Origin of the sequence: Sphingorhabdus buctiana (assembly GCF_042680825.1) — a bacterium.
GTDB lineage: Bacteria > Pseudomonadota > Alphaproteobacteria > Sphingomonadales > Sphingomonadaceae > Sphingorhabdus_B > Sphingorhabdus_B buctiana.
Genome location: NZ_JBHUEL010000011.1, coordinates 57672 through 113970 on the forward strand (window position 1 = coordinate 57672; position 56299 = coordinate 113970).

General features: G+C 58.0%; 55 protein-coding genes (2 of these 55 only partly in view). 20 read left to right on the plus strand and 35 right to left on the minus strand.

Features of this window, described 5'->3' with window-relative positions; translation table 11 throughout:
• From ACFSAG_RS12805 to ACFSAG_RS12850, 10 genes are all read right to left on the minus strand, one after another.
• Nucleotides 1-232: the start of a CHAP domain-containing protein gene (locus ACFSAG_RS12805; protein ID WP_374615297.1), read on the minus strand. It extends 236 nt beyond the left edge of the window; only the first 232 of its 468 coding nucleotides appear in the window; it begins with the start codon at nt 230-232; its stop codon lies off the left edge, out of view.
• A 158-nt stretch (nt 233-390) separates the two neighbouring features.
• Nucleotides 391-2400 carry a 3-hydroxyacyl-CoA dehydrogenase NAD-binding domain-containing protein gene (locus tag ACFSAG_RS12810; RefSeq protein ID WP_381515481.1) on the minus strand — a complete coding sequence of 670 codons (2010 nt, stop codon included), beginning with the start codon at nt 2398-2400 and terminating at the stop codon, nt 391-393.
• 17 nt (nt 2401-2417) lie between these two features.
• Nucleotides 2418-3620, minus strand: a complete 1203-nt coding sequence (locus tag ACFSAG_RS12815; RefSeq protein WP_381515484.1) for a serine hydrolase domain-containing protein — start codon at nt 3618-3620, stop codon at nt 2418-2420.
• Between the two features lies 1 nt (nt 3621).
• Nucleotides 3622-4425 (minus strand): SDR family NAD(P)-dependent oxidoreductase, encoded by an 804-nt coding sequence (locus ACFSAG_RS12820; protein ID WP_381515488.1) that lies wholly within the window; start codon nt 4423-4425, stop codon nt 3622-3624.
• Nucleotides 4426-4427: 2 nt separating this feature from the next.
• Complete coding sequence (locus ACFSAG_RS12825; RefSeq protein ID WP_381515491.1) at nt 4428-5201, minus strand: SDR family NAD(P)-dependent oxidoreductase; 774 nt, start codon at nt 5199-5201, stop codon at nt 4428-4430.
• A 113-nt stretch (nt 5202-5314) separates the two neighbouring features.
• Entirely contained in the window at nt 5315-6394 is a 1080-nt protein-coding gene (locus ACFSAG_RS12830; RefSeq protein ID WP_381515493.1) for a phosphotransferase family protein, read from the minus strand.
• A complete protein-coding gene (locus ACFSAG_RS12835) occupies nt 6391-7479 on the minus strand; it encodes a Zn-dependent alcohol dehydrogenase (RefSeq protein ID WP_381515496.1) in 1089 nt (362 codons plus the stop codon). The genes ACFSAG_RS12830 and ACFSAG_RS12835 overlap by 4 nt, the downstream gene beginning before the upstream one ends.
• The gene (locus ACFSAG_RS12840; RefSeq protein ID WP_374612601.1) at nt 7479-8765 is read right to left on the minus strand and encodes an acyl-CoA dehydrogenase family protein; all 1287 of its coding nucleotides are present in this window, start codon (nt 8763-8765) and stop codon (nt 7479-7481) included. Before ACFSAG_RS12840 ends, ACFSAG_RS12835 begins: the two co-directional genes overlap by 1 nt.
• A gap of 47 nt (nt 8766-8812) precedes the next feature.
• Nucleotides 8813-10258, minus strand: a complete 1446-nt coding sequence (locus tag ACFSAG_RS12845; protein ID WP_374612603.1) for an MFS transporter — start codon at nt 10256-10258, stop codon at nt 8813-8815.
• On the minus strand, nt 10255-11100 hold the full coding sequence (locus ACFSAG_RS12850; protein WP_381515501.1) for an SDR family NAD(P)-dependent oxidoreductase: 846 nt from the start codon (nt 11098-11100) through the stop codon (nt 10255-10257). The genes ACFSAG_RS12845 and ACFSAG_RS12850 overlap by 4 nt, the downstream gene beginning before the upstream one ends.
• 164 nt (nt 11101-11264) lie before the next feature.
• Between ACFSAG_RS12850 and ACFSAG_RS12855 the strand changes: the two genes are divergently transcribed.
• The 4 genes from ACFSAG_RS12855 to ACFSAG_RS12870 are packed head-to-tail and all read left to right on the plus strand — an operon-like array spanning nt 11265 to nt 15483.
• Nucleotides 11265-12428: an acyl-CoA dehydrogenase family protein gene (locus ACFSAG_RS12855; protein WP_381515504.1), complete on the plus strand. Its 1164-nt coding sequence runs from the start codon at nt 11265-11267 to the stop codon at nt 12426-12428.
• 3 nt (nt 12429-12431) lie between these two features.
• Nucleotides 12432-13568: an acyl-CoA dehydrogenase family protein gene (locus tag ACFSAG_RS12860; RefSeq protein WP_374612609.1), complete on the plus strand. Its 1137-nt coding sequence runs from the start codon at nt 12432-12434 to the stop codon at nt 13566-13568.
• Nucleotides 13569-13570: 2 nt separating this feature from the next.
• On the plus strand, nt 13571-14362 hold the full coding sequence (locus tag ACFSAG_RS12865; protein ID WP_381515507.1) for an SDR family oxidoreductase: 792 nt from the start codon (nt 13571-13573) through the stop codon (nt 14360-14362).
• Between the two features lie 47 nt (nt 14363-14409).
• Nucleotides 14410-15483, plus strand: a complete 1074-nt coding sequence (locus ACFSAG_RS12870) for a serine hydrolase domain-containing protein (protein WP_381515510.1) — start codon at nt 14410-14412, stop codon at nt 15481-15483.
• A gap of 897 nt (nt 15484-16380) precedes the next feature.
• On the opposite strand, the gene ACFSAG_RS12875 is transcribed toward ACFSAG_RS12870, so the two are convergent.
• Nucleotides 16381-17256: a LysR substrate-binding domain-containing protein gene (locus tag ACFSAG_RS12875; protein ID WP_381515513.1), complete on the minus strand. Its 876-nt coding sequence runs from the start codon at nt 17254-17256 to the stop codon at nt 16381-16383.
• A 307-nt stretch (nt 17257-17563) separates the two neighbouring features.
• On the opposite strand from ACFSAG_RS12875, the gene ACFSAG_RS12880 reads away from it, so the two are divergent.
• Complete coding sequence (locus ACFSAG_RS12880) at nt 17564-19864, plus strand: CDC48 family AAA ATPase (protein WP_381515515.1); 2301 nt, start codon at nt 17564-17566, stop codon at nt 19862-19864.
• Here the strand turns inward: ACFSAG_RS12880 and ACFSAG_RS12885 are convergent, their stop codons facing one another.
• Nucleotides 19865-20392: a TetR/AcrR family transcriptional regulator gene (locus ACFSAG_RS12885; RefSeq protein ID WP_381515518.1), complete on the minus strand. Its 528-nt coding sequence runs from the start codon at nt 20390-20392 to the stop codon at nt 19865-19867. It lies immediately after the preceding gene.
• A 97-nt stretch (nt 20393-20489) separates the two neighbouring features.
• Between ACFSAG_RS12885 and ACFSAG_RS12890 the strand changes: the two genes are divergently transcribed.
• A complete protein-coding gene (locus ACFSAG_RS12890; RefSeq protein WP_381515521.1) occupies nt 20490-20924 on the plus strand; it encodes a hypothetical protein in 435 nt (144 codons plus the stop codon).
• Here ACFSAG_RS12890 and ACFSAG_RS12895 read toward each other — a convergent pair.
• The gene (locus tag ACFSAG_RS12895; protein ID WP_374612624.1) at nt 20921-21592 is read right to left on the minus strand and encodes a glutathione S-transferase family protein; all 672 of its coding nucleotides are present in this window, start codon (nt 21590-21592) and stop codon (nt 20921-20923) included. The two genes, ACFSAG_RS12890 and ACFSAG_RS12895, sit on opposite strands and share 4 nt — an antisense overlap.
• A 56-nt stretch (nt 21593-21648) precedes the next feature.
• Nucleotides 21649-21963 carry a hypothetical protein gene (locus tag ACFSAG_RS12900; RefSeq protein WP_374612625.1) on the minus strand — a complete coding sequence of 105 codons (315 nt, stop codon included), beginning with the start codon at nt 21961-21963 and terminating at the stop codon, nt 21649-21651.
• Between the two features lie 80 nt (nt 21964-22043).
• On the opposite strand from ACFSAG_RS12900, the gene ACFSAG_RS12905 reads away from it, so the two are divergent.
• Genes ACFSAG_RS12905 through ACFSAG_RS12915 form a run of 3 tightly spaced genes read left to right on the plus strand, consistent with a single transcriptional unit; the run spans nt 22044 to nt 24009 of the window.
• The gene (locus tag ACFSAG_RS12905; RefSeq protein ID WP_381515526.1) at nt 22044-22250 is read left to right on the plus strand and encodes a hypothetical protein; all 207 of its coding nucleotides are present in this window, start codon (nt 22044-22046) and stop codon (nt 22248-22250) included.
• 1 nt (nt 22251) lies between these two features.
• Nucleotides 22252-23577: a PQQ-dependent sugar dehydrogenase gene (locus ACFSAG_RS12910; RefSeq protein ID WP_381515529.1), complete on the plus strand. Its 1326-nt coding sequence runs from the start codon at nt 22252-22254 to the stop codon at nt 23575-23577.
• A 39-nt stretch (nt 23578-23616) separates the two neighbouring features.
• Nucleotides 23617-24009: a hypothetical protein gene (locus tag ACFSAG_RS12915; RefSeq protein ID WP_381515532.1), complete on the plus strand. Its 393-nt coding sequence runs from the start codon at nt 23617-23619 to the stop codon at nt 24007-24009.
• Here ACFSAG_RS12915 and ACFSAG_RS12920 read toward each other — a convergent pair.
• The 10 genes from ACFSAG_RS12920 to tgt all read right to left on the minus strand — a co-directional run bounded on the left by ACFSAG_RS12920 (nt 23899) and on the right by tgt (nt 34057).
• Nucleotides 23899-24939: an oxygenase MpaB family protein gene (locus ACFSAG_RS12920; RefSeq protein ID WP_381515535.1), complete on the minus strand. Its 1041-nt coding sequence runs from the start codon at nt 24937-24939 to the stop codon at nt 23899-23901. The two genes, ACFSAG_RS12915 and ACFSAG_RS12920, sit on opposite strands and share 111 nt — an antisense overlap.
• Nucleotides 24940-24994: 55 nt before the next feature.
• The gene (locus tag ACFSAG_RS12925; protein WP_374612633.1) at nt 24995-26137 is read right to left on the minus strand and encodes a serine hydrolase domain-containing protein; all 1143 of its coding nucleotides are present in this window, start codon (nt 26135-26137) and stop codon (nt 24995-24997) included.
• A 24-nt stretch (nt 26138-26161) separates the two neighbouring features.
• The gene (xth, locus tag ACFSAG_RS12930; RefSeq protein WP_381515538.1) at nt 26162-26935 is read right to left on the minus strand and encodes an exodeoxyribonuclease III; all 774 of its coding nucleotides are present in this window, start codon (nt 26933-26935) and stop codon (nt 26162-26164) included.
• 31 nt (nt 26936-26966) lie between these two features.
• The gene (locus ACFSAG_RS12935) at nt 26967-27308 is read right to left on the minus strand and encodes a HesB/IscA family protein (protein ID WP_381515540.1); all 342 of its coding nucleotides are present in this window, start codon (nt 27306-27308) and stop codon (nt 26967-26969) included.
• 99 nt (nt 27309-27407) lie between these two features.
• Nucleotides 27408-28088 (minus strand): M23 family metallopeptidase, encoded by a 681-nt coding sequence (locus tag ACFSAG_RS12940; protein ID WP_374612640.1) that lies wholly within the window; start codon nt 28086-28088, stop codon nt 27408-27410.
• Between the two features lie 144 nt (nt 28089-28232).
• Nucleotides 28233-29030: a ferritin-like domain-containing protein gene (locus ACFSAG_RS12945; RefSeq protein WP_381515544.1), complete on the minus strand. Its 798-nt coding sequence runs from the start codon at nt 29028-29030 to the stop codon at nt 28233-28235.
• Nucleotides 29021-29767 carry a TSUP family transporter gene (locus ACFSAG_RS12950; RefSeq protein ID WP_381515547.1) on the minus strand — a complete coding sequence of 249 codons (747 nt, stop codon included), beginning with the start codon at nt 29765-29767 and terminating at the stop codon, nt 29021-29023. Before ACFSAG_RS12950 ends, ACFSAG_RS12945 begins: the two co-directional genes overlap by 10 nt.
• Complete coding sequence (locus ACFSAG_RS12955) at nt 29767-30228, minus strand: peroxiredoxin (RefSeq protein WP_381515550.1); 462 nt, start codon at nt 30226-30228, stop codon at nt 29767-29769. Before ACFSAG_RS12955 ends, ACFSAG_RS12950 begins: the two co-directional genes overlap by 1 nt.
• Complete coding sequence (locus ACFSAG_RS12960) at nt 30225-32933, minus strand: bifunctional [glutamine synthetase] adenylyltransferase/[glutamine synthetase]-adenylyl-L-tyrosine phosphorylase (RefSeq protein WP_381515553.1); 2709 nt, start codon at nt 32931-32933, stop codon at nt 30225-30227. The genes ACFSAG_RS12955 and ACFSAG_RS12960 overlap by 4 nt, the downstream gene beginning before the upstream one ends.
• Nucleotides 32930-34057, minus strand: coding sequence for a tRNA guanosine(34) transglycosylase Tgt (gene tgt, locus ACFSAG_RS12965; protein ID WP_381515555.1), 1128 nt, complete (start codon nt 34055-34057; stop codon nt 32930-32932). Before tgt ends, ACFSAG_RS12960 begins: the two co-directional genes overlap by 4 nt.
• A 75-nt stretch (nt 34058-34132) precedes the next feature.
• On the opposite strand from tgt, the gene prmC reads away from it, so the two are divergent.
• From prmC to ACFSAG_RS12990, 5 genes are all read left to right on the plus strand, one after another.
• The gene (gene prmC / locus ACFSAG_RS12970; RefSeq protein ID WP_381516168.1) at nt 34133-34975 is read left to right on the plus strand and encodes a peptide chain release factor N(5)-glutamine methyltransferase; all 843 of its coding nucleotides are present in this window, start codon (nt 34133-34135) and stop codon (nt 34973-34975) included.
• A gap of 194 nt (nt 34976-35169) precedes the next feature.
• Nucleotides 35170-35859, plus strand: a complete 690-nt coding sequence (locus ACFSAG_RS12975; RefSeq protein WP_381515558.1) for a DUF4167 domain-containing protein — start codon at nt 35170-35172, stop codon at nt 35857-35859.
• Between the two features lie 96 nt (nt 35860-35955).
• Nucleotides 35956-37365: a DUF4139 domain-containing protein gene (locus ACFSAG_RS12980; RefSeq protein ID WP_381515561.1), complete on the plus strand. Its 1410-nt coding sequence runs from the start codon at nt 35956-35958 to the stop codon at nt 37363-37365.
• 8 nt (nt 37366-37373) lie between these two features.
• A complete protein-coding gene (locus ACFSAG_RS12985) occupies nt 37374-38957 on the plus strand; it encodes a DUF4139 domain-containing protein (protein WP_381515563.1) in 1584 nt (527 codons plus the stop codon).
• A gap of 258 nt (nt 38958-39215) precedes the next feature.
• Complete coding sequence (locus tag ACFSAG_RS12990; protein WP_374612658.1) at nt 39216-40040, plus strand: LytTR family DNA-binding domain-containing protein; 825 nt, start codon at nt 39216-39218, stop codon at nt 40038-40040.
• 14 nt (nt 40041-40054) lie between these two features.
• Here the strand turns inward: ACFSAG_RS12990 and ACFSAG_RS12995 are convergent, their stop codons facing one another.
• Nucleotides 40055-40453: an acyl-CoA thioesterase gene (locus ACFSAG_RS12995; protein ID WP_374613002.1), complete on the minus strand. Its 399-nt coding sequence runs from the start codon at nt 40451-40453 to the stop codon at nt 40055-40057.
• Nucleotides 40434-40748 carry a hypothetical protein gene (locus ACFSAG_RS13000; protein ID WP_374612660.1) on the minus strand — a complete coding sequence of 105 codons (315 nt, stop codon included), beginning with the start codon at nt 40746-40748 and terminating at the stop codon, nt 40434-40436. The genes ACFSAG_RS12995 and ACFSAG_RS13000 overlap by 20 nt, the downstream gene beginning before the upstream one ends.
• Nucleotides 40749-40810: 62 nt before the next feature.
• Here ACFSAG_RS13000 and ACFSAG_RS13005 point away from each other — a divergent pair, with 62 nt between their 5' ends.
• Complete coding sequence (locus tag ACFSAG_RS13005; protein ID WP_381515567.1) at nt 40811-41239, plus strand: CBS domain-containing protein; 429 nt, start codon at nt 40811-40813, stop codon at nt 41237-41239.
• A 39-nt stretch (nt 41240-41278) separates the two neighbouring features.
• Here the strand turns inward: ACFSAG_RS13005 and ACFSAG_RS13010 are convergent, their stop codons facing one another.
• From ACFSAG_RS13010 to ACFSAG_RS13025, 4 genes are all read right to left on the minus strand, one after another.
• Entirely contained in the window at nt 41279-41992 is a 714-nt protein-coding gene (locus ACFSAG_RS13010; RefSeq protein WP_381515569.1) for a hypothetical protein, read from the minus strand.
• Nucleotides 41993-42137: 145 nt separating this feature from the next.
• Entirely contained in the window at nt 42138-42875 is a 738-nt protein-coding gene (locus ACFSAG_RS13015; protein WP_374612664.1) for a Bax inhibitor-1/YccA family protein, read from the minus strand.
• A gap of 133 nt (nt 42876-43008) precedes the next feature.
• A complete protein-coding gene (locus ACFSAG_RS13020; protein ID WP_381515573.1) occupies nt 43009-44331 on the minus strand; it encodes an oxygenase MpaB family protein in 1323 nt (440 codons plus the stop codon).
• A 72-nt stretch (nt 44332-44403) separates the two neighbouring features.
• On the minus strand, nt 44404-44877 hold the full coding sequence (locus ACFSAG_RS13025; RefSeq protein ID WP_374612667.1) for a low molecular weight protein-tyrosine-phosphatase: 474 nt from the start codon (nt 44875-44877) through the stop codon (nt 44404-44406).
• A gap of 76 nt (nt 44878-44953) precedes the next feature.
• Here ACFSAG_RS13025 and ACFSAG_RS13030 point away from each other — a divergent pair, with 76 nt between their 5' ends.
• The 3 genes from ACFSAG_RS13030 to ACFSAG_RS13040 all read left to right on the plus strand — a co-directional run bounded on the left by ACFSAG_RS13030 (nt 44954) and on the right by ACFSAG_RS13040 (nt 48245).
• A complete protein-coding gene (locus ACFSAG_RS13030) occupies nt 44954-46570 on the plus strand; it encodes a spinster family MFS transporter (RefSeq protein ID WP_465270198.1) in 1617 nt (538 codons plus the stop codon).
• Nucleotides 46571-46650: 80 nt separating this feature from the next.
• Nucleotides 46651-47805 carry an acyl-CoA dehydrogenase family protein gene (locus tag ACFSAG_RS13035; protein ID WP_381515578.1) on the plus strand — a complete coding sequence of 385 codons (1155 nt, stop codon included), beginning with the start codon at nt 46651-46653 and terminating at the stop codon, nt 47803-47805.
• On the plus strand, nt 47805-48245 hold the full coding sequence (locus ACFSAG_RS13040) for an acyl-CoA thioesterase (protein ID WP_381515581.1): 441 nt from the start codon (nt 47805-47807) through the stop codon (nt 48243-48245). The genes ACFSAG_RS13035 and ACFSAG_RS13040 overlap by 1 nt, the downstream gene beginning before the upstream one ends.
• A gap of 36 nt (nt 48246-48281) precedes the next feature.
• Here ACFSAG_RS13040 and ACFSAG_RS13045 read toward each other — a convergent pair whose 3' ends face one another.
• From ACFSAG_RS13045 to ACFSAG_RS13055, 3 genes are read right to left on the minus strand one after another with little or no spacing between them, the layout of a single operon-like run.
• Nucleotides 48282-49085: a crotonase/enoyl-CoA hydratase family protein gene (locus tag ACFSAG_RS13045; RefSeq protein ID WP_374612674.1), complete on the minus strand. Its 804-nt coding sequence runs from the start codon at nt 49083-49085 to the stop codon at nt 48282-48284.
• Nucleotides 49082-49699 (minus strand): 2-hydroxychromene-2-carboxylate isomerase, encoded by a 618-nt coding sequence (locus tag ACFSAG_RS13050; protein ID WP_381515584.1) that lies wholly within the window; start codon nt 49697-49699, stop codon nt 49082-49084. The genes ACFSAG_RS13045 and ACFSAG_RS13050 overlap by 4 nt, the downstream gene beginning before the upstream one ends.
• The gene (locus ACFSAG_RS13055; protein ID WP_374612680.1) at nt 49696-50166 is read right to left on the minus strand and encodes an acyl-CoA thioesterase; all 471 of its coding nucleotides are present in this window, start codon (nt 50164-50166) and stop codon (nt 49696-49698) included. The genes ACFSAG_RS13050 and ACFSAG_RS13055 overlap by 4 nt, the downstream gene beginning before the upstream one ends.
• Before the next feature lie 75 nt (nt 50167-50241).
• Between ACFSAG_RS13055 and ACFSAG_RS13060 the strand changes: the two genes are divergently transcribed.
• On the plus strand, nt 50242-51813 hold the full coding sequence (locus tag ACFSAG_RS13060) for an amidase (protein WP_381515587.1): 1572 nt from the start codon (nt 50242-50244) through the stop codon (nt 51811-51813).
• A gap of 30 nt (nt 51814-51843) precedes the next feature.
• Here ACFSAG_RS13060 and ACFSAG_RS13065 read toward each other — a convergent pair whose 3' ends face one another.
• Together ACFSAG_RS13065 and ACFSAG_RS13070 are read right to left on the minus strand one after the other, a co-directional pair.
• Complete coding sequence (locus tag ACFSAG_RS13065; RefSeq protein WP_374612683.1) at nt 51844-53055, minus strand: LL-diaminopimelate aminotransferase; 1212 nt, start codon at nt 53053-53055, stop codon at nt 51844-51846.
• Between the two features lie 84 nt (nt 53056-53139).
• Nucleotides 53140-54921, minus strand: coding sequence for a DEAD/DEAH box helicase (locus tag ACFSAG_RS13070; protein ID WP_381515588.1), 1782 nt, complete (start codon nt 54919-54921; stop codon nt 53140-53142).
• A gap of 95 nt (nt 54922-55016) precedes the next feature.
• On the opposite strand from ACFSAG_RS13070, the gene ACFSAG_RS13075 reads away from it, so the two are divergent.
• A protein-coding gene (locus ACFSAG_RS13075; RefSeq protein ID WP_381515592.1) for a PHA/PHB synthase family protein crosses the window boundary here: on the plus strand, nt 55017-56299 show its 5' portion. It continues 379 nt past the right edge of the window; the window shows 1283 of its 1662 coding nt (coding positions 1-1283); the start codon lies at nt 55017-55019; its stop codon lies beyond the right edge, outside the window.

A 56299-nucleotide genomic window follows, 5' to 3' on the forward strand; every position in this document is an offset into this window, starting at 1 on the left:
CATGACCCACCGGCATCGAACGGGTAGGCTTGAATGCCATCACAGCGCCAACCTTGGGCTCGTTACCGCGTGCATATTTGCCCGCTGCCTGCGCCCACCATGTGCCGGCATTGCCGAAAATTTCGATGCCAGAAATGTCGCGCGCAAAGGGGGCGCACTGCAGAGCCATGGCCTGCGCGGGTATCAGAAGGGCAAGTGCGCCAAGTGCGGCGACAATTTTCTTGCGGAACATGGAAAGCGACCCCAGACCTTTATCTTGTGCCAGTCTGATGGCTGAGCCGGGGTGTTACCACAATATCTAGTCGGCGACTCGCAGGAGTCGCGAGATGAACCGTTGTTCATCTTCAGCCTGTCGCCGGTAAGCCTCAACTCACCGGCGACAGCATAAGATCAGGCAGCTTTTGCCTTCAGGGATTCAGCAACCTTCACGCCTTGGCGTTCAAGCGATTCGACGATCTTCTTCGCGCCTTCAAGGTCACCCCAGAACATCGGACCGCCACGATAGACCGGCCAGCCATAGCCATAGATCCAGACGACATCGATATCGGATGCGCGTTGCGCCTTGCCTTCTTCTAGGATCAGATAGCCCTCATTGACCATCGGATACAGGCAGCGCTCGATGATTTCCTGATCGCTAATTTCACGCTTTTGCATGTTCGAACGACTGCGGAAATCTTCGATGATGGCGAGCGCTTCCGGACTGGGCGTACGGTTACGCTTCTCGTCATAATCGTAGAAGCCCTTGCCGTTCTTTTGCCCGAAGCGACCAGCGAGGCACATGGCTTCACGCACATTGGTTGGCTCAAGCGAGGTATCGCGGTGCCAGCCAATATCCATCCCCGCCAAGTCGGCCATCTGGAACGGCCCCATCGGGAAACCGAAATCGGTAAAGACATTGTCGATCTGTTCGGGCGACGCGCCTTCCATCAGCAAGGCATTGGCCGGTATCTGCCGCTGGCTGAGCATGCGGTTACCGATGAAGCCATGGCAAACGCCTGCGACCACAGCGATCTTGCCGATCTTCTTGCCGATCGCCATCGCGGTCGCCAACACATCATCTGCGGTCTTGTCACCGCGCACGACTTCAAGCAGCTTCATCACATTGGCGGGCGAGAAGAAGTGCATGCCGAGCACGTCCTGCGGACGCGACGTTGACGCAGCGATCTCGTTCACATCGAGATAGCTGGTGTTCGACGCAAGGATCGCGCCTTGCTTACAAATCTTGTCGAGCTTTCCAAAGACCTCTTTCTTGACGTCCATGCTTTCATAGACTGCCTCGATGACGAGATCGCAATCCGCCAGGTCTTCAAGATTGAGCGAGGGCGTCAACAGACCCATCATCTTTTCAACCTGTTCGCTGGTGTACCGCCCCTTGGCAGCCGACGCTTCGTAATTTTTGCGGATCACACCAACGCCGCGATCAAGGTTTTCCTGCACCATTTCGACGATAGTGACCGGGATACCCTTTTGCAGGAAGTTCATCGTGATGCCGCCACCCATGGTGCCCGCACCAATCACGCCAACCTTCTTGATGTCGCGCAGCTTGGTATCCTTGGGTAGGCCATCAATCTTGGCTGCCTGGCGTTCGGCAAAGAACATATACCGTTGCGCTGCAGACTGGCTGCCCGACATAAGCTTGACGAATTCGGCGCGTTCGAATTTCAGGCCGTCTTCGATATTGGGGTTTTCAGCAGCAGCGGCGACGCAGCGCAGGTTCGCATAAGGCGCGTCAAAGCCTTTCCACTTGCGCGCATTTTCCGCTTCCAGCTTGGCGATGATTGACGTGTCACCCTTGACCGGCAGGTCGCGGGTGTGGCGTGGACCCTTCGCCACGCATTCGCGGGCGAAAGCGACGGCGTCAGCGGCCAAGCTGTCTTCACCCGCCAGTTTGTCGATGAGGCCAGTGTCGAGCGCCTTTTGTGCTGAGATCGGTTCGCCCAGCGAGGTCATCACTGCAGCCTGTTCGATGCCGACAAGACGCGGCAAGCGCTGTGTGCCGCCCGCACCGGGAAGCAGGCCAAGCTTGACTTCGGGCACACCCAACATCGCCGAGGGTACCGCGATGCGATAATGGCAAACGAGGGTGGTTTCGAGACCACCGCCAAGCGCAGTACCGTGGATCGCGGCAATGACGGGCTTGGTCGCGGTTTCGATGGTGTTGAGCACGGCATTGAAATCCGGGCCTTGTGGCGGCTTGCCAAATTCGGTGATGTCGGCACCGGCGATGAAGGTCTGCCCTTCGCAGCGGATGACGATAGCCTTTACGCTATCGTCCTTCAGCCCCTGTTCGATACCGTCTGAAATGCCCTGACGCACATGCCAGCTCAACGCGTTGACCGGGGGATTGTTGACCGAAAGGACGAGAATTTCACCGTCCTGCGAGGTGGTTACGGATTGCATATACTGTCTCCAGTTAGTCAGGCGGCAAGCGCCGCATACATCATTGTGCGAATTTCACGCCGGATCGGATAGGTCGACGAGGGCGCGAGTTGGGTCATGAAAACCATGATCAGATCCTCGACCGGGTCGATCAGGAAAGCGGTCGAATACATGCCGCCCCAATAGAATTCGCCTTTTGATCCAGCGAGCATCGTCGCCGCAGGATCAATATTGCAGGCAAAACCTAGGCCGAAACCGATACCGGCATTTTCGGCCTCGCTGAACAGCGATTTCGAATGCTGGGTCAGGTCGCCACCACCGGGCAAATGGTTGGCAGTCATCAGCTCAAGCGTCTTGGGGCTGATAATCTGGACGCCATCGAGAGCGCCGCCGTTGAGCAGCATCCGGCAGAAGCGGTGATAATCATGGATGGTCGAGGCAAGGCCGCCCCCGCCTGATTCAAATTTCCATCCCTGCGCCCACAGGCTTTCGGCGCCGGCCTTGTCAGTCTGCACCATCTTGTCTTTGGGGTGGAAGGCGTAGCATGGCGGGATACGATGCGCCTGATCCGCAGCAACCTTGAAGCCGGTATCCTTCATGCCGAGCGGTTCGAAAATATGTTCGCGGAAATAATCGCCGAGCGATTGGCCCGAAATGCGCTCTACCAATATGCCCAGTACGTCGGTCGAAACCGAATAGTTCCAGCAGGTGCCCGGATCGAATTCGAGCGGGATTTGCGACAGGTGGTTGATGAAGCTCTGGCTGTCATTCTTCATCCAGTGCTCAAGCTCGGTCTTGCGATAGGCCGCATCGATGGGCGTGCGTTCCTGAAAGCTGTAGGTGAAGCCGGTGGTGTGGCGCAGCACATCGATGATGTTCAACCGCGTCGTCGGCGGACGCGACACGAAGGGAATATTGCCACCGCCGCTGACGAACACGCCCAGATCGGCAAATTCGGGAATATATTTCGCCACCGGCTCGCTGAGCGCAACTTTTCCTTGCTCGACCAGTTGCATGAAGGCGATCGAGGTGATCGGCTTGGTCATGCTGGCGATGCGGAAAATGGCATCATGATCGACGCCCGACGCCCATGTGTGTGCCACTTCATCGCCGCGCCCGATCAGGAGCGCGCCGAACGGCAGCTTCCCGCTGTCGAGATATTTGGCCTGGATATGTGTGCCGACGCGGGCCAGCCGATCGGGGAGGAAGCCGAGTTCGAGTGCTGTGCTGCTATCGCTCATATCAATGCGCCGTCTGCCCCAAGAGTTGCCGTGTGACGGGATGCGAGCTGGTGAGGCCGCCATCGACCGCAATCGCTTGCCCGTTGACATAGCTCGCCTGATCGGAAGCCAGGAACAGGGCAACATTGGCCAGCTCCTCAGGCTGCGCTGCACGCTTCAGCGGGTTCAACTGCCCCACCTTGTGCATCACATCCTTCGAACGCGCATAGTCAAAGGTAGGCTTGGTCATTCCGGTTTCGGTCAGCCCCGGGCAAATCGCGTTTACGCGGACACCCGAAGTGGTCAGCTGCTGTGCGGACGTCTTGGCGAGATTGATAACGCCAGCCTTCGACGCCGAATAGGTCAATGGTCCAGCACCCGAATTGAGTCCCGCCACGCTCGCGGTAAGCACGATCGAGCCGCCACGCCCCTGATCGACCATCGCCTTGCCTGCATGCTTCACCATCAACGCGGGACCAATCACATTTACGCGGAAGGTTTCGGCCATGGCGGCAGGATCGATTTCGAAAATTCCGCCCATGTCACCGATGATGCCCGCATTGGCAAAAGCAACATCAACGCCGCCATAGGTCGAAGTTGCAGTTGCAACGAGTTTCGCGACATCCGCTTCGACACCGGCATCAATCTGCAATGCCGTTACCGTGCCGCCAGCTTCCTCGACCATCTTCGCGGTTTCGAACACTGCCTCGGTCTTGTCACCGATAACCAGCTTCGCGCCCTCTGCGGCGAACCGCTTGGCCGAGGCGCGGCCGATGCCCGAACCGGCGCCTGTTATGATTGCGACTTTGCCTTCGAGTGCGCCCATGCTCATCCTCCTGAAATAGTGTTGCCGCCGTCGATCACGATCGTCTGGCCGGTGGTAAAGCCGCCTGCCTTGCTGGCAAGGAATACCGCTGCCCCGGCAATTTCATGCGGCTCGCCAATGCGGCGCAGCGAGGAACGACGGGTCGAAATTTCCAGCGTATCGGGATTTTCCCAAAGCGCGCGGGCAAAGTCGGTCTTGATCAGGCCCGGAGCGATGCAGTTGACGCGTACGCCCTTGGGCCCGAATTCATCGGCGAGGTTGCGCGCCATCTGCATGTCGGCAGCCTTGGAAATGCAATAGGCTCCGATGACGGTCGACGCCTTGAGCCCGCCTACTGACGAAACGATGGTGATAGAACCACCGCCACGCTCCAGCATTTCGGGTGCGACCATGTGGATCAGCCAATGGTTCGACAATATGTTATTGTCCATGATCTTGCGGAACTGATCATCGCTAATCCCGGCGCTGGGGCCATAATAGGGATTGGAAGCCGCGTTGCAGACCAGCGCGGTGATCTTGCCAAAAGCCTTGCGGGTTTCGTCGACCAGATGCTGCAGATCATCCTTCGACGAAATATTGGCAGCAACGGCAATCGCCGTGCCCGCGCCGTATTTGGCATTGATTTCAGAAGCCACCGCCTCGCAGGCATCCTGCTTGCGGCTGGAAATGACTACCTTGGCGCCGTGCTCGGCCATTTCTTCGGCAATCGCCTTGCCGATGCCGCGCGATGATCCGGTGATGAGGGCAACCTGCCCGCTCATGTCGAAAAGGGACATATGATCTCCTCCAAAAAAGTCGTCCCTGCGCAAGCAGGTACTGCGATAGGCTCACCCAAAGCGCGCAGCGAAAACTTTTAGCGGCCCCGGCTTTCGCCGGGGCGACGCCATGTTTAAGCCCCTGCTTTCACGGCAAATTCCAATGCCTTGTCGACCAACGGGGTCACACGGTCCGACATCGCTTTCGCATGCGCAGAGCTTGCCGTGCCATCGATCACGCGCTTCTTGATGCCCTGCATGATGCCCGCAAGGCGGAAGAAGTTGTAAGCGAGATACCAGTTGAGATCTGGAATGCTGTCGCGACCCGTCGCCGCGCAATAGCGCTCAACGACTTCCTCAAGCTCAGGGATACCCAATTCCTTGCGGTCGATATCCTTGACGCCTGAACGACCTCCGTTTTCGGTCACCCACGCCATGGCGACATAGGAGAAGTCCGCAAGCGGATCGCCAATCGTCGACAGTTCCCAATCAAGCACCGCGAGGCATTTCGGGCTGCCCCGATCAAAAATGGCGTTATCGATGCGGAAATCGCCATGCACCACGCTGGTGCGCGTCTGCTCCGGCAATGTCGCTGGCAGCCATTCGATCAGCTTTTCCATGCCGGGCATGGTTTCGGTTTCCGACAGGCGATATTGCTTCGTCCAGCGATCCACCTGGCGACCGAAATAGTTTCCGGGCTTGCCAAAATCGGAAAGCCCTGCCGCCTCAATGTCGGTGTTGTGCAGTTTGGCCAACACATCGAACATCTCGAAATAGACCGCGCGCCGTTCCTCAGGCGTGCTTCCCGGCATCGCACCATTCCAGATGGTGCGGCCATCGACCATGCCCATCACGTAGAACCAGCTGCCAATCACGCTGTCATCGGTGCACAGGCCATATTGGCGCGCGACCGGGAACCCGGTCTTATACATGCCAGCCTGCACCTTATATTCGCGATCGACCGCATGCGCCGAAGGCAGCAATGGGCCGAACGGCTTGCGCCGGAGCACATAATTGCCCGACTCCGCCTCGATCTTGTAGGTCGGGTTCGATTGCCCGCCCTTGAACTTTGTCAGGTGCAGAGGGCCTTTAAAGCCCTCCACATTGGCCTGCATCCATTCGGTCAGGCGCCCCTCATCCAGCTTGTCGGCACCTTCCGGTTCGACCGTGCCGACAAAGGCCTCTTCAGCATTCATCGCAGCAACATCGCTCATTGATCGAATACGATAACGCTCCGCGCGCTATCGCCCTTCTTCATTTTCTCGAAGCCTTCATTGATCTGCTCGAGCGGAATGCGCTCAGCAATGATGCTGTCGAGATCGAGCAGGCCACGCATATAGAAATCGACAAGGCGCGGCATATCGACGGGGAAGCGGTTGCCACCCATGATCGCACCTTGCAGCTTTTTGCCCGACAGCAGATCCATGGCCGAAAGGCCAACGCTATGCTGTAGCGGCATCATGCCAAGGATCGTTGCGGTGCCGCCGCGGCGCAGCGATTTGACCGCCAGTTCGCCCGAAGCCGGACGACCGACAGCCTCAACCGCATGGTCAACGCCGCCATTGGTGAGGTCGATAATCTGCGCGGCGGCATCGTCTGCCAGTGCGTCAACCACATCGGTTGCGCCCAGTTTCTTTGCCAATTCGCGCTTTTCTGGGATCGGGTCTGCAGCGATGATCCGCCCAGCACCGGCAATCTTTGCCGCGTTGATGGTCGCGAGACCAACGCCGCCACAACCGACAACGGCCACGGTTTCGCCCGGCGTAACCTTACACGCGTTGAAGATCGTACCCGCGCCCGTCGTCACGGCACAGCCGATAACCGCCGCCCGATCCAGCGGCATTTCTGGATCAATGCGGGTGCAGGCATGTTCGTGGATGAGCATCATTTCAGCAAAAGCCGAAAGGTTGAGCATCTGGTTGACCGGCGAGCCATCGGGGCGCGAAAGCCGTGACGGCTGATCCGGTGCGCGGCGCGTATCGGCACCAAGGCACAGCGACATGCGTCCCGTGACGCAAAATTCGCAATGCCCGCAGAAAGCCGAAAGGCAGGTGATGACTGCATCACCCGGCTTTACCGTGCGCACTTCCGATCCCACCGCTTCGACGATACCCGCCGCTTCGTGGCCCGGCACTGCGGGCAACGGATGCGGATAGGTGCCTTCGATGAAGTGCAAATCCGAATGGCAAAGCCCGCAGGCCGCATTGCGGATCAACACTTCATGCGGACCCGGCTTCGAAATTTGCAGGGTTTCGATTTCGAGCGGCTTACCCGGTTCGATAAGGACTGCAGCTTTCATCAGCGTGTCACCGCGAGGCTACCGCTCGACAGTTCAACGCCGCCACGGACACCGCCATATTTGCCGAGTTCCATGCGTGCGATCGAACGGTTGTGGACTTCATCCGGACCGTCAGCAAGGCGCAGCGTACGCTGATGTGCCCAAGCCGAAGCGAGGCCGAAATCTTCCGAAACGCCACCGCCGCCATGTGCCTGGATGGCATCATCGATGATCTTGAGCGCCATGTTCGGTGCCTGCACCTTGATCATGGCAATCTCGTTGGCCGCTGCCTTGTTGCCAACCGTATCCATCATATGGGCGGCCTTGAGGCAGAGCAGGCGAGTCATTTCGATATCGATACGCGCGCGGGCAATACGCTCATGCCAAACGCTGTGTTCGGCAATCGTCTTGCCGAATGCGACGCGGCTGGTTAGGCGCTTGCACATTTTTTCCAGCGCTTCTTCCGCAACGCCGATGGTGCGCATGCAGTGGTGGATACGGCCGGGCCCGAGGCGACCCTGCGCGATCTCGAATCCGCGGCCTTCGCCAAGGATGACATTATCCACGGGAACGCGAACATCCTTAAGTTCGACTTCCATATGGCCATGCGGCGCATCGTCATAACCGAAGACTGGCAAGTGGCGGATGATGTTCACGCCCGGCGCATCCATCGGAACGATGATTTGCGACTGCTGCTGGTGCTTCTGCGCGCCGGTATCGGTCTTGCCCATCACGATCGCGACCTTGCAACGCGGATCTCCAAGACCCGACGACCACCATTTGCGGCCATTGATCACATATTCATCTCCATCGCGAACCATGCGGGTTTCGATGTTGGTTGCATCCGACGATGCGACAGCAGGTTCGGTCATCAGGAAGGCTGAACGGATTTCGCCGTTCATCAGCGGCACCAGCCACTTCTTCTTCTGCTCTGCAGTGCCATAGCGGTTGAAGACTTCCATATTGCCGGTGTCGGGTGCCGAGCAGTTGAACACTTCGGAAGCAAAGCCGACACGGCCCATTTCCTCCGCGCACAGCGCATATTCGACGTTGGTCAGCTGCGGACCGTCAAATTCAATCGTGGTATCCAGGTGCGGATTTGCGCCCTGCGGCGGCATGAAGAGGTTCCAAAGGCCGGCAGCCTTGGCACGCGCCTTTTCTTCCTCGACGACCTGGATCACCTTCCAGCGTTCGCCGGTGGCATCCTCTTTCTTATAGTCGGCGATGCGCGGACGCAGATAGGTATCGATGTGGTTCTTGATACGGTCGCGCCAATAGGTTTCGCGTTCGGTGAAGGTAAAGTCCATGCGAGTCGTCCTCTTTTAATCGTCCGGTTAACCTGATTTCCTTGGGCCTATCCGGCCCTTGCTTCAACTGTTTTTTCGCCTTCGGCGAGACGCCGAACACGTTCTTCATGATCGGCGCGGGTGATCGGGAATTTGCGGATACGCCAGATGGTGCCAAGACCGAGTAGGACGATCGTGCTGATGTAGGCAATAACGAGCGTATCAATCACCGGACCGGGCACGGTAGCAGGGTCTGCCTTTTCGGGCAGGCCTGCCATCGAGATGATAAAGCCGCCGATCAGGATGCCCGCACCCGTCGCGCATTTGTTGACGAACAGGTTGCCGGCATAGAGCAAACCTTCCGACCGCCGGCCAGTATGCTCTTCGGTCACCTCGACCACATCGGCAATCATCGACGCGACCGAAATCTGGATGATTACCCCCGAGCAATTGGCGATGAAGAAGAAGGCAAACACCAATGCTGTCGAGACATTGGTTCCTGTCTCCGGCCAGAACCCAGCAAGAAACAGCAGGAAGGGCGTGATCCAAAAGCCGGCATTGATGAAAATGAACCGGAAGGCCGAGTCTTTCTTGCCCCAAAGCTTGTTGAAATAGGCGACAAGGAAAAAGGCGATGATGACGCTGCCAAAGAGAAGCCAAGGATAGGCCTGGAACCAGCGTTCGGGAAAGCGCCATACGAAGATGTAGAGATAGTTCGATAGCACATAGGTGACCTGCGTGCTTATCGCTGCAAAGGCGACGGCCGAGATCAATACCAAATAGGTCGGGTGCGAAACCGAATGCCAGATTTCGCGCATCGCCTCTCCAATCGTCGTGCGGTCAGGCTGGGAAGCAGGCAAGTGGGCAAGCCTTTTGTGCTGTCCGATTGCCGATAGCAGTACGGTGAATGCCATCAGGCACGCACCGGTGATGCCATATGTCCAATAGCCTTCCTCCAGCAGCTGGCCGACTTCGCCTTCCTTGTCAGAAACAAGGAACACACCATAAGCCAGGAACAACATCAGCAACCCGCCCGCCCAAGCGAACAGATAGCGCAGCCGCATCAGGCTGGTTCGTTCGTCATAATCCTGGGTCAGCTCTGGCAGGATCGCGACAGATGGTACTTCGCAAGCTGAAACAAGCGTGCGCACAAATATCGCGGTAACCACCAGATAGGCAAAGGCTTGCCACCCCTCGAGCCCGGGCGGATGCCAGAGAAGCATCCACGAAGCGGCCAAAGGCACGGCAGCCAGATACAGCCAGGGCAGTCGCCTGCCCCATCGTGAATAAGTTCGGTCGCTCATATGCCCGATAATCGGGTCGGCAAAGGCATCGACGATCATGGCAATCGCCAAGGCTGCACCCACCAACCGGGCATCCATACCGATGACCTGGTTGTAGAACAGCAGCAGGAAGGTCGAAAAGCCGTTCTCCTTCACGCCATAAGCGATGCTGCCAAAGCCGTGAAAGAATTTGATGCGCGTCGGAACGCGCCCGTCCGAGGTGATCGTCATTCCTGGGCCGCACCAACGAAGTTCTGAACCGAATCGAACATCGCAGGGGCATTTTCATCCCAGCTGTGGCGGGGGCCGATGGTGATGCCACCGTCGACCACCATATGTGTGCCAGTGATAAAGCGCGCTTCATTGCTGGCCAGATAGGCGACCATCGAAGCGATATCTTCGGGATTGCCACCGCCCTTGACCGGTTGAGCCTGATTGGCGACTTCGTGGATCACGACATTGGCTGCATCGCGATTTTCACGCGGAACTTCCAGCGCCGAAGCAAAGATATTGGTCTTGATGAAACCGGGGCAGATCGCGTTGACCCGTATGTCAAATTTCGCAAGTTCCGCCGCAGCCATTTTCGAAAGGTGCAGAACGCCAATCTTGGCAACCGCATAGGCCGAAGGCGAATAACCCGCGCCAAGCGCGGCGACGCTGGCGGTATTCACAATCGAGGCGCCCGGGCGGCCCTTCATATGCGGCACCGCATAACGGATACCCATGGCGACAGAGCGCAGCAGCAAGTCCATCGTCCGGTCCCAGCCTTCGGGGGAGATTTCGTCGATAGGCGCACGATCGCCAACGGCGCCGGCATTGTTGAAGACGATATCGATGCCGCCGGTTTTTTGGGCTGCCAGATCCATCAATGCCTTTATGTCATCGACATTGCAGACATCGGTGCGTTTGAAGATGATCTTGCCGTTTGAAGTGGCGGCAAGTTCGCTTCCGCCCTCTTCGTCGATATCTCCCGCGATAACGGTAGCGCCTTCTTCAGCCAATCGAAGGCAAGTGGCCTTGCCGATACCTGACGCCGCACCGGTTACCACCGCAGTCTTTCCAGCGAATCTCATCTTCCTCTCCTCTTCCCGACTCTCTCGCTGCCATCCTGTCTGCTTAAAAAGGCGCGGTCAACGGGCGCAAAAATGCCGTTACGGAAAGCAGCATTCGCAAGTTGACGCTTGCGTAAAGCGCACAAAGGGACATAGTGATTCGGCACTTTTTTAGGAGAATCCCGATGAGCGAACTGGATGCATTCCGGACGGAAATCCGGGCGTGGATAGAGGCAAATTGCCCGCCCGAAATGAAAACGCCGATCAAAAGCGATGATGACACCTGCTGGGGCGGACGCAAGTTCGTGTTCCAGAGCGAGGCCCAAAAAGTCTGGATGGAGCGCTGCGCCGAAAAGGGCCTGACCGTTCCCGACTGGCCCAAGGAATATGGCGGCGCAGGCCTTTCACCGGCTGAAACCAAGATTTTCAGGAACGAACTGGCAAAGGCTGGTGCGCGCGTTCCGTTGTCAAGCTTTGGCATCTGGATGCTTGGCCCGGCTTTGCTGAAATTCGGTACCGAGGAACAGAAGCGCCATTACCTGCCGCAGATCGCACGCGGGGAAATCCGCTGGTGCCAAGGCTATTCGGAACCGGGCTCCGGGTCTGACCTTGTTTCGCTGCAGACTTTTGGCGAAGACAAGGGCGACCATTGGGTGGTCAACGGCCAGAAGATCTGGACCAGCTATGCCGATAAAGCCGACTGGATTTTCTGCCTTGTTCGCACCGACAAGGAAAACAAATATCAGGGCATCAGCTTCCTGCTGTTCGACATGGAAACGCCGGGCGTTACCACCAAGCCGATCAAGCTGATCTCGGGCTATTCGCCGTTCTGCGAAACCTTCTTCGACAATGTCGTGGTTCCCAAGCACCAGATTGTTGGCGAACTAAACCGCGGTTGGGATGTTGCCAAATATTTGCTCGGCCATGAGCGTGAGATGATTTCCGGCATGGGCGGCGGCGATGGCGGCACCGCTTCGCTTGGTGGCGGCTTCAAGGATGCATTAGGCGACGAGCCGATCCTGCGCGCACAACTGGCGATGTTCGACGTCGAAAGCCTGGCTTTCCGTGCACATAGCGAGCGCTTCATGGACGAATGGAAGACCGGCAAAGCCCATCCGGCCTATTCGAACTTGATGAAATATATCGGAACCGAGCTAAACAAAAAGCGGCACGAACTGGTGATGGCTGCGGGTGGTTCGGACTATCTCGAATGGGAGAGCGAACGGTCGAACGGCGGCAAGCGGGCACGCGATTGGCTCCGCACCAAGGCTAATTCGATCGAAGGCGGCACGAGCGAAGTCATGCTTAACGTCGTCGCAAAACGCATTCTCGACATGCCGGGAGCCTGACCAATGGCAATGACTTATAATGAAGACCAGTCGATGCTGCGCGATAGCGCGCGCGACTTCATGAAGACTGAAGCCCCCGTCGCGCACCTGCGCAAATATCGGGACATGGATTGCAAGGACGGCTTTAGCCACGATCTGTGGAAGCAATTCTCGGAAATGGGCTTTACCGGCATCCTGATCCCCGAAGCCGATGGCGGGCTAGGCATGGGACATGTCGAAGCCGGCATTGTGCTGGAGGAGATCGGGCGCAACCTATCCCCCTCGCCCTTCCTTTCGACCTCGGTGGTTGCTGTCGAGGCGCTTAAAGCCGCCGACAAGGCTATGCGCGATCGCTGGTTCCCCGGCATCCTTGCCGGCGAGACCGTGATCGGCATCGCGCTGGAGGAAGGCAAGAAGCACCATCCTGAAAAGATTGCCCTCAAGGCCGAGCGCAGCGGTAATGGCTTCAAACTGAGCGGCGCAAAGCAGTTCGTGGTGCAAGGTAGCTCCTCGGACATGCTGATTGTGGCAGCGCGGACTGGTGGCGCAGTTGGCGAAACCGACGGGTTGACGCTGTTCGCAGTCGAAAAGGATGCTGCTGGCCTGTCGATGGAAGCAGCGCGCACCGTTGATTCCGCAATGGCGGCACGTGTAGCCTTTGAAGGCGTAGAGGTAACTGCAGACGCCGTGATTGGCGATGTCGATGGGGGCTGGGCCGTTCTTTCGAAAATGCTCAATGCCGGACGGACCGGATCTGCTGCTGAAATGGTTGGCGTTGGCACTGGCGCAATGGACCTGACTTTTGACTATCTGAAACAGCGCAAGCAGTTCGGCCGCGTCATTGGTGAATTCCAGGCGCTGCAGCATCGTGCCGCGCATCTTTATGGCGAAATGGAAATGGCACGTTCGGCGGTCCTCAAGGCGCAGAACTTCCTCGACGAGGAAGATCCGCGTGCAGAGCTTTATGCTTCGGTTGCCAAGGCCAAAGCCGGGCTCGCCTGCAACCTTTCGGTACGTGAGGGCGTACAGATGCATGGCGGCATCGGCATGACCGACGAATACGACATCGGCCTTTATATGAAACGCGACCGTGCTTTGGCCGAGTTCATGGGCGACATCTATTTCCACGCCGACCGCGTGGCCAAACTGAACGGATATTGATCATGGACTTGCAAAAACTTTTCAGCCTCGAAGGTCGTGTGGCTCTTGTCACCGGCGGTTCGAAAAACCTTGGCCGTCATATGGCCGAGGGTTTCATCGCCGCTGGCGCAAAGGTCTATATCAACTCACGCAAGGCCGATGCCTGTGAAGCGACTGCGGCAGAGCTTGGCCCGAATTGCATTCCGCTGCCGATGGATGTCTCCTCGGTAGAAGGATGCAAGGCATTGGCTGCGGCCTTGGCCGAACGCGAGCCAAAGCTCGATATCCTGGTCAACAACGCCGGGGCTGCCTGGGGCGCACCCTTTGAGGAGTTCCCTGAAGCGGGTTGGGACAAGGTTATGGACCTCAACGTCAAGGGCCCCTTCTTCCTGACACAAGCGCTGTACCCGCTGCTTAAGGCTGCCGCGACCAAGGCCCATCCTGCCAAAGTCATCAATATCGGCTCGATCGACGGCATTCGCCTCAACCCATGGGAAACCTACAGCTACCATGCATCCAAGTCCGCGATCCTTTACCTGACCAAGCGCATGGCCGCACGGTTGGTGCAGGATCAGATAAATGTCACCGCGATCGCGCCAGGTGCCTTTGCATCCGACATGAACCGCGCTGCACGCGACCATGCCGACGCTGTAGCCGGCAACATTCCGAACAAGCGCATCGGCGTCGCCGAAGATATGGCAGCGGCTGCCATCTACCTTGCCTCGGATGCGGGCAACTATGTCGTTGGCGATACCATCACCGTCGATGGCGGCGTGGCCCACGCCAACATCGGTTCACCGAGCATCGACGCGTGAGCGTATCGGGCCTTGCAGAGGGCAAATATGCGGGCGTTAAGTCCGTTATGGAGGCCAGCCTCGCAAGTGGTGCGGATATCGGTGCCTCCTTTTGCGTAACGCAAGGCGGCGAAACCGTGATCGACATCTGGGGCGGCCACGCCGACCCGGAAAAGACGAGTGAGTGGGAGCGCGATACCATCGTCAACGTCTATTCGACGACCAAGACGATGGCCGCGCTTACCGCGCTTATGCTCGCCGACCGCGGTGTTTTCGATCTGCACGATCGGGTGGCTAAATTCTGGCCTGAATTTGCTGCCGAGGGCAAGGAAGATGTGACGATTGCGCAGCTTTTGAGCCATTCGGCCGGATTGTCTGGCTGGAAGGAACAATTGCAACGCGAAGATCTGTATGATTGGTCGAAGTGCACCGACCTGCTGGCCCGACAGGCGCCTTTTTGGGAGCCGGGGACGGCCCCGGGCTATCACGCGCTGACGCAGGGCTATCTGATCGGCGAAGTCGTCCGCCGCGCAACCGGCAAGACAATCGGTACCGTTTTCCGTGAGGAAATTGCCGAACCGTTGGGCGCTGATTTCCATATCGGCTTGCCAGCTTCGGAAGACAGCCGGGTTGCCACCTTGCAACCGCCACCAGTCGCCGTTGGAGCGCAAGCGGGTTCCGACTTGCAAAAAAACATGGCGACCAATCCCGGCATAGATGTTGGCGAAACCACCAAAAGGGCATGGCGCGGGGCCGAAATCCCAGCGGCGGGTGGTACAGGCAATGCGCGTTCAGTTGCCGAGATCCACGCGATCCTTGCCAATGGCGGCGTTGCCAAGGGCAAACGCTTCCTATCCGAAGCTGGTTGTCGCCGTGCACTCGAGTGCCAGGTCGAAGGAACCGATCTCGTGCTGGGCATACCGGTGCGGTTCGGTATGGGCTTCGGCCTGCCAGGCGGAATGGTTCCATTACCCAACGCAAACAGTTGCTATTGGGGCGGTTATGGCGGCTCAGTTGCAATTATCGACATGGATACGCAATCGAGCTTTTCTTATGTCATGAACCGGATGGAGGGTACTACCACCGGTGATGCCCGCGGATTTGCGTTGGTTATGGCGACCTGGCAAGCAATGGCTGCCTAGTACGCAATCCGATAAACGAGTTTGAAAAGGCCAGTTGCATTTCGTGCAACTGGCCTTTTTCTTTTCGCAATTGCACAATGAAGTCGCAATCGCCAAATGCCCCTCAACGAAAGCGAAACTTTCGAAACATTGATGGGCCGGGCACTCTCCTCCTCCTCTCCCCGCCCGCCCGTTGATACGAACGGCCTTCATGCACAGCGTGAAGGCCGTATTCGTTTGTGCGAATATTACCGGCATGAATCGCAAAGTTTCAATCGACTGAAACGTCTTCGGTTGTTCTCCATTTTATCCACTTCAATCCGGTCCGACTGTGGATAAGTCGCGAGAATCCCGTTGCCCGACTCGGCCTTCGATGAGAGCTTGAAGTTGTCAGGCAGGGAAGCCGGAAAGCAAAGCGGAACGGAGACGGGAAGCAGAGCGGAACGAAGGAACTGCCAGATACCTCGCCAGAGCGTTTCAGAAGCGAAAGCGGAAGAAGCAGGAAAGCAGAGGTTGCTGCCGGACAACGAACGTCATGTGCGGGCCTAGGCCTCACCGCCAAAAGCCAACGCCGGGCAGGATACCGAAAGCAGTCAGGCAAACTGGCGACCCTTCGGGGCCGCCAGCGAGCCGGACGCCAGAGAGCGGAAAGAATGGCCCTTGAGGCCAAGGACTTCCAAAATCAGGCGCAGTGGGCGCTGGTAGCAATACCAGCGCCCATTTATTTTTGCGCCGCCGGATTTGGTCCAGGTTCGACATTTCACGATTTAACAGAATTTTGGGGTGCGTGATGGCCGTCACGCGTGCGAATCCCTTTCCGGTGCCAATCGGGGGTTGCGACCCGGTTGGCATAGATCTCCCTATGCCAACATCCTGCCGAGGGCGGGGTTCACACCACCCCGTCTCTCGGCCTTTTACTCAAACACCGGATTTCAGCAGCCAATCATGGAATATCCGGACTGCCCTCTGTTTGAGGGCCCGTGGCCTGCAAACGAACCAATAGCTGTACGGACTTTCGACCTCGACATCGAAAAGGCGCACCAGGCGCGGATCCTTCGCATCGGAAAAATGGCTGCCATGCATGATTGCCACGCCCAGGCCATTTGCGGCTGCCTCAAGCATCAAAGGGCCGCTGTCGATATGATCGATCGCTGCCGGCTTGAGTCGCGGCTCGCCAACGGCTTCGCGCCAGGCATTAAAGATCAGAGGCATGTCGCTGTGGACAAGAACTGTATGATCTTTCAGGTCCGCCGGTTTCTGCAGTTTTTGCTCGCGCGCCATTGTATCCGAGGCAATCGCATAGACATTGTTGCGATCGAGTCGAACGGCGTAAAGGCGCGGATCCACTTGGTCGGCGATGATGATTGCGGCATCGACCACATCCCCCAGCAGGTTTTCAGCGTGGGCGGAAGTATCAACGTCGATGTGAAGCTTGGGAAACAGCTTTCGCAGCTCGGGCAATTTTGGAATCAGGCGTTGTGATCCGAATAGCGGCAATACACCAAGGCGAAGGCGATACTCACCGCCCTGCCCGGATAGTTCCTCGACCGTTTCTGCCATCGCCTCGAGCGCGGGTTCGATTGCCTTGAGCAGCGCATTGCCATCCGCATTCAGGATCATAGCCTGCGCCTTGCGCTCAAAAAGCGGCTTACCCATGAAATCTTCGAGCGCCTTGATTCGCCGACTGAGCGCCGGAGGCGAAAGCGCAAGTTCAGACGCGGCAGCCTTTGCCGAACCCAGTTTAGCGATCCGGACAAAGGCTTCCAATGATCGTAACGGTGGCAGGCGTCGCATCTGGGGAGGTCTCACTTATTTGTGCGGCGCAAAAAAGACGGGATATTACATCCTCTACCTGTTCGCGCCTGTTTTTCGTGAATTGAAAGCTAGTTCAGATTGCAAAAATTGCAACCCTAATTGTTTTCTTCGCACTTGCACAAAAAATGGAAGAGCCGCATATAGGTCAGGCCTTACAGGCATCCTCTCCTAAAGTAAGACTTTCCAAAGGCCGGGTTTACCCCCGGCCTCTTTTTTTGCCCGTTGCCCCAACAGTTCACGCACCCTATCTTGAAAATCAGGGGTTTGGACCAAAGGTAACCAGACTATGGCGAAAGAAAAAACCAACAAACTCCAGGTTGCCAATGCCCGGCCCGAAGATTCCGGTCGCGGTCTTGCCCGCCTTTCCCGCGAATTCATGGCTGGCCACGCCTTGCAGCAAGGCGATGTCATCGAAATCATCGGCAAACGAACCACGGTTGCCCGGGCCGTCGATCCATATCCCGAAGATGAAGGGCTGAAGGTTATCCGCCTCGACGGCCTCCAACGCGCAAATGCGGGGGCTGGAGCGGGCGACCATGTCGAAGTCAAGAAGGTTGCCTCGGTCGCGGCAAAGCGCGTGATATTTGCGCCGGCACAGCCCGAAATCCGGCTTGAAGGCCCGGGCGATGCCCTGAAACGCAATTTCATCGGCCGCGCGATGGTTGCCGGCGATGTTGTGGCAACGCACGGCCAGCAGAGGGTGGCGCCAGAAAACCTGCCACCGCAATTGGCCCAAATGCTCGCCGCCCCCGCTTTCGCCTTGACCGAAATCCGGCTGGTCGTTGTGTCGACAAACCCCAAGGGAGTTGTTCATATCGACCAGGAAACCGAGGTCGAACTGCGCGCCGAGTATAGCGACGACGGCGATGTGCGTCGTGCCGATGTGACTTACGACGACATTGGCGGCATGACTGACACGATCCGCCAATTGCGCGAGATGGTAGAACTGCCACTGCGCTATCCGGAATTGTTCACCCGGTTGGGTGTAGATCCGCCGCGCGGCGTATTGCTGCACGGCCCGCCGGGAACCGGCAAGACGCGGCTCGCCCGTGCGGTTGCGAACGAAAGTGAAGCCGAGTTTTTCGTGATCAACGGCCCGGAAATCATGGGCTCCGCTTATGGCGAATCCGAAAAGAAACTGCGGGAGATTTTTGCTGCGGCAACCAAGGCAGCACCGTCGATCCTGTTCATCGATGAGATCGATTCGATCGCTCCCTCGCGCGACAAGGTGCATGGTGAAGCAGAGAAGCGCCTTGTTGCCCAATTGCTGACCCTGATGGACGGGCTGGAGCCACGAACCAATCTGGTTGTCATCGCGGCAACCAATCGCCCTGAAGCGTTGGACGAAGCGCTGCGTCGCCCCGGCCGTTTCGACCGCGAAATCATTGTCGGCGTTCCCGATGAAAGCGGTCGGCGCGAAATTCTCGCCATCCACACGCGCGGGATGCCGCTCGATGCCAAGGTTTCGCTGCGCGAGCTCGCCCGCACAACCTATGGCTTTGTCGGTGCAGACCTTAACGCGTTGAGCCGCGAAGCCGCTATCGAAGCCGTCCGACGCATCATGCCCAAGCTTGACCTTTCGAGCGGGACGATTGCGCCCGAAGTGCTCGAAACACTGAAGGTGACGCGCGACGATTTTGTCGAAGCTCTCAAGCGCGTGCAGCCATCGGCGATGCGCGAAGTGATGGTGCAATCGCCTAATGTCCGTTGGGAAGATGTCGGCGGGCTCGACGAAGCACAAGCGAAGCTGAAAGAGGGAATCGAGCTTCCGCTCAAAAACCCGGAGGCATTCCACCGACTCGGTATCCGCCCGGCCAAGGGCTTTCTGCTCTATGGACCTCCGGGCACAGGTAAGACCCTGCTTGCAAAGGCAGTGGCACGCGAAAGCGAGGCCAATTTCATCGCCACCAAATCATCCGACCTGTTGAGCAAATGGTATGGCGAGAGCGAGCAGCAGATTGCCCGACTTTTTGCCCGCGCGCGGCAAGTCGCCCCGACAGTCATTTTCATCGATGAGATTGACAGCCTTGCCCCAGCGCGAGGCCGTGGCGGCGGCGAACCGCAGGCTACCGAGCGTGTCGTGAACACGTTGCTCGCCGAAATGGACGGTCTGGAGGAATTGCAGTCGGTCGTGGTCATCGGTGCGACCAATCGCCCCACATTGATGGACGCGGCGCTGCTGCGCCCCGGTCGCTTCGACGAACTGGTTTACGTAACCGTTCCCGACAAAGGTGGACGCCGGCGCATATTGGGTATCCACACATCGCGCATGCCGCTGGGCAAGGATGTCGATCTGGACGAAATCGCCGAACGGACCGATCGATATACGGGAGCAGACCTTGAAGACCTTGTCAGGCGTGCTGGCCTGTTTGCCCTGCGTGAAGGTGGCCGCGATGCCAATGAGGTACGCATGAGCCATTTCAGCCAAGCGCTGAATGCAAGCCGCGCTACCGTTACGCCAGAGATGGAGGAAGAATATCGTTCGATGGAATCAAAGCTGAAACAGGCAGCGATGATTCCGGAAGGCATGGGTTTCGTGACGCCCGGAATGGTGAAGCCAGTGCGCGCGTCTAAGCACGAGCCCTGATCAACCGAGGCTGCGGTCGACTGTTTCCGAAAGGCCGATGGCGCGAACGAGCACCATGCCTTCAATCGAGACCAGCAACCGAGCTGCATCCCGCGAACGGGCTTCATCGCTGTCGGCTGCCAGTTGGGCTTCGCCCCATGCAAGAAAGCCCTGGCCGATGGCTTGGGCGATAGGCGCATATAGCGGGTCGCCGCGTGCGGCCCTGCTAGCCAATTCGATCCAGACGCACATATAAGGCCAGAACCGATCTTCAAACAGCATGCCTGCAAGACGTTTCCGCAACAGGTCGAGCGGCAATGGCTCGGGCGATACTTTTGCTGCCATGGCTTCGGTCATGCGCTCGGCAATGCGTTGCAGTGTCGCTGCCAGCAATTCGGATTTGTCGGCAAAATAATATAGCAACATACGGTCGCTGGTACCCGCAGCCTTCGCCAGCGGACGAAGGCTCGCAGACACAAGACCGTGCGCCAGCACATGGTCGGCGAGCCGATCCACGATAACCGAACGCCGTTCATCGGTTTTGCTCACATCCATTCCATCCGCTTATGCACATTTAGCTCTTGTAGCGACTGCTACATTATTGTAGCATGTGCTACACAGATAATCGAATGGGAAGGAGATTGCCATGACTGACTTTTGGAAAAATTGGCTGAGGCTGTGGGCATGGGGCGTAGTGATCTTTGGCGTAGTGCTGTCGAGCGGCGCGTTTGCAGCAACCGACAGCGTGGTGCGGCCGATATTCGATCTTCTGGGCAATCCCTTCCCCGGCCAACCCGACCCACATCATCGTTTTTCGCTGGGCCTGATGGGTGCGGTCAGCATCGGTTGGGGCATGACTTTGCTCGGAATGTGCAACGCGGTTTTCAAACTATCTCGCGACGATGCAGCCCCGTTTTGGCGCGCAGTGTTGGTGGCAACCATCATTTGGTATGTGATTGACGGCTATATTTCCTACGCAACCGGGTTCGCACTCAACATCGTTTCTAATACGCTGTTGCTGCTGTTTTTGCTGGTTCCGTTGCTAAAAACCGGCGCACTGCAAGGCGCAGGGACCGATTAGAAATCAACCTGCTCGTAATAGGGCGGAGGCGTTATCGCCTCCATGCGTTCCGAAAGGAGCGGGCGGAAACTGGGGCGGCTCTTGAACATTGAATACCAGCTCTTGGTCTGTTCGTGCCCGCTCCAGTCAATGCCGCCAAGATAGTCGGCCACTGAAATCTGCGCGGCTGCGGCCAGATCGGCCATGCTCATCGTCGGGCCGGCCATCCATGCGCGGTGATCGATCAGATAGTCGATATAATCGAGGTGTCCGTTGGCCAGACGCATCGCCTCCCGCAGCACAGTGCTGTCAGGTGGCTGACGATGGACAAGCCTCTTCTTCATCCGTTCGTGCAGCAGCGGCGCTGTCACATCACCAAAAAATTGCTGATCGAACCAGGCCGTCAACCGACGGATTTCCGCACGATACGCGGCGGATCCGCTGATCATCGGTGCCGTATCGCTGACCTCCTCGATATACTCCGTAATCGCAACGGAATCGCACAAGGTCAGGTTGCGTGCAGGATCTATCAACACCGGGGTGCGGGCGGCCGGGTTCATATAGAGAAATTCGTCGCGATGTTCCCACGGGTTTTCACGCACGAGGCTATAGGCAATTCCCTTCTCGCCCATTTGCAGGCGAACCTTGCGCGAAAACGGACAAAGGGGGAATTGCAGGAGCTGCCACATGGCGGTCCTGTTAGGCACTCTGATGCAGAAATGGAAGCGCCAGTTCGGCTAAAACTTCAATGAATTGTGCCGAGCGTGGTCTCAAGGTTGAGCAAAGTGACAAGCCGTTCAATCTGCCGCCAACGGCAATAGTGCAGATGGTTGCCGACATTACGGCTTTTCTCGGCGCGTTCCGCAGCCTCAACACCTGCATCGAATCCGAAACGGGCAATAAGGGCCTGCGCCTCGTTGACATCACGGGCGTCGACATAAAGCGGCAAATACATGGATGAGTGCGACCTCTTGGAATTTCCGGGTGGCAGGCCGACCGGGGTGTGGCCCGCCTGCGAAAAGCGGTTTACCCAAAATGCATGGACGAAGCCTTCCGCCATGTGGTTAGCAAATGGTTAGCGTCCGAAGCTGCGACGATGCCGCTTGCTCCGCCCCCCTATTCGATGGCAAAGACGCCTGCATGAATGATCAGGAACAAAATCAAGCTCCAGCCCGCCCTCGTCTTGGCGGCGGCATCTTCCTTTTTGTCGGGCTGCTCATCGGCTCAATCGCCGGGATCGCGCTGAACGAACCTTCGATCGGCATGATCAGCGGTTTTGTTGTCGGTGGCCTGCTCGCCATTCTCATCTGGCTGTTTGACAGCAAGCGTGGATCGAAAGGACGTTAACATGCGCAAGCACATCTTTGGATTCCTGGCCTTTGTGCTGGTGCTCGCCGGCATCGGCGTCTGGTATGTGACGCGCCCTGATATTGCACAGCTTCCACTCGACAAGGTGACCGGCACCAAGCCTGAAATCACCGAAGCACGCGAGCAGATCTTCCCCACCGTTTCAGTGGCAGAAGCCGATCCGTGGAAAGCAGGCGAAGCACCGATTGCCGCCGAAGGATTGATCGTCGAACGCTTTGCCGAGGGCCTTGATCATCCGCGCAACATATATGTGCTGCCCAACGGTGATATATTGGTTGCCGAAACCAACGCGCCAGCAAACCGGATGAAGGGTATCGAGGGCTGGATCGCGGCAAAGCTCTTTGAAAAGGCGGGTGCTGCAGTGCCCTCTGCCAACCGTATCACCCTCCTACGCGATGCGGATGGGGATGGCAAGCCTGAACTCAAAAGCACGTTCATCGAAGGGTTGAACTCACCCTTTGGCATGGCATTGATTGGCGACACGCTTTACGTTGCGAACACCGATGCAGTCCTTGCTTTCCCCTATAAGGAAGGCGACACAAAGATCAGTGCCAAGGGCAAGAAAATCCTAGCGCTTAACGCGCAAGCACCCAACAACCATTGGACACGCAACCTCGCGGCAAGCCGCGACGGCAAGAAACTTTACATCGCCGTGGGATCGAACAGCAATATCGGTGAAAATGGACTGGAAAGCGAACGCGGCCGTGCGCGGGTGCTCGAACTCGATCTCGCAACCGGCAAGAGCGGCGCTTATGCCTCAGGCTTGCGCAACCCGGTTGGGCTAGATTGGGACAGCCAGGGACAACTCTGGACGGTTGTCAACGAACGCGACATGCTCGGCTCCGACACCGTGCCTGATTATCTCGCGCTGGTCGAATTTGGCGCCGACTATGGTTGGCCGCATCACTATTGGGGCGGCTTTACCGACCATCGCGTCCAACCCGGAAAGCCGGAAAAGCGTGAGTATGAACGTCGCCCTGACTATGCACTTGGTGCACATACGGCTCCTTTGGGCCTAGCATTTGCCGATCGCGCCAAACTCGGCGGCGCCTTCACCAGCGGCGCATTCATCGCGCGGCATGGTTCGTGGAACCGCGTACCGAAATCGGGCTATGACGTGATCTTCGTTCCGTTCAAAAACGGCATGCCGACGGGACAGCCGCTCAATGTGTTGACGGGTTTCCTCGACAAGGAAGAAAAGGCCCAAGGCCGACCGACCATGCTTGCCATCGACAAGAGCGGGGCCCTGCTGGTCAGCGACGATGTCGGCAACATCATCTGGCGGGTGCGCGCAAAAGCAAAGTAAACTGCCTTTGCGACAACCGTAAAAATGAGGGGGAGAGTAATGATGAATGTGCGAAATGGTCTTCTGTTAATCGCCGCCATGTCAGCGGTTTCGGCATTTTCGGCTGCAGAAGCCAAGCAAGGCTGGGCTGTCATTGCTGAGCAAAAGGTAGGTAAAGGCGGGGATGTCGATACCGTACAAATCAACAATCCGCGCAAATTCCAATCGGTGCGCATCTGCGTCTATGGCCGCGCAGTCCACCTCAACAGCTTTTCGGTTCAGTTCCGTAATGGCGGTCGCCAAGACCTGGACGTGCGGACCAACTATCGCCCTAGCAAATGCTCACGCGCAGTCGACCTGAAGGGTGAGAAGCGCCATATCGAATGGGTGATGCTGAATTACAACCGTCGTCCCGGCGACGGCGCGCCAGTCGTTCGTATCGAGGCGAAATAAGCGATACGGCCTGTCGGCGGCACTGCTGCCGACAGGTTTAAGGCCTATCCGCAACAGGCGTTGCTGCTCTGCTGGCCGCAGATACAGGAAATTGCTGGGCAATCCGAGGCGGACGCACGCCTGCGCTGGCGGGGATTCTGGGTCGTGCTTGCGCTCTGCAGCGCGGGCGACCAGCTTCAGGGCAATACGATCAGCCAGCGTCAGATCATATTCGCGCCCCAGTTCCAGTTTGTCGCGCACCAAAGGTGGCAGGATCGAAACCGCAGCGCGTGCCAGCGCCCGGTGCAGAAAGCGCGGGATATTGGGCGCGGCCTTGCCCGACTGGATGATATCCAAAAATTCCTTGTTGATCGGATGCCGTTCGAAACGCGGGGCCAGCTTTTCCATCATCGCGAAGAAATCAGCGCGGCTGCTCACCTTGTTTTGCACACCATATAGTTCGGCAACGGGCGTTCCTTCGCTATAGAAGCGTTCCTGATCGGCGATCGAGAGCGGTGCGACAAAGCGGTCATATGCGGTCAGGAAGCCGTAAGCAGCGGTTGCGCTGACCCAATCGAGCAATTCCGGGTCCTTGGCGGAATAGGCGATGCCACCCGGGGTTTCGCCCTCAACCTTGGCGTGCATGCGGTTGACGCCTTCGATCACGCGGCGGGCAGCTGCCTGCGGCCCATAGACGCCAATCATCGCGGCATAGCCGGTGCGTTGCGACCGCCCGATAGGGTCCACCTTGTAAATCGAATGATCCCAAACACCCGAACGGATGCGCGGGTCGGCAAATTCCAGCAGCACCGCCGCGACGCCGCCGATGCCCAAGGCTATCTGGTTTTTGTACACCCGCCATGCGACGGAGTCCGGAGCCAGAAAGGCCGGCGCGCCGGGGGGTTGCGTATAATCAAATGGCGGTAACGGTTTGCGAATGGGGGCATTCATCGGCTGGTCTCTCCTCCAAACCAGCCGATTTAATCGCGCGATTAACTATCCGAAGTCAAGCGCCAATCCCATAGGCCGCGCGCTCCATGGCACCGAAGAAACCCAGCGCACCAGTATCGCCAAAGGGCGCCAATTGGCTCATCATCACCCCGGTGATCCCATTGGCCGGGTCGATCCAGTAATAGCTGTTGAAAATGCCAGCCCAGGCAAGGCTGCCGGGCGCCCGGCCATTTGGGCCCTGTTCGGGATTGATCAGGAAACCGAGGCCCCAGCCGGTATGCTGGTCGGGGAAGGTATCAAAGGGTTGCGCAAGATCGGGCATTGCCGTTCCCATATAACCCGCGCGGATCGACCCGATCTGGTTGCGTCCCATTTCCGCAACGCTGGCTTCCGAAAGGATACGCTGGCCATCCAATTCGCCACCGCGCAGGATCATCCGGGTGAAACGGGCATAATCATGCGCAGTCGACGAAAGGCCACCGCCCCCTGCATCAAACTCCCCGCCGCCAAGGAACATTGGTTGGATCGCAAAGCCGCCTTCGGGCGAGCGCGCATGGACGCGTGCCGCATCCTCGGGCAATGCCTCCCGAAACGCGGTTGCCGTCATTCCCAAGGGGGCGAACATATTGGCTTCGAGATAATCACCGAGGCGCTGTCCGCTCGCCGCCTCGACCGCCAATCCCACCCAGTCAGTCGCGACGCTATACTCCCAATTCTCACCGGGATCGAAAAGCAAGGGCATCTCGATCGACGCAAGCGATCCGGGGGCAGGCATTCCGGTGACCGCGAAATAGCGCAACACTTCGGGCCGGATGAAGAAATAGCCGAGGCCCGCAGTGTGGGTCAGCAGGTGGCGCAATGTTATGGGACGCGATGCTGGGCGTAGTTGCGGTTCACCGCTGTCGGAAAAGCCCGTCAGCACCTGCGGATTCGCCAGTTGCGGAAGCAGATCGCAAATGGGCGTATCAAGATTTAGCTTGCCGCTTTCAACCAGTTGCATGGCCCCGGCAGAGACGATCGCCTTGGTCATGGAAGCGATCTGGAAGACGGTGTCGACCTCCATTTCAGCTCCGGTCGTTGCATCGGCATGGCCAAATGCCTCAACCAAGCGAACGCCATCACGGTCGGCAATCAACGCCACTGCACCGGGAAGCCCCGATTGTGCGAAGGCCTCTTCCAGCATCTGTCGGCTGTTCATGATTCTCCCCTCCCCTGTATTTTCCTAATCGCTGAGTTCTATCCATGTTGGCGCATGGTCGCTCGCCTTTTCACGGCCACGATGCGCCTTGTCGACTCCGCACGCCACAAGCCGGTCGGCAGCGACAGGGCTCAACAACAGGTGATCGATGCGAAAACCATGGTCCTGTTGCCATGCACCCGCTTGGTAATCCCAATAGGTCCAGACCCGCCCTTGCGGGTAATGCGTTGCCAACGCGTCAGTCCAGCCGTCGGCAAGAAGCGTGCGATAGGCAGCGATGCTTTCGGGCTGGCGAAGCGCATCGTCGAGCAACGCCTTGGTCGACCAGATATCATGGTCGTGCGGGATGACATTATAGTCACCCGCCAGCACCACCGGCAGTTCGAGCATCGCAAGCTCCGCTGCGCGAGCGCGCAGCCGCTTCATCCATGAAAGCTTATAGTCGAATTTTGGCCCTGGCACCGGATTGCCGTTGGGCAAATAGATCGACGCCACACGCACGCCATGCACATCTGCTTCCAGATAGCGTGAATGGACATCTTCCGGATCACCGGCAAGTCCGCGTCCGCTTTCAACTGGCTGGGCATCGCGGGCAAGGATGGCAACACCGTTGAAACCCTTTTGCCCATGCCAGATTGCGCCATAGCCCAATCGCTCAAATTCTGCCGCAGGGAAGCCTTCATCCTGCGTTTTGATTTCCTGCAGGCAAGCGATGTCAGGCCGGGTTTCCTCAAGCCATTCGAGAAGGCGCGGGAGGCGTGCCTTGATGCCGTTGATATTGAATGTGGCGATGCGCATTTGGCGACCCTAGCGAGGGGTCACGCCCGCATCAAACCGAAAAGCTGGAACCGCAGCCACAACCTGACTGGGCATTGGGGTTGGTAACCTGGAAACTTTTGCCGCCGAGCGATTCGATGAAATCGACCGCCGAGCCCCGAACGAGATCGAGGCTGACCGAATCGACCACCAGCTTGGCATCACCTGATTCGGCGATGGTATCGTCGGCCTCAATGGTGTCGGCGAGGCCGAAACGATATTGAAAACCCGAGCAACCGCCACCTTCGACCGAAAGGCGCAGCAATGGGGCTTTGCCCAGTTTCTGGGCAATTTCCGCTACGCGTTTCGCGGCATTTGGCAAAAGCTGGATGTCGGGAGCCATGTTCATGTCCATTATGTAGGGACAAACAAAAAGGGCGGCAAGGTGTCTCCACCAAGCCAGCCCCAGATTTACACCCTCTCCCAAAGGTGATGCGTTTACGGCCAGAAATGCTTACTCAGCAGGACCGCCTACCGATTTGCTATCAGTATCCTTGGAAGCAATCAAGATATTTGACACTTTTGTTGCAGGCTCAAGGAAGCTGGTCGGATTGACCGGTTCGCCAGCGATGCGGACTTCATAATGAAGGTGGCTGCCGGTTGAACGGCCGGTCGAACCCATGAAGCCGATAATGTCACCCTTGCGGATGCGCTGGCCAGAATAGACGTTCATTGCAGAAAGATGGCCATAGCGGGTCTGGATGGCATTGCCATGTTCGACCTCTACATACTTGCCATAGCCTGAAACCCATTGTGCACGACCGACAACACCATCGGCGGTTGCATAAATCGGGGTACCAATCGGGCCAGCGATATCGAGGCCTTTATGGTTCTTGCGGCGGCCCTGAAACGGATCGGTGCGATAGCCATATTGGCTGGTCATGCGCATCGTTTCGACGGGATTGATCGAAGGAACAGCAACGCGGTTCTTGCGAGCCGAGCCATTGGCCTGGCCCCAGCCGTCATGCAAGGCGCGGAATTCGGGATCTGCCACGCCAAGCGCGGTCTTGTTCGCGGCAACATCTTCGGGCTTCACACGGAAGGCGTCCGATGCGGCTGCGGCGGAATTGGCAAGTGCAGGCGTAGCAACCGATGCCGAAGCAACAAGGCTAGCTGCAAGTAACACTTTCCCCATCAGTGATTGGCCTGAGGCCAAAACGCTGTGTAGCATGTGCTTTTACGACCCTTTGTAGCAATCCGCACTTTCGTGTGGAATTATCCCCAAATGTTGCGGCAGTTTTCTGCCCACCCCTTATGTGATTGGGGTCTGGCGGGACCGTCAGGACAATGCAACCTGCATGTAATAATCGCGCGTTAAACCGGCCTTCGAACGCGCCGAGTCGTTAAATGGCGGCTTAATTGCGCCGCGGAAGTGGCGGTTTACCAGCATTTTCCAGTAAGATTTCGGTAACAGTTCGGCTGATCGACAACCCGATTCAAACCATTTGGTTCCAGCCGAAACATGACGAATTTCGTCATTATAGATGCGCTGCAGGATACGTGCGGACGCCGAATCGCCCTGCGCTTCGAATCGTTCGACCGTGGCCGGGGTGACATCCAGTCCCCTTGCCTCCAGCACCATCGGAACGATCGCCAGCCGTGCCAGTGCATCGTCGCGCGTGGCGTACGCAGCCTCCCACAATCCGTCATGCGCGGGCATGGCGCCATAATGGCTTCCCAACTGTTTCAGCCGCCGATCAAGCACAGCGAAATGCATCGCTTCGTCCGCGCCGACGCGCAGCCAGTCATCGGCGAAATCGCGCGGGAACTGCCCGCCGAAACGGCCAACTAGGTCAAACGCCAAGTCTATCGCGACAAATTCGATATGCGCCAGCGCATGCAGCATGGCGACGCGGGCCCGTTCAGAGCCAGCGCGGCGGCGCTTCGGCATGAAGCGAGGGGCAAGCAGCTCCGGCTGGTCAGGACGCGCCGGATAATCGGGCATTTCCGCATCAAAACGATGTTCCAGCCGCCCCAAGCGCCAATCGCGTGCCACCGATCGTGCCCGCATCAGCTTTGCCTGCGGGTCAGCGGATTCCAATACCGATTTGCACGCTTCGCCGAGCGTCAGAACCATAAATCCCAAGCCTTCCAGAGATAAAAGAGGCCTATGGCGGTAACGATCCACGCCGTCCAGCGCTTGAAATTGGCATCGGTCAGCCGATCAAGCACCCAGCCGCCTGCGGTGGTGCCAAGCATCGAAGCAGGAATGGCCAAGGCGAACACCCACCACGGGGGCACGCCGCCGCCGTCGGCGAGAAGCAAGGGACTGCCGTAAACGATGATCTTCGCCAAATGGCTGAACACCTGCGTCGCCGCCTTGGTCGCTACAATCTGGTGCCGGCTAAGTTGAGTACGAACGAAAAAGATATCGAGCAACGGGCCCGCCACCCCGGCACTGAGGTTAAGCCCGGTTACGAGGAACCCTGAAACCAGCGCATGCGGCGCTCTTGAAGCATCGAGTTGCAACCACTGCTTGGGCAACCAGACAAGCATCGGTACCAACCCTAGCAGCAGGAACAGCAACGGTTTTGACGGCATGAAGCCGATCGCCAGCACAGCGGCGGCTGCGACCGCCGAGGCGATCGCATAGTTCCAGATAATCGGCCAAGCGATATGCTGGCGATGCAGGATCGCGCGCCAGCCATTGGCGACCAGTTGCAGCAATCCATGCGTCACGAACGCAGCCGAGACCGGCAGGACGAACGCCAAAGCGCCCATCAAAACCAGCCCGCCTGCCATGCCGAATATTCCTGATAACAACGCCGTCAGGAATGCGGTGACGATCAGGAAGGCGGCGGCAAAAGACGACATCAGCCGACTGCTTTGGCAGCCTCCAGCACCTCGGCAGCGTGGCCCTTTACCTTCACATTGTGCCAGACGCGGGCCACCTTGCCATCCTTGCCGACGAGGAAGGTGCAGCGTTCGATGCCCATATATTTCTTGCCGTACATCGATTTTTCGACCCAGACGCCCATCTGTTCGGTGGCATCGCTTTCCTCGTCAGAAAGCAGGGTTACCTTGAGCCCATATTTGTCAGCAAACTTTGCCAGCTTCGCAGGCTTGTCTTTCGACATGCCGTAAACCGCCACCCCTGCCTTGGCGAAGTCGCCATGCAGTTCGGTGAAATCTTTCGCTTCGTTGGTGCAGCCGGGGGTGTCCGCCTTGGGATAAAAATAAAGCACTAGCGGCCCTGCCAGCGAGCCAAGCGCAACATCATTTCCAGCGCTATCTTTTACCGTGACGGCGGGAAGGCTGTCGTTCACGTCGGTCATATTCCATTCTCCTGAAATCCATCATTCATTCGCTGCCCGATGCCCTGCCATTCGGCGGAAATCAGGCTGCGTGCAGCTTCGATAGCCGCCATGACATCACCCCAATTGGCAAATCCCAGCGCCTTTGCAACCACGGCTTGCGCGGGTTCGGAGGGGATTTCGCAATCAGGCGCGACCAGCCGCAGCATGACGAGCAACCGTGTCAATAACGCCTGCGCCTGACCGAATCCTTCCGGCAAAAGTCCCGTAGAAACAAGTTCGTCAGCGGCCTTATCCAGTTGCGGATGCAGGCCCTTTGCATGGCGCAGTTGCAGCGCATGAATGGTGAATTCGGCATCGACCAACCCACCCGGCAACAACTTCACATCAAGCGGGCCTTTGGGTGGTTTGTGCGTCGCCATGTCGCCCCGCATTTTGACGATATCCTCGGTGAGTTTCGTAGCATCGCGCGGCGCAACCAGCGTTTCAGCAATGATTTCTTTCAGCTTTGTTCGAGCCGAGGGAGAACCATAAACCGGCCGCGCACGCGTGAGTGCCATATGCTCCCAGGTCCACGCCTCTTCGCGCTGGTATTTTGCAAAGCTTTCGAAGGAAACGCACAGCAGCCCTTGCGCCCCTGATGGGCGAAGCCGCGTATCCACCTCATATAGAGCGCCGGAGGCGGTTGCGACCGTCAAGGCGCCCACAACACGCTGGGCGAGGCGATTGAAATATTGCGTCGCACCCAAGGGACGAGCCCCATCCGATTCCTCGCCATGATCGCCTGAAAACAGCAGGATCAGGTCAAGGTCCGAGGCATGGGTAAGCGCTTCACCGCCAAAGCGGCCGAGTGCCAGAATTGCGAGTTCGCCTCCGGGTACCTTTCCATGGGCACGTTCGAATTCGGCAACGGTTGCCGAGGTCAGCTTCAACACGGCGACCTCGGCGAGCATCGCATAGGCGTGTGAAACCGCGAGCGGATCCTGCTGACCCTCGACCAATTGCACGCCAAAGGCAAAGCGCTTTTCGCCGACAAAGGCGCGCACAAGATCGAGCAGCGTCTGGTAATCATCATCCACAATGCGGGAGTCGAGTTCGGCGAGCAGCGCCTCACAACTTTCGGGCAGCTTGAATGCGCTGGCGTCGATCAACCCTTCGAGGAGCTCGCCGCGGCGGGCCAACGCATCGGCCAAGGTCGGCGCATAACTCAATATATCCGCCAGCAACTGCAGCAAGGCAGGGCGCGCATCGAGGAGGTTGAAAAAATTGATCGCGCTCGGCAGCGCCTCGATCACATTATCGAAACGAGCGAGCGCATTGGAAGGATCGGGCGCCTTAGCCAGCGCTTCCATGATCTTGGGCAGGACTGTCTCGAACGCTTCGCGAGCAGAGCTTGATCGGATCGCGCGCAATTGCCCGCTGCGCCAGCGTGCCAAACGCTGTGCCACGGCTGGCGGATCGGCATAGCCCAAAGCTGACAATTGATCTTCAAGCGGCAACCCCTCGTCGGCGAGCCGCTTCGTGCTCTCCTCTTCTTCGCCCGCCAGTCCGTCGTAAATCGCACCCACGCTGGTCACCACTGGCTCAAGCAGCGCGACGAGCGCGGCACCATCGTCCAATCCGTGGAGCCTTGCGGCGCGATCCAGATCGGCTGGATTTTCAGGCAGGCTATGGGTTTGCCGGTCGTCGAGCATTTGCAACCGGTGTTCGATGGTTCGCAGCAATGTGTAAGCGTCGGCCAATGTGCCAGCCTCTTGCGAACCAATTCGTTCGCGCTCTGCCAATGCGGCAAGCGCGGTGCGCGTATCGGCCATACGCAGGCCGGGATCGCGCCCGCCATGGATCAGTTGATGCGCTTGTGCGAAAAATTCACACTCCCTGATGCCACCCCGCCCCCGTTTCAGATCATAGCCGGGGCCGAGCCGCTGCCCCTTATGATAATGATCGCGGATCTGCCCGCTCATCTTGCGGATGTTGGCAAGCTGGCCAAAATCGAGGCTGCGCCGCCAGACGAATGGCTGGATGCTTTTGAGGAAATATTCGCCCAGCGCCTTGTCACCTGCTGCTGCACGCGCGCGGATGAAGGCAGCCTGCTCCCATGCCAGCGCGCTCGACTCATAATAGCTGATCGCCGCTTCGACCGGGATGGTAATCGGCGTCACCTCGGGCGAGGGTCGCAGCCGCATGTCGACGCGGAAGACATAACCATTTTCGTCACGCGCGGAGAGAAGTTCGATTACGCGACGCCCAATGCGGACCGCGCTATCGGCCACATCCTCGCGTTCGCGGTGCGGCAATATTTCGGGGTCATAGAGGAAGATGGGATCGATATCGGACGAATAGTTGAGTTCCTGGCCGCCATGCTTGCCAAGGCCTATCACCGCAAATCCCTGCACGGATGCGTCGGGCACGCGCTCGGCAAAGGCAGCCGCAATCGCAGTATCAAGCGCGCTGTCAGCGAAATCGGAAAGGATGCGCGTAACGCGCGCCAAGTCCCAAACGCCAGCCAGATCGGCAATCGCCGTAACCAGCGCCACTGCCTGTCGTTGCTGGCGCAGCGTAGCGGCTGGATCATTTTCGCATTCAATCGCCAGCGATTGCGCCAAAGCAGCGTCGAAATCCCCGGATTTGATTACCGCTACCAGATCCGGTTGCCGCTCAATCAGCTGGCACAAAAACGGGCTGTTTCCCTCAGCACGCGAAAGGGCAGCAGCAACTTCTCTCATTTCCGCAGATAATCCCTCCGGAAATCAGCCGCGAATGCCGCGAACCGGCCTTCGGCTATCGCGGCGCGCATCCCGGCCATCAGGCTCTGGTAGAAATGCAGGTTGTGCTGCGTCATCAGCATCGCCCCCAAAATCTCGCCCGAGCGGACTAGGTGGTGGAGATAGGCGCGGCTCCATGTCGTGCAAACCGGGCAATCGCAACGTTCGTCGAGCGGGCCCTGGTCCTCGGCATGTTTGGCGTTGCGGATATTGACCGGGCCGTTCCAGGTAAAAGCCTGCCCGTTGCGGCCGCTGCGAGTCGGCAACACGCAATCGAACATGTCGATGCCGCGCTCAACCGCCCCAACCAGATCGTCGGGTTTGCCCACACCCATCAGGTATCGCGGCCTGTCAGTTGGAAGCATGTCGGGTGCATAATCAAGGCAACCAAACATCGCCTCCTGCCCCTCACCCACGGCAAGGCCGCCCACGGCATAGCCATCAAAACCGATATCGATCAGGGCATCCGCACTTTCCTTGCGCAGCTTTTCATCGAGCGACCCCTGCTGGATTCCAAACAGCGCCGCGCGCTCGGCATGCTCACCGCCGCTGTCGAAACCGTCGCGGCTGCGTTTTGCCCAGCGCATCGACAGCGCCATCGATTTCGCCGCCTCTTCGCGCGACACACCATTGGCAGGGCATTCGTCGAACGCCATCACGATATCCGAACCCAGCAAGCGCTGGATTTCCATCGATCGCTCGGGTGACAGCATATGCCGCGATCCGTCGAGATGGCTTTGGAAGGTCACGCCCTCCTCGGTTATCTTGCGAAGGCTCGACAGGCTCATCACTTGATAGCCGCCGCTGTCGGTCAGGATCGGCCGGTCCCATCCCATGAATTTGTGCAAGCCGCCTAAACGCGCCATCCGCTCTGCAGTTGGCCGAAGCATCAAATGATAGGTATTGCCTAATATGATGTCCGCACCGGTGGCGCGCACTTCGGCGGGTCGCATAGCCTTAACCGTGGCGGCGGTGCCGACGGGCATGAAAGCAGGCGTACGGATTTCACCGCGCAGCATCTGGATGCTGCCGGTGCGGGCTTTTCCGTCGGTCGCATTGATTTTGAAATCGAATCGGGATTGCATGCGCTTCGCCATAGCTGGGCAAATCTTTTCGCGCTATCGGGCGCACATGGGGTTCATAAGGCCAGATCATTGAGCATTTCGGTTTCACAACAACTGGTGGCAGCGACACATAAGCTTGGGGCAGTCAGCGAAACGCCCCGGCTCGATGCCGAATTGTTGATGGCGCATGCACTTGGCATCAGCCGCAACGACATGCTGTTGCGCGCCCGCGGTCTGGATGTACCGGCCAGCTTTGCCGCGTTTCTTGAACGACGTTTGGCGCACGAACCGGTCGCCTATATCCGTGGCTATCAGGAATTTTGGGATATCACTCTGGCGGTTACCCCCGATACGCTGATCCCGCGCGGTGACAGTGAAACGCTGATCGAGGCTTCAATAGCCTATTTCAGCGACAAACTGCCCCCCACTCGCATCCTTGATCTCGGGACGGGTTCGGGCGCGCTGCTCCTAGCCGCTTTGTCCGTGTTTCAAACAGCCGAAGGTGTGGCGATCGACACAAGCGAGCGAGCACTTACTGTTGCGAAGGGCAATTCGGAACGGCTTGGATTTGGTGAAAGGGCGAATTTCCTGCACCGCAGCTGGCGGGATGACGAATGGGCGGCCGATCTGGGTAGATTCGACCTCATTTTGTGCAATCCACCCTATGTTGAATTGGATGCGGACTTGGCACCGCAGGTCCGCGGCCATGAACCTGCCTCTGCTCTGTTTGCTGGGGTCGACGGAATGGAAGAATATAATATCTTGATCCCGCAATTGTCCGAAGTCCTGTCCGCTGCCGGCATCGCAATATTCGAAATCGGAAAAGGGCAGGATTTAGCGGTCATGCGATTGGCACAACAAAACGGATATGCCGCCGAACCGCATCGCGACCTTGCCGGGATTGTCCGTGCGATAAGCATGGTGAATCCAGCAAGTTGATAATTTTTGCTTGGATTCGCTGGATAGTCGGGCTACGGCATCCCTAGCTTCACAGCGATGTGGCCGGATACCGGCCCTTTTTGGGAAGCTGCCCCAACGCATCGACGATTTTGAGGGGGACCGCACAGGGCGGTCGCGTTGAGGCCATAACACTCGGAAATTGGGTTGCTTTATTAAAGGACAGGTCAGTCTTTATGAATAACCGACAGACCAGCCGCCGTCGCGGCCGGGGCAATAATCGCGCGCAAAATGCCAATCGCAACGGTTACGATCACCAGAATCGCATCGACAATCGTGCGCGCGGTAACGCCGCGCAGATGCTGGAAAAGTACAAGAAGCTGGCACAGGATGCCCAGCTGAATGGCGACCGGGTGCAGGCCGAATATTATCATCAGTTTGCTGACCATTATTTCCGCGTGCTCGCCGATTTCCGCAGCCGCCAGGAAGAAAACCGCCCGCAGCGCAACGAATGGCGCAATGATGACCGCGAAGGCGGCGAATGGCGCGATGAAGATCGCGAGACCGAAACCGGTGAGGATGACGCGGTGGATACCGATAACCTCAACGAAGAAAGTGACGAGGGCGAAGAGCGCGAAGAGCGCCGTCCGCAGCAGCGCAATGATCGTCGTGACCGAAACGACCGTAACGATCGCAATGATCGCAACCGCAACCGCCGCGATCGTAATGACCGCTATGATCGCAACGATCGTCCGCAGCAGCAGCGTGATGAAGGCGAAGCAAGCGACGGGGGGCTCGACCTCGCCGTGCTGCCACCCGCAATTGGCGCTGCAAATGACGAGGTTGAGGCAGAAGCCAAGCCGGCTCGCAAGCCCCGCGCTCGCAAGCCGAAGTCAGCAGAGGATGAAACAGTAGCAGCCGAATAAGGCTGCTCTCTTCCTCGCTTGTCCAGCCATTAAGGCTCTGGTCATGTTGTGAAAATTACGCCACCTGATAGCGACCACTATCGGGGGAGTAGGATTATGCGTGCAGCTTGGCTCTTGCTTGCAGGGGGGGCGCTGGCGGCACCTATCCTCGCCCAGGATGCAACTTCGGTAGCCGTACCGGGCGGCGCAACCGCGCAGGGTGACGTCGCCGTCACCATCTACCAGAATGGTCAAAGCCTGATCCAGGATACGCGACGCCTGACCATGCCTGCTGGCCGGTCGAAACAGGAATTTCCCGACGTTTCAGCCCAGATACGCGCTGAGACGGTTACGCTCACCGGCCCCGGCATCGGAATAGTCGAACAGAATTTCGATTATGACCTGTTGACGCCGGCGAAACTGATGGAAAAGGCGGTTGGCCAGAATGTTACCCTGATCCGAACCAATCCCGCGACGGGTGCCGAGGTCCGCGTACCCGCGAAAGTACTCGCGGCGAATGGCGGTGTGGTCTTGCAAGTTGGCAATACGATTGAGGTGCTGCGCGACGACGGACTGCCCGTTCGTGTGATTTTCGACAAGGTTCCGCCCAATTTGCGTGCACGCCCGACGCTGTCGGTGACTTTGGAAGCAAAGGGCGGCGTAACCCCCACGACGCTGACCTACCTGACCCCCGGCCTTGGATGGAATTCGGATTATGTGACCCTGTTCGATGATGCCAAGCAAACGATCGACGTGCAGGGCTGGGTTACGCTGACCAACAATACCGGCACCGATTACAGCAATGCCAATGTGCTGCTCATCGCAGGCAACCCGAATGGCGGCGGTGGACGGCGAAACTATACAACGCCATGGAATCCTTCGACCGGCACGATTGACCAGCCAGGTACTGAAAGCAGCGATCGTGAGCGGTTGGGAGATTATTATCTTTATCCGCTCGCCGAACGGACAACGATCGCCAATGCCCAGCAAAAACAGGTCAGCTTTCTCGATGTGAAGGCGGCGCCCGCACGCAAAGCCTATGAGTTCAACAATGGTTGGCTGGCGACCAATGATGCAGCAAGCGCCTCGTCGGTCCTGAAATTCTCGACGTCGCGCAGTGGCGGGCTTGGCGACCAACTACCCGCCGGCACGATGCGCGTTTATATGCGTGACAAGCGCGGCGATCCGCAATTCATCGGCGAAAGCATGATCGAGGCAACGCCCATGGGTAGCGCCATGTCGATCCGCACCGGCGATGCCTTTGACGTAAAAGTGAAAACGGTCGTCGAAGAACGCAACCGCCTTTCATCCAGCCGCTGGCAAACCAAGATGCGCTATGAATTCACCAACGCGCGGAACGAACCGGTAACCGTCGATCTGGGACAGGAAGGCCTATGGGGCGATGTAGCGATCATCGCGCAAAGCCAGGAAGGCAAACGCGTTTCGGCAGATCGTGTTGAATGGAGCGTAGCCGTGCCCGCCAACGGCAAGGCGACGCTCACCGCGACCTTCGATAGCCGTTATTGACGTCTGCCATGCGGGCCCTGCTTGCCCTTGTGTGGATTTACGCTGCGACGCCAGTCGCAGCGCAGTCCATCATTGTGTCGGATGCACCTGAAAGCGTTTCGCTGACGGTGTATCGCGCGCAGGATCGTGGTGATCGTCCGATCGATCCCAACTGGCCACGTGGCTATGCGCTGATAACCGAAACGCGTAAGATCTCCATTCCGGCAGGTGAGAGTGTCATACGCTTCGAAGGCGTGGCTGAAGGCATGTTTCCCGAAAGCGCAATTGTCACCGGGCTTCCACAGGGCGTTAGGGAAAAGAACCGCGATGCGCGGCTCCTCTCCCCCTCTGGTTTGGTCGATGCCTTCCTCAAGCGGGAAGTTACCTTGCTTCGCACCAACAGGTCCACAGGTGTGACAAGGGAGCAAAAGGCAATAATCACGGCTGGCCCTCAAGGCGGGGTTATCCTGCAAACAGCAGAAGGCTATCAAGCACTGCGGTGCACCGGGCTGCCCGAACGGATGCAATTTGGCGGCGTGCCGCAGAACCTTTCAGCAAAGCCAACCTTGTCGGTGATCACACAATCGAACGAAGCGACCACATTCAAGCTGACATTGACCTATATGGCGTCGGGATTCGATTGGCAGGCCAATTATGTCGCCCATGCCAAGCCGGGCGACGACAAAGCGATTGGCAAGAACAAGATTGATCTGTTTGCCTGGTTGACGCTGGCCAATGGCGGCAACCAGAGTTTTCAGAACGCAAATATGATGGCGATTGCGGGCGAACCCAATCGCGAACGCCGCCCTGAACAGGCGCGGCCAGTGGGCGGCGGCCTTAGCCTGGCATGCTGGCCCCAGCAACGCACGCACCAGGTGCCTTTCAACCCCGGATTCATTGTCGATATCCCGCCTCCGCCGGCACCCCCTACCCCGGTTGCGATGGCTGCCTATGCGGACGAGAATATCGTCGTGACCGGGCAAAGGATGGCGCGCGCGGAAATGGCTGCTCCTGTCGCGGTGATGGTCGCCGATCAGGAAGATCTGGGGGACTTGAAACTGTATCGTGTGCCCGAGCCGGTAACCGTGAATGCCAAAGGCCAGAAACAGGTCGCGATGATCGTGAAGCCCGGCGCAGCCTTTGATCGCATCTATACGGTAAGGGTCGATGAATATGGTAGGGACGACGGAGCGAGCATGCCAATGTCGATCCTTTTCCGCAGTTCCAACCGCAAGGAGAAGGGGCTGGGGCTTCCTATGCCTTCGGGCCAAGTGATGTTGTTCGAAGACAGCAATTATGGCCCTCTGCTAGCCGGGCAATCGACATTGAGTAATCGCGCCGTGGGCGACGATATCGAAATGGTAGTCGGGCGCTCCTCCGATGTCCGCTACGCGGTTACCCGGATGAGCGAAACCGTCGAGAAGCAGCGTTTCAAAGTCGACATTACCAACGCCCGTAGCGAGCCGGTAAATGTCGAAGTCGAAATCCCGTTCGAGTTGCGCGGAAAGCCGAAACACATCGCCAAGGTCGACGGAATTCCGACCTGGAAAGCAACAATCGCTGCTAATGGAGAGGCAACGCTCTATTACGAACTGGAGCTTGAAAAAAATTGAAGCGGGGGAAGTGTTTCCGCCCGCTTCAAGTTAATCGACTCTCAAATCGAAAAATAGGCGCCCGCCAACAAAGGCTTGCGTCGTAAGCATATTTACCCGTTCGATTCCACGTACTCAATCGCGAATTCGCGAAAGTGACGTTTTCGTTCGCGAACGACAGCGACCAATTCACGTTACGCGAACAAGCATGTCCTCTGGTTAACCGCCTTGCTGGCGTCCGCCACCCGTGATAACAGCTCGCCAAACGGGGGTAGGCCGATGACATTGCAGGCTTTTCTCAATTACTGGTGCTCACTCGATTGGAAACACCAGCTTCGGCACCTAGCGCAATATCTTTTGATCGCTTTGCTGCTGGTACTGGTCGTGCCGTTCGGCATGTTCCCCGAACAACCGCTCGTAAGATTGAGTTACTGGTTCTCGGTGCTTTCAATTTTCGGGATGGCGATGATGCCGATGACCGCACGGATTATCCGCTCGACCGGAGCATTTGATGACTTTAGCCGGTGGAGCGGCATAATAGGCTGCGTCCTCTTCGCCACCATTCCAATGACCTTCGTTGTGCATGCAATCGAACATTGGGGCTGGTCTTTGGCAGCAGCCCGAATGGGCAATGGTCAATTACCGCCTTCGGTTTCACGCGATGTTGCGGGCATGATGCAGCTGTTTTCGCAGCTGACAGCGATCAACCTGTTCGCAATTGGCGTGAATTCCTTTTTTATCATCGCGCTCGACGGGCTGCCGACCGAAAGCAAGAAAAAGCAACTCGCCGGCATCCGCTTTTTATCACGCCTTCCCGACCATCTTGGTGCCGATTTGCTCTATCTGCAGATGGAAGACCATTATCTGCGAGCGACCACTGCCAGCGGCACTGGCCTGATCCTCATACGCTTTCGCGATGCCTTGAACGAACTGTCCGACTATGAAGGGATGCAGGTACACCGTTCATGGTGGGTAGCCCGTAATGCCGTCACGCGACTTAACAAACAGGGCCGGAAGATCGAGTTATTGATGAAGGACGGCTCGATCATCCCGGTTTCCGCAGCATATCGGAAAGAGGTCGAAGACCAATTGCTCGGCGCCTGAGGCGTCGCCCCGGGTCAATCCGTGCTGGGCAGCGGACGGGGCCGGTGCTGTTCATCGAGCGCGACGAAGGTGAACAGACCTTCGGTCACCTTCACTTCCTGTTCGCCGCGATCGCGCGTTGCAACAACCTCTATCCGGATGGCCATCGAAGTGCGTCCACGCCGTTCGAGCGAGGCATAAACCGATATGATATCGCGGAGCAGGATTGGCGCGATGAATTCCATCTTTTCGATAGCGACCGTGGCACAGGGCCCTTCGGCAATCCGGCCAGCGACAATGCCACCGGCAATATCCATCTGCGCAAGCACCCAGCCGCCAAAGATATGGCCGTTGGCGTTGATATCGGCGGGGCGCGGAACGACCCGTAAAATCGGATCGCCCCGTACGGGCAGGTTATGGACGGCCTGCGTCATCGTCATCGTCGGCAAGGTCGGCAAACGGGTCTTCGATTGACTCGTCATGTCCGGTACCGCTTGAGAGGAATACCAGTCCCATCAGCGCACACATCAACATCACCGAGAAGATGATGCCGGCGGCTGTAGCGATGTAGAAGTGGATCGAGACGAAACCATTTTCGCGCCAGAAAAAGTAGAGCGCCCCGCTGGTGATGATCAGCGTGAACAGGAACATCCAGCCCATCAACCTGCGATAGCGGGCCCAGGCAAAGGCGGCATATTCCGGATTATCAAGGCGGGAGGGGCGAGTCATTTTATCCTTTGGCGCGTCTATGCTATGTAAACGGTGTGGGCAAGTCGAATGGGAGGAAGGCGATGACGATTGCAATCATCCTGCAGGGCCGCGAAGGCACGGTTTTCTCAGCATCTCCAGATGAACTGGTCGAAACAGTGGCGACGCGACTCGCTGAAAAGCGAATTGGCGCATTGCCGGTAATCGACAATGGGCGCGTAATCGGGATCTTCTCCGAACGCGACATGATCTACGGGCTGGCATCGCATGGCGCTTCCATATTACAGAAACGCGTGGCCGATGTGATGACGGCACCTGCCATCACCGTATCGTCGGATACTCCCGTCCTTTCGGCGCTTTCATTGATGACAAGGCGTCGGATCCGGCATTTGCCGGTGGTTGATGGGAATCGGATTTCGGGCTTTGTTTCGATCGGCGATCTCGTCAAATACCGGATCGAACGCATCGAGGCAGAAGCCACTGCAATGCGCGATTATATCCAGATGGCCTGATCGATCGCATGTCGGCTTAGCCGACGCCCAACGGCGCACCTATTTCCCGCTGGCGGGGGACCCAGCCGCAGCTACTGGCGCAGGAGCCGTCAGCGGTTGCGGGCCGTAACGGGCATTCCATTCCGCAATATCCACCTTGTACTTCTCAAAGGCGTTGAAGAAGTTGATGAACACCGCATCGAGATCTGCCAGCGCGCCAAATGAGTATTCAGGCAGCGCCGTCGAGGGAATGGCAAGGATTTCGCGCGATTTCGCTAGCGACCTGTCGCAGAATTCGGCCCGCACCGGGGGAAGCGCGAAGTAGTTGTAGAGGTCGGTCATCCGGGTGTCGCGAACGCGCAGGCCATTCTGCCCAGGGAAACGTTTCACATATTCGGAATCGACCGCTTTGTTGGTCTGCGCCAAACGGCTCTTGTGGACCTGAAGGTAGCGGTTGTAATTCTGGGCAATCTCGCCCCAGACCGGGCCTTGGCAGTTCAGCGCGGCAACGTTCAACCCCGAACGCAAGTGCCAGATATTCTCTTCGCGCGATAAACCACGATTGGGCGTGGTGCGAACACCATCAATGCCAAGCGGCGGAACTTTCATGGTGACCGCGGCTCCGCCCGGTGGAAGCGGCATTGGTGGAATGACGGGAGCAGGCGGGACGACAACCGGCTTTGGAGCAACAACAATCGGCTTGGGGGCCGGTGCACAGGCTGCGACAGCCAAGACCAGACCAGAAATTAGCGCTCCCCTCACCGTATTTTTCATATGCAAATCACTCCCGGCGACCAGATTATTCGATGCTGTCTGTCAACACGATTAACGGCAGGAAATAAAGTGTTCATCGTCGAACTGCACAAAGAAAAAGGCCCAGCGGTTTCCCGCCGGGCCTTTGTCCAAATGTTTGTGACGCTTATTCGCGGTTGCCAAGGAAGCTCAGCAGGAACTGGAACATGTTCACGAAATCGAGATACAGGTTCAGCGCTGCCATGATGGCAATCTTTCCAAGCGCTTCGTGGCCGCGATAATAGAAATACTCGCTCTTTATGCGCTGGGTGTCATAAGCGGTAAGCCCTGCGAAGATCAGGACGCCCAAGAAGCTGACCACCATCTGCAAGGTGCTCGATCCCAGGAAAATGTTGACGATCGAGGCAAGCAGCAAGCCGACAACGCCCATGATCAGGAAGCTGCCCCAACCGGTCAGGTCCTTCTTGGTGGTGTAACCCCAGAGGCTGAGCGACAGGAACGAAACCGCCGTCACGAAGAAGGTCGTGGCGATTGACTGGCCGGTATAGACAAGGAAAATCGTCGACATCGACAGGCCCATCACCGTGGCGAAGGCCCAGAACATCGCCTGCAATGCGCCGGTCGACAGCTTGTTGATGCCAAAGCTCATCACCATGATGAAGGCGAGCGGCGACAGGATGATCAACCACCGCAGTGGGGTTGCCATCACTTGTGCGGCCATACCGCTGTTTGCGAAGAGCAAAGCGACGATGCCGGTCAGCAACACGCCCGATGCCATGTAATTGTAAACCTTGAGCATGTGGGCACGCAGCCCGGCGTCGACTGCCGCGGAAGCAATCGGCTTGCCATCAATGGTAACGCCCGCGCCGGTTTGCGTTACCCGCGGATCAGACCATTCAGCCATTTCAAACGTCTCCTCAAAAAAGCGGCACCATAGCCGCCTAAGTCGGTAATATTGGATGAAATCGCTCCAATTTCAAGCGAAACCGGACTCGCCCTGGCCCGTTTTTTGCCAACAGCTTAGCAGTTGCATGGCCTCAACTGGTTGCGGGGCGGTATTTCGCGGCGTCGGTGGTAAATTCGGCATGGCCATAGTCTGCCAATTGCCGCCGCAAACGCGAAACCAGCATTTGGTCGGCGACCTCTCCGAGTACCGGCAGGCGCGAGGCGATCTTGTGGCCCAGCGTCTGGCCAAGGATCGCCGCCATCGTCGCAGCATAGAGTGCTTTGTCACGGCCATCGAGCGGCACACCAACCTGCGCTGCCGCAGCTTCGTCACCCTTCAGGAAGGTATTTACAAAAAAGACACGCGAAAAAGAACGTTCGAGCCGACGGAAGACACGACCGGGCAGCGAACGATCCTTGCTAAGCTCCGCCTCCATCGTTGCCCGGAGCAAGCCGCCACAAATTGCGTCATCATATTCATAGCGCAGCGTTGCACTGCGCGTGCACCAGATACGGACAATATCAGTCGGATTATCCGCGAGCAGGTCTTCGGGAAGCCCCAGCAGGTAACAGCGATAGCGTGCCAGTTCGACCTTTGCGCGTTCTTCGGGTGTAAATGTCGTCCGCCCCTGCCCCAGCACCTTTTCGGACATGAAATAGATCGGGATCAGTCCGGCAGGCATCTGGTCGAGTTGCGGGATCGGGATGCCATAAACCTTTGAATCCCACATGCCGGGCCGGGAAAGGACATTCACCCGCACCATCGAATGCATCAGCCGCACCATAGCCGCCGCCTTGAACCCGGGACCAAAGCGCTTCAGCGCACCAGGCAGCACCGTGGTTGTGAAGAATGTCGCTGTCTCTTTGACACGTTTCGCTGCAGTCGCATGGCTCAGCGTGCCAGTGAGCGCCATGGGCAGCGCCGAATATTTGTTGAGGAAGGTCGCGATGAATGCGCCGCGAATGGCGAAGGGTGAGATGTTTGCAGCCGAATTGCGCTCTGCTTTTGCGCCCTGCTCCACCAATCGCATGTCGAGCCAATCAGGAATGCGTTCCATCTCGGCGATGAGCGCGACCAGTTCGGCAGGTGCACCTTCTACCACTTCGACACCTTTGTCGCATGCTTCGATCAGCATATCGACCAGCCGGCGAAAGCCATATTGCGGAATAAGCGCGGCATAGGCATCACCAGTGATGTCGCCCAGCATGCTATATTCGCGGATGCGTGCAACGAGTTCGGTATCTGCCAGATATTCCGCGCGCTTTTTGCCTTTTACCTCAGACAATTCTGTGCGGTCATCTTGGCCGTCGGCAAAACGTTCAGGCGGAGTGTCGAAATTGATCTGGCCATACAGCGCAGGAAGCAGATCCGCTTGTGAACGCACCTTTGCGGCTATGGCGGCGATATCTGGCAAATTAATCCTCCTGCTCCTCTATGCCCGCGATGCTGTCAGCCGCTGTCGGTGAAAGCAATACCCGTTTAGGCCTTACTCCATGTCCTGCGCCAATCGCGTGGCAAGCGCGTGCGTCGCTGCCTCAACCTCGCGCCAGCAGGCCTCGAAATCAGCTATATCGCCATAATATGGGTCAGCGACCGCATCGCCCTCGCGCCCCGGCAAATGATCGAGCAACATCGACAGGCGGGCCGTGCCCGTTTGGGGCGCCAGAGCCTTCACATTTTGCAAATTGGAGCGATCCATCACGACGATATGGTCGAAGCGATGGAAATCATCATGAAGCACCTGGCGTGCGCGCAGCCTGCTGATGTCGATCCTGCCAAGCCGCTTGGCAACCTCTTGCGCACGGCGATCGGGCGGGTGGCCGACATGCCAATCGCCGGTTCCCGCGGAATCGACGATGACATCGAGCCCAATCCGTTCGGCATGGTACCGCAGCGCCGCCTCCGCCAGGGGCGAGCGGCAGATATTGCCGAGGCAGACCATTAACACCGAAATTGCCATCACCAATCCTTTACCCGCTTGCGCTTTGCATATCCTCTGCTAGCCCAAGGCCCGACTGAGAGACAAGAAGAGGAGAATGACGTTGAGCGCAACAAGCGATGGGGAGTCGATTGGAAACGCCAACGCCCAAGGGGAAAAGTCAGCTACCGGCTATAGCTGGTACGTCCTTTTTGTCCTTGTCATTGTTTACATCCTGAACTTCATCGACCGGCAGATCGTCAGCATCCTTGCGGTCGACATCAAGGCCGATCTCGGCCTGACCGATTCCGAAATGGGATTTCTGGGTGGCGCGGCATTTGCCGTTTTCTATGCCCTGTTCGGCATCCCACTGGGCCGGTTGGCGGATAACTGGAACCGCGTAAGACTGCTTTCGATAGGGCTGGCGCTTTGGTCGTTGATGACGGCGCTATCGGGCTTCGCACGCAACCAAGTCGAGCTGACTTTGGCGCGCATGGGCGTTGGCGTTGGTGAAGCGACCGCAAGTCCCACCGCTTATTCGCTGATTTCAGACTATTTCCCTAAGCGTCAGCGAGCGACGGCGCTCGCCATCTATTCGTCGGGCCTTTATCTTGGCGGTGGCGTATCGCTGTTTATCGGCGCGATGATCGTGCAGGCATGGAACGAAGCCTATCCGACAAATGCGCCTTTGGGGCTGGTCGGCTGGCAAGCGGCCTTCCTTGCCGTGGGCATTCCCGGCGTTTTGCTTGCGCTTTGGGTAGCGTCGCTTCGTGAGCCGGTTCGCGGTGCGATGGATGGCGTGGCAGCCGAAAGTTCGCCGACACCCTTCCGCGCCTTCGCCAAGGACCTGTCGATGATCGTGCCACCCTTCACCATCTGGGGCGCATGGAAACGTGGTCCGGCAGCTTTCCTGATCAACATCGCAACGGGCGCAGCCATCGCCGCATTCTCTTGGTGGATGATCAAATTGACGGGCAATTTGCCACAATGGTCGGCAGTCGGCTTTGGCTATTATGCCGTATTCTCATGGGCCTCGGCGCTGCGAGCGAGCGATCCAGCCACCTTCAAGCTGATCTGGGGTACGCCCGCCTTCATTTGCACCACACTGGGCTATGGCCTTGTCTCGCTCGCCGCGTACGCGCTGAGCTTCTGGTCCGCGCCTTATGCCGAAATCATCCTGAAACTTCCCAAGGCGGAATTGGCGTTCATTCTTGGAGCCAATGGCGCATTAAGCGGATTCCTTGGCGTCATCATCGGCGGGCGCATGGCCGATGCGCTGCGGATGAAGAATCCCGCTGGCCGCATCCTGATGATCATCCTCGGCGTAGTCGGTCCGATCATCCCGATCTGGATCGGCTATACAACTGAAGATGCAACGCTGTTCTACGTCATGAACTTTGTCGCCGGCATGTTGGGCGCGACTGCGCTGGGCGCCGCTGCGGCAACGACGCAGGATCTGGTTCTCCCCCGCATGCGCGGCACCGCAACGGCGGCCTTCTTCCTTGGCACCACGTTGGTCGGCCTGTCCTTCGGTCCCTATATGGTCGGGCAGATTTCTGACCTTGCCGGCACTATGGTTGATGGCAAGCTGGTCGGTGACCTGCGCTTTGGCATTTTGTCGCTCATTGGCGTCGCGCCGATTGCGCTCGGGCTGCTGATCGCAGCTTACCGCATGGTTCCGACTGCAGAACGCACCCTGGTCGAGCGTGCCCGCGAGGCTGGCGAGCCGGTTTAATCATACGGTTAAATTCCTGCTTGACGCTTGCGTAAACTTGCTGTTTCTGGCTGCCAGAACAGCATTAGGAGAATCCTGCCATGTCGCTCGATGCACTGCACCGCACCGTTTATAACGAAGATCATGAGGCCTTCCGCTCGACGGTCCGCCAGTTTGTTGCCAAAGAGATCGAGCCCAACGCAGATAAGTGGGATGCAAACGGCCTCGTCCCGCGCGAAGTTTGGCCCAAGGCTGGCGAGCTTGGCCTGCTGTGCCCGACAGTTCCCGAGGAATTTGGCGGGCTCGGCCTCGACTTCGGTTACAACGCGATCATCAACGAGGAATTCGGCTATAACACCGATGTCGCCACCGGCTTCTCGCTGCAGACTGATATCGTTGCCAACTATATCATCCAATATGGTTCTGAAGAGCAGAAGAAGCAGTGGCTGCCCAAGATGGTTTCGGGCGAAGTCATCACTGCGATTGCGATGACTGAACCGGGCACCGGTTCGGACCTCCAGGGCATGCGCACCACCGCGAAGAAGGATGGCAACCATTATGTCATCAACGGCGCCAAGACCTATATCACCAACGGCCAGAATGCTGACCTGATCCTCGTCTGCTGCAAGACCGATCCCGATGCGAACCCCGCCTATAAGGGCGTGTCGATCGTCCTCGTCGAAGCTGATCGCGAAGGCTTCAAGCGCGGCCGCAACCTCGACAAGATCGGCCTCGATGCCGCTGACACGTCAGAGCTTTTCTTCGAAGACGTACGCGTTCCGATCACCAACTGCCTTGGTCAGGAAGGCATGGGCTTCATCTACCTTATGACCGAGTTGCCGCAGGAACGCCTGTCGATCGCCATCGGCGCGCAGACGGCGGCCCAACGCAGCTTTGACCAGACCGTCGAGTTCGTGCGCGAGCGCAAGGCATTTGGCAAACCTATCCTCGATTTCCAGAACACACGTTTCGTGCTTGCTGACCTGAAGACCAAGCTACAGGTCGGCTGGGCGCATATCGATTGGGCACTGGCCCGCCATATGAAGAAAGAGCTGACCCCCGAAGAGGCCTCGGCTGCCAAGCTTTGGCACACCGAACTGCAGGGCGAAGTTGTCGACAAGTGCCTCCAGCTCCATGGCGGCGCTGGCTTCATGAACGAATATCCGATTGCCAAGCAGTTCCGTGGCGCGCGCGTGACCCGCATCTTTGGCGGCACGAGCGAGATCATGAAAGAACTGATCGGGCGCAAGCTCTAATGGCGAAACCCGAAGGGTGGCGGCTGAACCTGGCCGCCTACCCCATCATCCTTGAAAGCGACACGCGCTTTCAGGACATGGATATCAACGGGCATCTCAACAATGTGGCGTTCGCGTCGCTGTTCGAGAATGCCCGTGTCCAGCTGCACCGTAAGGCCCGGCCATGGGCCGACCGGCCGGATAACGAACGCACAATGGTCGCGTCGGTTGAAATCAATTATCTGCGCGAAGGTAACTTCCCCGCGCCTGTAACAATCGGCTCGGGCATTGGCCGCATCGGCAATTCAAGCTGGGTGGTCGTCCAGGCGATGTTCCAGAACGGTCAGTGCATCGGCACTTGCGACAGCGTGATAGTCTGTCGCACCGATAACGAGGCCAAGCTTCTGCGATCCGAACTCGTCGCTGAACTCGAAGAGATGATGGCCAAGCCTGCGGAATAAATTCTCCCCTCCCGCTTAAAGGAGGGGAATTTATAGTCAGTCCGCGAAATTTGGCTTTCGCTTCTGCATTTCGGACATCACCGCCTCCATCTGGTTTGGCGTGCGTATGACCTTCAACTGCTCATCGCTCTCCATCTGCAGCAACTCGGCATCGCTTGCAGTGGCCAGCGCGTTACACATGCGTTTCGCACCACGAATGGCGTGCGGGTTCTTGTTTGCGATCACCCGCGCCAATTCCATTGCCTTGGCATGCGGATCGTCCGAAACATGGGTGGCAAAACCCATTTCCTTGGCCTCTACGCCGTTGAATTCGCGATTGGTGTAGATCATTTCGCGCAGCACATCATCGGCCACCTGCGTGCGCCACAACGGCATGCCGCCAACATCGGGAACAAGACCCCATTTCATTTCCATGATCGCAATGCGCGTATCGGGATGAACAATGCGGATATCCGCCCCTGCCATGATCTGGCTGCCCGCCCCGAAAGCGACGCCATGCACAGCGGCGATCACCGGTACCGGCAATTCGCGCCAGCCATAAGCGGCATATTGCGCGTTGTTTGAAATGCCTTTCGTGCGATCGGCAAGGGTACCTCCAGCGCTGCTCGCACCCGGATCGCGTTCGCCTTGCAGGCTCGACAGGTCGAGGCCTGCGCAAAATGCGCGCCCCTCGCCAGACAGGACGACCACGCGCAGCCCCGGGGTTGCTTTCAATTGGTCAATCGCCTCGACCAGCGCATTCCATTGCGCACCATCAAGGGCGTTCATCTTATCAACACGGGTCATGCGGACATCGGCAATGCCATCTTCCAGCATGGTGATTGAAATACGGTCGTTCATGGCTTTCCTCTCCGTAAAGCTGCCTCAACCAAGGGCAGCTGATCATTGCCAAAATACATGTCGGTGCCGTCGACGAAGATCGAAGGCGATCCATAGCCGCCGCGCGCGATCACTTCTTCGGTGTTGGTGCGCAAGCGGGCTTTGACTTCGTCGCTTTGGGTAGCGGCCTTCAATGCCGCGCCATCCAGGCCAATGCTGTCGGCTACCGCCGCCAGCACATCGGCATCGTCCAGATTTTCCTGACGGCCAAAATAGCTTTCAAACGCCGCTTTGGAAAAACGACGAAGCGCATCCTTGTCGTCTTCGAGCGCACAGGCAAACCGCATGGCGTTCACACTCTTTGCCGGATGCCATTTGGAAGGGAAGTTCATCTCCACACCCGCCAGCGCGGCCCAATCATTGAGCACCTTCCAGCTATGCTTTAGCTTGCGATTGTCGGTCATCTCGCGCGCGGCATAGACCGATTGGTTCACGGCATTGAAAACACCGCCGACAAGAATGGGGCGCAACACCGCCTGCTCGCCCGTCCTTTGGAGCATCGGCCACAAATTGGTGAAGGCCAGATAGGTCCACGGGCTGGACAGGTCATAGAAAAATTCGACGCGTGCGCTCATTCTGCCGGGACCTCCTCCAACAAGGGCGCATTTTCCGCCTTTGCGTCAAAGTTAAGGAACACATCCTTGATCCATTCGGGAAATGGCATCGGGCGGTGGCTTTCCAGGTCAACAAAGACGCTGACCAGTTCCACCTCGGCGCGCAAATCATCCGATCCATCTTCGGTCGCTCCGTGAATTTCGACGACCTTTGTGATGCTGGTGCGCCCCATCTTGGTGGTGCGGCACATCACTTCGATCATCTCATCAGGGAAGATCGGCGCGTTCCACAGGACAGTCGCCTTCTTCACATGGAATTCGAGCGGTTCGTCCGGGTTGACCAGCCGCAAACCGCAGGCGCGCCAATATTCGGTTACCGCGACATCGGCATAATCGAGATAGCGTGCGTTGAAGACAACACCTTGCGCGTCGGTCTCTGCCCAGCGTACGCGGAGGGGATAGCGAAATGCGAAATCTTTCTTTGCCATGAAATTTCGATGGCGGAATGCAACCGATATGGCAAGTAGATTGCCGTTAACGTCAAGCAAGGGTAGGGATAAGCCATGATCAAACAAAAGCTGATGCTCGTCGCCCTACTTCTGTCCAGCGCGGCGGCGGCGCGCACGCCCATGCAATTTGACTCGAACACGAGCCTGTTGGAGGCGAAACAGGCTGCAGGCGAAATAACGAGCGAACAGATCGTCCGCGATTACCTCTCCAAAATTGCTGCAGTCGACGACTCGGGCCCCAAATTGAATGCCGTAATCGCGACTTTCCCCGATGCCATCGAACAGGCGCGCAAGCTGGATGCCGAGCGAGCACAAGGGCGAGTTCGCAGTCCGCTCCATGGCATTCCGGTATTGGTGAAGGATAATATCGAGGTCGCAGGCCCGGTTGCCACCACAGCCGGCTCGCTGGCGCTGAAGGACAATATCAACATTCATGACGCCCCGATCATAGCCCGCTTGCGCGAAGCGGGGGCGGTGATCCTCGGCAAGACCAATTTGAGCGAGTGGGCCAATATCCGGTCGAGCGATTCGACCAGCGGCTGGAGTGCGGTTGGTGGATTGACCCGGAACCCTCATATTCTTGATCGCAATACTTGCGGCTCATCCGCAGGAAGCGGCGCTGCGGCCGCAGCGGATCTTGCCCCGCTCACAATCGGCACGGAAACCGACGGCTCTATCGTTTGCCCTTCATCGATCAATGGCATTGTCGGGTTCAAGCCGACGGTCGGATTGGTCAGCCGCAGCCGCATCATCCCGATTTCGCACAGCCAGGATACCGCCGGCCCGATGACCAAATCGGTCCGCGAAGCAGCCTTGATGTTGACGGTGATGGCAGGCAGCGATCCGGCCGATCCCGCCACTGCGGAAGCGGACAATAAGCGGACCAACTATTCCGAGTACCTGCGCCGCGAAGCCCTGCAAGGGATGCGCCTTGGCGTGATGCGCGATCGTGTGGGCAACAATGCAAAGATCAAGGCGCAGTTCGATGCCGCGCTGGAGAAGATGAAGGCCGCAGGTGCCGAAATCGTCGAGATTGCAGACACCCGCAAAGGACTGGACGGCCTAGGCGAAGCCGAGTTCGAAATCTTGATGACCGAGTTCAAGGCAGGCCTGAATGCCTATCTGGCAAAAGCGCCGAGCAGCGTCAAAACCCGCACACTTGCTGAAGTGATTGCCTTCAACAAGGCTGAGGCTGGGGAATTACGCTGGTTCGGGCAGGACCTGTTCGATCTGGCTCAATCAAAAGGCGGGCTTGATGATCCAAAATATCTGGAGGCAGTTGCAAAGGCAAAGCGCCTCGCCGGGCCCGAAGGCATCGACAGACTGCTGCGTGAGAATGATGTGCAACTGCTGGTTGCGCCGACGGCGGGAACCGCCTGGAAGAGCGATCTCGTCAACGGCGATCAATATGCCGGGCCAAGTGCCAGCCAATTGCCCGCGGTCGCCGGCTATCCGCACCTGACGGTGCCTATGAGCGCAATCGAGGGTTTGCCAATTGGCATCAGTTTCATCGGCACCGCATGGGATGACGCGCGTGTACTCGGCGCAGGCTATGCCTTTGAACAGGCGACCTACGCCCGGATCGATCCGGCATTCAAACAGAGCATTGAAATGACGCAGCCTTGATCCTCCTCCCGCAAGCAGGAGGGGATCGGCTTAAATCGCCTTTGCTTGTGTCGGCGTATTCACGCCCATAGATTGCAGGTAGCGTTTGATGTTGCGCGCGGCCTGACGCAGGCGGTGCTCATTTTCGACCATCGCAATGCGGACATAGCCTTCACCATCCTCGCCATAGCCAACGCCGGGAGCGACCGCGACCTTGGCCTCGGTGAGCAGCTGCTTCGAAAATTCGAGGCTGCCGAGATGCGCTAATGCAGGGGGTAGTGGTGCCCAAGCGAACATCGAAGCGCGCGGTGCGGGGATATCCCAACCAGCGCGGCCAAAGGCCTCCACCAGCACATCGCGGCGCTTATGATACAGCTCGCGGTTCTTCTCGACGATATCTTGCGGGCCGTTGAGCGCGGCGCATGCCGCAGCCTGGATGGGCGTAAAGGCGCCATAATCGAGATAGCTTTTGACGCGGGTCATCGCCGCAATCAGCTGCTTGTTGCCCACGGCAAAGCCGATGCGCCAGCCAGCCATCGAATAGGTTTTCGACAGCGAGGTGAATTCGATCGCGACATCCTTCGCACCCTTCACCTGCAGGATCGAAACAGTCGGTTTGCCATCAAAATAAAGCTCCGAATAGGCAAGGTCGGAAAGCACCCAGACCTTGTTCTCCTTGGCCCAGGCAACAAGCCGCTCATAGAAAGCGAGGTCGACCGTTTCAGCGGTCGGGTTCGACGGGTAATTGACCACGAGGATCGACGGGCGCGGCACGGTAAAGGCCATCGCACGGTCGAGAGCGCGGAAATAATTCTCGTCGGGAGTGGTTGGAACGCTGCGGATCGTCGCACCAGCGATAATGAATCCAAAGGTATGGATCGGATAGCTCGGATTGGGTGCGAGCACGACATCACCGGGCGCGGTGATCGCGGTGGCGAGGCTGGCCAGCCCCTCCTTCGACCCCATTGTGACGACAACTTCGGTTTCCGGATCGACATCGACACCAAAGCGGCGGCCATAATAATTGGCTTGTGCCTTGCGAAGACCCGGAATCCCTTTCGATGCCGAATAGCCATGAGCATCGGGTTTCTGTGCCACTTCGACCAGCTTGTCGATGACATGCTGCGGCGGTGGCAGGTCTGGATTGCCCATGCCAAGGTCGATGATGTCCTCCCCCGCTGCACGGGCGGCCGCTCGCATCGCATTGACTTCAGCGATGACATAGGGCGGCAAGCGCTTCATGCGGTAGAATTCTTCGGACATCGGACTCCAGCGGCTCCTTGTAATAAATGGGTCAGAGAGCCGCCCTCATGCGCGATGTTTCACCGATTTGCCAGAAAAACCGGCCTAGCGCGGTCGGTTACCCTTGGTCTTGTGCTTCACGCCATGCTTTGAAGGGGCCTTGTCCTTGCGGAAAGGGCGTTTGCCTTCGCCTGACGGACCGTCTCCGCGCGAGCCTTGAAAGGGGCGTGGAGCATGACGCGGCGTTGCTTCATTTCCCCGGCCCTTGCGCTTGTTCTCACGCGCAGCCTGACGCGGCGGACCCTCAGCCTCGATGATTTCGACGTCATTGTCTTCGTCATGCCCTCGTTGGGCGACAGCCTTGGCAAAATGCCTTGCCGCAGCAGCCGATATACCGACAAAAGTTTCATCGGCGGCAATACGGATCGCGCCAATATCATTGCGCGTGACTCCACCTCGGCGGCAGAGCAGCGGCAAAAGCCATTTCGGATCGGCATTGTTGCGGCGACCAATGTTGAGCTTGAACCAGACGGAATCATCGAATCCTGCACGGCGATTGTCCGGCATCCGTTCGCCGCTGCCATTATCGAGCAGCTCTTCAGGCGCTGGCATTTTGGCGCGATGGGCACGGACGAGCGCTGCGGCCACATCCTCGGCACTCATCGTCTCAAGTAAGCGAGCGCCAAGGGCGCGGTCTTCTTCTTCGACCTCGACTGGGGCCAATAGCATTTCAAGCAGGCGTTCATGGTCCTTGGCCCGGATGTCTTCCGCGGTCGGAACCTTGATCCATTCCGCCTCGATCCGCGCACCACGCAGCATCGATTCGACCCGCTTGCGGCGCTGGTAAGGAACCACAAGCACAGCCGTGCCCTTCTTACCCGCCCGGCCAGTACGGCCTGAACGGTGTTGCAATCCTTCGGCATCGCGTGGCAATTCGACGTGGATCACAAGCGACAAGTTCGGAAGGTCGATACCGCGAGCGGCAACGTCGGTCGCGACGCAGACGCGGGCGCGGCGGTCCCGCAGCGCCTGCAATGCCTGATTGCGTTCGCTCTGGCTATGCTCACCCGACAACGCCACCGCATTAAAGCCGCGATTGGTCAGTTTGGAGTAAAGGTGACGGACGCTCTCACGCGTCGCACAAAACAGGATCGCCGTTTCGGCTTCATGCAGACGGAGGAGGTTGACCACTGCGTTTTCAATGTCTGGCGGGGCAACGGTGACGACCTGATAGCTAATGTCTCCATGCCCGCGATCTTCACCGACAGTCGAAATGCGCAGTGCATCATGCTGGTAGCGTTTTGCGAGCGCGACAATCGACTTTGGCATCGTGGCCGAGAACAGCAAGGTGCGGCGGCCTTCGGGTGTCGCGTTGAGGATATCTTCCAGCTCTTCACGGAAGCCCATGTCGAGCATCTCGTCCGCCTCATCGAGCACTGCGACTTTCAGCGCGGACAGGTTCAGTGCGCCGCGCTCGAGATGGTCACGCAGACGCCCCGGCGTGCCGACCACGATTTGCGGCCCGGTTTGCAGGTTGCGGCGTTCCTTCGATGCATCCATTCCGCCGACACAAGTGGCAATGCGCACACCTGCCTTGCCATACAGCCACATCAATTCGCGACTGACCTGAAGCGCCAATTCTCGGGTGGGGGCGATAATCAACGCCGCGGGATCGCGCGCAAGGCTGACCAGCCCGCCATCGAGAATCTGCGGTGCCATTGCGAGGCCAAAGGCAACGGTCTTTCCGGAGCCGGTTTGCGCCGAAACGATCAGGTCGCGGCCATCGGCTTCTTCGGCGATTACAGCAGTTTGCACGGGGGTAAGCGCGGTATAGCCGCGCGCGGTAAGCGCTTCGCCAAGAAGCGCGGGTAGGTTTTCAAATGTCATTGGGGTTCCAGTTATCAAACCGCCTTATGCGCCAGTTTTTATCGAATGTCCATGTTGCACTGCACAATAAATAGTTGTTTCGTCAATTTGCCGGCTTGGGTTATGCATCATGCATGGCCGATTCACCCAACATCCCGCCCATTATGGACCCCGAACAGCTTGCAAAAATGGCAGAAAGTTTCGGTGCGGGTGCGGCGGACCCTTTGAGCGCCTATAAACATGCGCTCAATGCCTGGGGTGAAGTGCTCGCTCCGCTTGCAAAAGCCGGTCATGCCAAGGTCAATCCGAAGGATCGCCGCTTTGCAGCGCCGCAATGGGAACATCCGGTTTTCGACCTGATGCGGCAGGGCTATCAGCTGATGTCGGACTATATGATCGGCGCGGCGCACGAAATGGAGCATCTGTCGAAAGCGGACAAAGCGAAACTTGAATTTGCCGTGCGCACCGTGGTCGAGGCTATGAGCCCCGCCAATTCGCCGCTCACCAATCCGGTCGCGCTCGAAAAAGCAATCGAGACCAAAGGCCAAAGCCTGATGACCGGCGTCAGCCATATGCTGGCCGACATGCAGCGCGGGCAATTGACCCACACCGATCCGCAAGCGTTCCGGCTGGGCGAAAATATCGCCTGCACCCCCGGCAAGGTGGTGCACCAGACCCCGCTATACCAACTGCTGCAATATACGCCGTCGACCGAGAAGGTGTTCGAAACCCCGCTCGTTATCTTCCCGCCTTGGATCAATCGTTTCTACATTCTCGACCTGACGGCGGAGAAAAGCTTCATCAAATGGTGTGTCGACCAAGGCATCACCGTATTCGTCGTTTCGTGGAAATCGGCCGATGCCTCAATGCGCGACGTGATCTGGGACGATTATATCGCGGCGCAGATCGATGCGATTGACACCATTCGCGATGCATTGGACGTCGATAGCGTGCACGCCATTGGCTATTGCGTTGCGGGCACCACCCTAGCCGCGACGCTGGCAATCCTTGCTGCGCGCGGCGAGGCGGATAAGGTTAAAAGCGCGACCTTCTTCACGGCACAGGTCGATTTTACGCGCGGCGGCGAACTGCTCAACTTCATCGATGAGCATCAATTGAAGATGATCGAATCGCTCGCGTCACAGCAGGGTTTTCTCGATGGGCGCTATCTCGCGCTCACCTTCAACCTGCTGCGTGGAAACGACCTCATTTGGTCGACGATTAACAAGCATTACCTGCTAGGCGAGGAATATCCGGCGTTCGACCTGTTGCACTGGAATGGCGACGTTACCAACCTGCCCGCGAAATGGCACAAGGATTATCTGTGCGACCTTTACCGCGACAACAAGCTGGTCGAACCAGGTGTGCTATCCGCGCTCGGCACGCCCATTGACCTGCG

Bases quoted from the DNA above. Each gene is read 5' to 3' on its own strand.
- ACFSAG_RS12810 (WP_381515481.1), bottom strand. From the start codon at position 2,400: ATGCAATCCGTAACCACCTCGCAGGACGGTGAAATTCTCGTCCTTTCG.
- ACFSAG_RS12815 (WP_381515484.1), bottom strand. From the start codon at position 3,620: ATGAGCGATAGCAGCACAGCACTCGAACTCGGCTTCCTCCCCGATCGG.
- ACFSAG_RS12820 (WP_381515488.1), bottom strand. From the start codon at position 4,425: ATGGGCGCACTCGAAGGCAAAGTCGCAATCATAACAGGCGCCGGTTCG.
- ACFSAG_RS12825 (WP_381515491.1), bottom strand. From the start codon at position 5,201: ATGTCCCTTTTCGACATGAGCGGGCAGGTTGCCCTCATCACCGGATCA.
- ACFSAG_RS12830 (WP_381515493.1), bottom strand. From the start codon at position 6,394: ATGAGCGATGTTGCTGCGATGAATGCTGAAGAGGCCTTTGTCGGCACG.
- ACFSAG_RS12835 (WP_381515496.1), bottom strand. From the start codon at position 7,479: ATGAAAGCTGCAGTCCTTATCGAACCGGGTAAGCCGCTCGAAATCGAA.
- ACFSAG_RS12840 (WP_374612601.1), bottom strand. From the start codon at position 8,765: ATGGACTTTACCTTCACCGAACGCGAAACCTATTGGCGCGACCGTATC.
- ACFSAG_RS12845 (WP_374612603.1), bottom strand. From the start codon at position 10,258: ATGACGATCACCTCGGACGGGCGCGTTCCGACGCGCATCAAATTCTTT.
- ACFSAG_RS12850 (WP_381515501.1), bottom strand. From the start codon at position 11,100: ATGAGATTCGCTGGAAAGACTGCGGTGGTAACCGGTGCGGCGTCAGGT.
- ACFSAG_RS12855 (WP_381515504.1), top strand. From the start codon at position 11,265: ATGAGCGAACTGGATGCATTCCGGACGGAAATCCGGGCGTGGATAGAG.
- ACFSAG_RS12860 (WP_374612609.1), top strand. From the start codon at position 12,432: ATGGCAATGACTTATAATGAAGACCAGTCGATGCTGCGCGATAGCGCG.
- ACFSAG_RS12865 (WP_381515507.1), top strand. From the start codon at position 13,571: ATGGACTTGCAAAAACTTTTCAGCCTCGAAGGTCGTGTGGCTCTTGTC.
- ACFSAG_RS12870 (WP_381515510.1), top strand. From the start codon at position 14,410: ATGGAGGCCAGCCTCGCAAGTGGTGCGGATATCGGTGCCTCCTTTTGC.
- ACFSAG_RS12875 (WP_381515513.1), bottom strand. From the start codon at position 17,256: ATGCGACGCCTGCCACCGTTACGATCATTGGAAGCCTTTGTCCGGATC.
- ACFSAG_RS12880 (WP_381515515.1), top strand. From the start codon at position 17,564: ATGGCGAAAGAAAAAACCAACAAACTCCAGGTTGCCAATGCCCGGCCC.
- ACFSAG_RS12890 (WP_381515521.1), top strand. From the start codon at position 20,490: ATGACTGACTTTTGGAAAAATTGGCTGAGGCTGTGGGCATGGGGCGTA.
- ACFSAG_RS12895 (WP_374612624.1), bottom strand. From the start codon at position 21,592: ATGTGGCAGCTCCTGCAATTCCCCCTTTGTCCGTTTTCGCGCAAGGTT.
- ACFSAG_RS12900 (WP_374612625.1), bottom strand. From the start codon at position 21,963: ATGGCGGAAGGCTTCGTCCATGCATTTTGGGTAAACCGCTTTTCGCAG.
- ACFSAG_RS12905 (WP_381515526.1), top strand. From the start codon at position 22,044: ATGAATGATCAGGAACAAAATCAAGCTCCAGCCCGCCCTCGTCTTGGC.
- ACFSAG_RS12910 (WP_381515529.1), top strand. From the start codon at position 22,252: ATGCGCAAGCACATCTTTGGATTCCTGGCCTTTGTGCTGGTGCTCGCC.
- ACFSAG_RS12915 (WP_381515532.1), top strand. From the start codon at position 23,617: ATGATGAATGTGCGAAATGGTCTTCTGTTAATCGCCGCCATGTCAGCG.
- ACFSAG_RS12920 (WP_381515535.1), bottom strand. From the start codon at position 24,939: ATGAATGCCCCCATTCGCAAACCGTTACCGCCATTTGATTATACGCAA.
- ACFSAG_RS12925 (WP_374612633.1), bottom strand. From the start codon at position 26,137: ATGAACAGCCGACAGATGCTGGAAGAGGCCTTCGCACAATCGGGGCTT.
- xth (WP_381515538.1), bottom strand. From the start codon at position 26,935: ATGCGCATCGCCACATTCAATATCAACGGCATCAAGGCACGCCTCCCG.
- ACFSAG_RS12935 (WP_381515540.1), bottom strand. From the start codon at position 27,308: ATGGACATGAACATGGCTCCCGACATCCAGCTTTTGCCAAATGCCGCG.
- ACFSAG_RS12940 (WP_374612640.1), bottom strand. From the start codon at position 28,088: ATGGGGAAAGTGTTACTTGCAGCTAGCCTTGTTGCTTCGGCATCGGTT.
- ACFSAG_RS12945 (WP_381515544.1), bottom strand. From the start codon at position 29,030: ATGGTTCTGACGCTCGGCGAAGCGTGCAAATCGGTATTGGAATCCGCT.
- ACFSAG_RS12950 (WP_381515547.1), bottom strand. From the start codon at position 29,767: ATGTCGTCTTTTGCCGCCGCCTTCCTGATCGTCACCGCATTCCTGACG.
- ACFSAG_RS12955 (WP_381515550.1), bottom strand. From the start codon at position 30,228: ATGACCGACGTGAACGACAGCCTTCCCGCCGTCACGGTAAAAGATAGC.
- ACFSAG_RS12960 (WP_381515553.1), bottom strand. From the start codon at position 32,933: ATGAGAGAAGTTGCTGCTGCCCTTTCGCGTGCTGAGGGAAACAGCCCG.
- tgt (WP_381515555.1), bottom strand. From the start codon at position 34,057: ATGCAATCCCGATTCGATTTCAAAATCAATGCGACCGACGGAAAAGCC.
- ACFSAG_RS12975 (WP_381515558.1), top strand. From the start codon at position 35,170: ATGAATAACCGACAGACCAGCCGCCGTCGCGGCCGGGGCAATAATCGC.
- ACFSAG_RS12980 (WP_381515561.1), top strand. From the start codon at position 35,956: ATGCGTGCAGCTTGGCTCTTGCTTGCAGGGGGGGCGCTGGCGGCACCT.
- ACFSAG_RS12985 (WP_381515563.1), top strand. From the start codon at position 37,374: ATGCGGGCCCTGCTTGCCCTTGTGTGGATTTACGCTGCGACGCCAGTC.
- ACFSAG_RS12990 (WP_374612658.1), top strand. From the start codon at position 39,216: ATGACATTGCAGGCTTTTCTCAATTACTGGTGCTCACTCGATTGGAAA.
- ACFSAG_RS12995 (WP_374613002.1), bottom strand. From the start codon at position 40,453: ATGACGCAGGCCGTCCATAACCTGCCCGTACGGGGCGATCCGATTTTA.
- ACFSAG_RS13000 (WP_374612660.1), bottom strand. From the start codon at position 40,748: ATGACTCGCCCCTCCCGCCTTGATAATCCGGAATATGCCGCCTTTGCC.
- ACFSAG_RS13005 (WP_381515567.1), top strand. From the start codon at position 40,811: ATGACGATTGCAATCATCCTGCAGGGCCGCGAAGGCACGGTTTTCTCA.
- ACFSAG_RS13010 (WP_381515569.1), bottom strand. From the start codon at position 41,992: ATGAAAAATACGGTGAGGGGAGCGCTAATTTCTGGTCTGGTCTTGGCT.
- ACFSAG_RS13015 (WP_374612664.1), bottom strand. From the start codon at position 42,875: ATGGCTGAATGGTCTGATCCGCGGGTAACGCAAACCGGCGCGGGCGTT.
- ACFSAG_RS13025 (WP_374612667.1), bottom strand. From the start codon at position 44,877: ATGGCAATTTCGGTGTTAATGGTCTGCCTCGGCAATATCTGCCGCTCG.
- ACFSAG_RS13030 (WP_465270198.1), top strand. From the start codon at position 44,954: ATGACGTTGAGCGCAACAAGCGATGGGGAGTCGATTGGAAACGCCAAC.
- ACFSAG_RS13035 (WP_381515578.1), top strand. From the start codon at position 46,651: ATGTCGCTCGATGCACTGCACCGCACCGTTTATAACGAAGATCATGAG.
- ACFSAG_RS13040 (WP_381515581.1), top strand. From the start codon at position 47,805: ATGGCGAAACCCGAAGGGTGGCGGCTGAACCTGGCCGCCTACCCCATC.
- ACFSAG_RS13045 (WP_374612674.1), bottom strand. From the start codon at position 49,085: ATGAACGACCGTATTTCAATCACCATGCTGGAAGATGGCATTGCCGAT.
- ACFSAG_RS13050 (WP_381515584.1), bottom strand. From the start codon at position 49,699: ATGAGCGCACGCGTCGAATTTTTCTATGACCTGTCCAGCCCGTGGACC.
- ACFSAG_RS13055 (WP_374612680.1), bottom strand. From the start codon at position 50,166: ATGGCAAAGAAAGATTTCGCATTTCGCTATCCCCTCCGCGTACGCTGG.
- ACFSAG_RS13060 (WP_381515587.1), top strand. From the start codon at position 50,242: ATGATCAAACAAAAGCTGATGCTCGTCGCCCTACTTCTGTCCAGCGCG.
- ACFSAG_RS13065 (WP_374612683.1), bottom strand. From the start codon at position 53,055: ATGTCCGAAGAATTCTACCGCATGAAGCGCTTGCCGCCCTATGTCATC.
- ACFSAG_RS13070 (WP_381515588.1), bottom strand. From the start codon at position 54,921: ATGACATTTGAAAACCTACCCGCGCTTCTTGGCGAAGCGCTTACCGCG.